This is a genomic window from Vagococcus sp. WN80Y (genome assembly GCF_059621045.1).
This window is the reverse complement of the sequence record NZ_JCAQHY010000007.1, coordinates 57,672-115,342: the sequence shown is the minus strand read 5'-3', so window position 1 is coordinate 115,342 and position 57,671 is coordinate 57,672. Positions and strand designations below refer to the sequence as shown.

At 38.0% G+C, this 57,671-nt stretch carries 54 protein-coding genes and 1 riboswitch (2 of these 55 cut by a window edge); of the genes, 43 read left to right on the top strand and 11 right to left on the bottom strand.

Annotated features, from left to right (window positions below; genetic code table 11):
* The 15 genes from rsmH to ileS all read left to right on the top strand — a co-directional run.
* Positions 1-456: the 3' end of a 16S rRNA (cytosine(1402)-N(4))-methyltransferase RsmH gene (rsmH, locus tag AC5KOD_RS02075; protein WP_496912890.1), read on the top strand. The gene continues 498 nt to the left of window position 1, outside the view; 456 of the gene's 954 nt are visible here — the last part of the coding sequence; its start codon lies beyond the left edge, outside the window; it ends in the stop codon at positions 454-456.
* A gap of 18 nt (positions 457-474) precedes the next feature.
* Positions 475-861, top strand: a complete 387-nt coding sequence (gene ftsL / locus AC5KOD_RS02070; protein WP_496912889.1) for a cell division protein FtsL — start codon at positions 475-477, stop codon at positions 859-861.
* Positions 861-2,741, top strand: coding sequence for a penicillin-binding transpeptidase domain-containing protein (locus tag AC5KOD_RS02065; protein ID WP_496912888.1), 1,881 nt, complete (start codon positions 861-863; stop codon positions 2,739-2,741). The genes ftsL and AC5KOD_RS02065 overlap by 1 nt, the downstream gene beginning before the upstream one ends.
* 58 nt (positions 2,742-2,799) lie before the next feature.
* The gene (gene mraY, locus AC5KOD_RS02060; RefSeq protein ID WP_496912887.1) at positions 2,800-3,765 is read left to right on the top strand and encodes a phospho-N-acetylmuramoyl-pentapeptide-transferase; all 966 of its coding nucleotides are present in this window, start codon (positions 2,800-2,802) and stop codon (positions 3,763-3,765) included.
* 32 nt (positions 3,766-3,797) lie between these two features.
* Positions 3,798-5,168: a UDP-N-acetylmuramoyl-L-alanine--D-glutamate ligase gene (gene murD / locus AC5KOD_RS02055; protein WP_496912886.1), complete on the top strand. Its 1,371-nt coding sequence runs from the start codon at positions 3,798-3,800 to the stop codon at positions 5,166-5,168.
* Between the two features lie 8 nt (positions 5,169-5,176).
* Positions 5,177-6,268, top strand: a complete 1,092-nt coding sequence (murG, locus tag AC5KOD_RS02050; protein WP_496912885.1) for an undecaprenyldiphospho-muramoylpentapeptide beta-N-acetylglucosaminyltransferase — start codon at positions 5,177-5,179, stop codon at positions 6,266-6,268.
* Positions 6,269-6,285: 17 nt separating this feature from the next.
* Complete coding sequence (locus AC5KOD_RS02045; RefSeq protein WP_496912884.1) at positions 6,286-7,389, top strand: cell division protein FtsQ/DivIB; 1,104 nt, start codon at positions 6,286-6,288, stop codon at positions 7,387-7,389.
* 146 nt (positions 7,390-7,535) lie between these two features.
* Positions 7,536-8,879 (top strand): cell division protein FtsA, encoded by a 1,344-nt coding sequence (gene ftsA / locus AC5KOD_RS02040; protein ID WP_496912883.1) that lies wholly within the window; start codon positions 7,536-7,538, stop codon positions 8,877-8,879.
* 26 nt (positions 8,880-8,905) lie between these two features.
* Positions 8,906-10,183 carry a cell division protein FtsZ gene (gene ftsZ / locus AC5KOD_RS02035; RefSeq protein ID WP_496912882.1) on the top strand — a complete coding sequence of 426 codons (1,278 nt, stop codon included), beginning with the start codon at positions 8,906-8,908 and terminating at the stop codon, positions 10,181-10,183.
* 11 nt (positions 10,184-10,194) lie between these two features.
* Positions 10,195-10,866, top strand: coding sequence for a YggS family pyridoxal phosphate-dependent enzyme (locus AC5KOD_RS02030; RefSeq protein WP_496912881.1), 672 nt, complete (start codon positions 10,195-10,197; stop codon positions 10,864-10,866).
* 21 nt (positions 10,867-10,887) lie between these two features.
* On the top strand, positions 10,888-11,505 hold the full coding sequence (locus AC5KOD_RS02025; protein ID WP_496912880.1) for a cell division protein SepF: 618 nt from the start codon (positions 10,888-10,890) through the stop codon (positions 11,503-11,505).
* A gap of 14 nt (positions 11,506-11,519) precedes the next feature.
* Entirely contained in the window at positions 11,520-11,792 is a 273-nt protein-coding gene (locus AC5KOD_RS02020; protein ID WP_496912879.1) for a YggT family protein, read from the top strand.
* A 36-nt stretch (positions 11,793-11,828) separates the two neighbouring features.
* On the top strand, positions 11,829-12,611 hold the full coding sequence (locus tag AC5KOD_RS02015) for a YlmH family RNA-binding protein (RefSeq protein ID WP_496912878.1): 783 nt from the start codon (positions 11,829-11,831) through the stop codon (positions 12,609-12,611).
* A gap of 17 nt (positions 12,612-12,628) precedes the next feature.
* Positions 12,629-13,393: a DivIVA domain-containing protein gene (locus tag AC5KOD_RS02010; protein ID WP_496912877.1), complete on the top strand. Its 765-nt coding sequence runs from the start codon at positions 12,629-12,631 to the stop codon at positions 13,391-13,393.
* A gap of 310 nt (positions 13,394-13,703) precedes the next feature.
* Entirely contained in the window at positions 13,704-16,490 is a 2,787-nt protein-coding gene (ileS, locus tag AC5KOD_RS02005; RefSeq protein ID WP_496912876.1) for an isoleucine--tRNA ligase, read from the top strand.
* 61 nt (positions 16,491-16,551) lie between these two features.
* Here ileS and zwf read toward each other — a convergent pair whose 3' ends face one another.
* The 3 genes from zwf to AC5KOD_RS01990 form a co-directional block, all read right to left on the bottom strand.
* On the bottom strand, positions 16,552-18,075 hold the full coding sequence (gene zwf, locus AC5KOD_RS02000) for a glucose-6-phosphate dehydrogenase (protein ID WP_496912875.1): 1,524 nt from the start codon (positions 18,073-18,075) through the stop codon (positions 16,552-16,554).
* A gap of 243 nt (positions 18,076-18,318) precedes the next feature.
* Entirely contained in the window at positions 18,319-18,969 is a 651-nt protein-coding gene (locus AC5KOD_RS01995) for a metal-dependent transcriptional regulator (RefSeq protein ID WP_496912874.1), read from the bottom strand.
* A gap of 147 nt (positions 18,970-19,116) precedes the next feature.
* Positions 19,117-20,418, bottom strand: coding sequence for a phosphotransferase (locus AC5KOD_RS01990; RefSeq protein WP_496912873.1), 1,302 nt, complete (start codon positions 20,416-20,418; stop codon positions 19,117-19,119).
* Positions 20,419-20,646: 228 nt separating this feature from the next.
* Here AC5KOD_RS01990 and AC5KOD_RS01985 point away from each other — a divergent pair, with 228 nt between their 5' ends.
* From AC5KOD_RS01985 to nagA, 8 genes are all read left to right on the top strand, one after another.
* The gene (locus AC5KOD_RS01985) at positions 20,647-21,378 is read left to right on the top strand and encodes an acyl-[acyl-carrier-protein] thioesterase (protein WP_496912872.1); all 732 of its coding nucleotides are present in this window, start codon (positions 20,647-20,649) and stop codon (positions 21,376-21,378) included.
* 399 nt (positions 21,379-21,777) lie between these two features.
* Complete coding sequence (locus AC5KOD_RS01980) at positions 21,778-22,950, top strand: betaine/proline/choline family ABC transporter ATP-binding protein (protein WP_496912871.1); 1,173 nt, start codon at positions 21,778-21,780, stop codon at positions 22,948-22,950.
* A 2-nt stretch (positions 22,951-22,952) separates the two neighbouring features.
* Positions 22,953-23,585 carry an ABC transporter permease gene (locus AC5KOD_RS01975; protein ID WP_496912870.1) on the top strand — a complete coding sequence of 211 codons (633 nt, stop codon included), beginning with the start codon at positions 22,953-22,955 and terminating at the stop codon, positions 23,583-23,585.
* Position 23,586: 1 nt separating this feature from the next.
* Positions 23,587-24,525, top strand: a complete 939-nt coding sequence (locus AC5KOD_RS01970) for an osmoprotectant ABC transporter substrate-binding protein (protein WP_496912869.1) — start codon at positions 23,587-23,589, stop codon at positions 24,523-24,525.
* Complete coding sequence (locus AC5KOD_RS01965; RefSeq protein ID WP_496912868.1) at positions 24,525-25,193, top strand: ABC transporter permease; 669 nt, start codon at positions 24,525-24,527, stop codon at positions 25,191-25,193. The genes AC5KOD_RS01970 and AC5KOD_RS01965 overlap by 1 nt, the downstream gene beginning before the upstream one ends.
* Before the next feature lie 140 nt (positions 25,194-25,333).
* A complete protein-coding gene (locus tag AC5KOD_RS01960; protein WP_496912867.1) occupies positions 25,334-26,551 on the top strand; it encodes a pyridoxal phosphate-dependent aminotransferase in 1,218 nt (405 codons plus the stop codon).
* Between the two features lie 182 nt (positions 26,552-26,733).
* Positions 26,734-27,573 (top strand): helix-turn-helix domain-containing protein, encoded by an 840-nt coding sequence (locus tag AC5KOD_RS01955; RefSeq protein WP_496912866.1) that lies wholly within the window; start codon positions 26,734-26,736, stop codon positions 27,571-27,573.
* A 109-nt stretch (positions 27,574-27,682) separates the two neighbouring features.
* Positions 27,683-28,828 (top strand): N-acetylglucosamine-6-phosphate deacetylase, encoded by a 1,146-nt coding sequence (gene nagA, locus AC5KOD_RS01950; RefSeq protein WP_496912865.1) that lies wholly within the window; start codon positions 27,683-27,685, stop codon positions 28,826-28,828.
* A 116-nt stretch (positions 28,829-28,944) separates the two neighbouring features.
* On the opposite strand, the gene AC5KOD_RS01945 is transcribed toward nagA, so the two are convergent.
* Together AC5KOD_RS01945 and AC5KOD_RS01940 are read right to left on the bottom strand one after the other, a co-directional pair.
* A complete protein-coding gene (locus tag AC5KOD_RS01945; protein ID WP_496912864.1) occupies positions 28,945-29,301 on the bottom strand; it encodes a rhodanese-like domain-containing protein in 357 nt (118 codons plus the stop codon).
* Positions 29,298-29,720: a MarR family winged helix-turn-helix transcriptional regulator gene (locus AC5KOD_RS01940; RefSeq protein WP_496912863.1), complete on the bottom strand. Its 423-nt coding sequence runs from the start codon at positions 29,718-29,720 to the stop codon at positions 29,298-29,300. The genes AC5KOD_RS01945 and AC5KOD_RS01940 overlap by 4 nt, the downstream gene beginning before the upstream one ends.
* A gap of 169 nt (positions 29,721-29,889) precedes the next feature.
* Here AC5KOD_RS01940 and AC5KOD_RS01935 point away from each other — a divergent pair, with 169 nt between their 5' ends.
* Positions 29,890-31,548, top strand: coding sequence for a peptide ABC transporter substrate-binding protein (locus tag AC5KOD_RS01935; protein WP_496912862.1), 1,659 nt, complete (start codon positions 29,890-29,892; stop codon positions 31,546-31,548).
* 49 nt (positions 31,549-31,597) lie between these two features.
* Here the strand turns inward: AC5KOD_RS01935 and AC5KOD_RS01930 are convergent, their stop codons facing one another.
* Both AC5KOD_RS01930 and AC5KOD_RS01925 read right to left on the bottom strand, forming a co-directional pair.
* A complete protein-coding gene (locus tag AC5KOD_RS01930; RefSeq protein ID WP_496912861.1) occupies positions 31,598-32,083 on the bottom strand; it encodes a hypothetical protein in 486 nt (161 codons plus the stop codon).
* A gap of 12 nt (positions 32,084-32,095) precedes the next feature.
* On the bottom strand, positions 32,096-32,779 hold the full coding sequence (locus AC5KOD_RS01925; RefSeq protein ID WP_496912860.1) for a DNA/RNA non-specific endonuclease: 684 nt from the start codon (positions 32,777-32,779) through the stop codon (positions 32,096-32,098).
* A 374-nt stretch (positions 32,780-33,153) separates the two neighbouring features.
* Between AC5KOD_RS01925 and AC5KOD_RS01920 the strand changes: the two genes are divergently transcribed.
* From AC5KOD_RS01920 to floT, 4 genes are all read left to right on the top strand, one after another.
* Positions 33,154-33,813, top strand: a complete 660-nt coding sequence (locus AC5KOD_RS01920; RefSeq protein ID WP_496912940.1) for an ABC transporter ATP-binding protein — start codon at positions 33,154-33,156, stop codon at positions 33,811-33,813.
* Positions 33,814-33,823: 10 nt separating this feature from the next.
* Complete coding sequence (locus tag AC5KOD_RS01915) at positions 33,824-37,246, top strand: FtsX-like permease family protein (protein WP_496912859.1); 3,423 nt, start codon at positions 33,824-33,826, stop codon at positions 37,244-37,246.
* Between the two features lie 1,114 nt (positions 37,247-38,360).
* Positions 38,361-38,885, top strand: coding sequence for an NfeD family protein (locus AC5KOD_RS01910; protein ID WP_496912858.1), 525 nt, complete (start codon positions 38,361-38,363; stop codon positions 38,883-38,885).
* A 50-nt stretch (positions 38,886-38,935) separates the two neighbouring features.
* Complete coding sequence (gene floT, locus AC5KOD_RS01905; RefSeq protein WP_496912857.1) at positions 38,936-40,393, top strand: flotillin lipid rafts scaffold protein FloT; 1,458 nt, start codon at positions 38,936-38,938, stop codon at positions 40,391-40,393.
* 41 nt (positions 40,394-40,434) lie between these two features.
* On the opposite strand, the gene AC5KOD_RS01900 is transcribed toward floT, so the two are convergent.
* A complete protein-coding gene (locus AC5KOD_RS01900) occupies positions 40,435-41,031 on the bottom strand; it encodes an FUSC family protein (protein WP_496912856.1) in 597 nt (198 codons plus the stop codon).
* Positions 41,028-41,672 (bottom strand): hypothetical protein, encoded by a 645-nt coding sequence (locus tag AC5KOD_RS01895; RefSeq protein ID WP_496912855.1) that lies wholly within the window; start codon positions 41,670-41,672, stop codon positions 41,028-41,030. Before AC5KOD_RS01895 ends, AC5KOD_RS01900 begins: the two co-directional genes overlap by 4 nt.
* Before the next feature lie 159 nt (positions 41,673-41,831).
* Between AC5KOD_RS01895 and AC5KOD_RS01890 the strand changes: the two genes are divergently transcribed.
* Positions 41,832-42,812, top strand: a complete 981-nt coding sequence (locus AC5KOD_RS01890; RefSeq protein ID WP_496912854.1) for an aromatic acid exporter family protein — start codon at positions 41,832-41,834, stop codon at positions 42,810-42,812.
* A 25-nt stretch (positions 42,813-42,837) separates the two neighbouring features.
* Here the strand turns inward: AC5KOD_RS01890 and AC5KOD_RS01885 are convergent, their stop codons facing one another.
* Positions 42,838-43,791 (bottom strand): Gfo/Idh/MocA family protein, encoded by a 954-nt coding sequence (locus tag AC5KOD_RS01885; RefSeq protein WP_496912853.1) that lies wholly within the window; start codon positions 43,789-43,791, stop codon positions 42,838-42,840.
* A gap of 175 nt (positions 43,792-43,966) precedes the next feature.
* On the opposite strand from AC5KOD_RS01885, the gene AC5KOD_RS01880 reads away from it, so the two are divergent.
* From AC5KOD_RS01880 to AC5KOD_RS01825, 12 genes are all read left to right on the top strand, one after another.
* Positions 43,967-44,512: a hypothetical protein gene (locus AC5KOD_RS01880; RefSeq protein WP_496912852.1), complete on the top strand. Its 546-nt coding sequence runs from the start codon at positions 43,967-43,969 to the stop codon at positions 44,510-44,512.
* An 8-nt stretch (positions 44,513-44,520) separates the two neighbouring features.
* Positions 44,521-45,285 (top strand): M15 family metallopeptidase, encoded by a 765-nt coding sequence (locus tag AC5KOD_RS01875; RefSeq protein WP_496912851.1) that lies wholly within the window; start codon positions 44,521-44,523, stop codon positions 45,283-45,285.
* Positions 45,285-45,938, top strand: a complete 654-nt coding sequence (locus AC5KOD_RS01870; RefSeq protein ID WP_496912850.1) for a glycoside hydrolase family 73 protein — start codon at positions 45,285-45,287, stop codon at positions 45,936-45,938. The genes AC5KOD_RS01875 and AC5KOD_RS01870 overlap by 1 nt, the downstream gene beginning before the upstream one ends.
* 236 nt (positions 45,939-46,174) lie before the next feature.
* On the top strand, positions 46,175-46,387 hold the full coding sequence (locus AC5KOD_RS01865; RefSeq protein ID WP_496912849.1) for an LPXTG cell wall anchor domain-containing protein: 213 nt from the start codon (positions 46,175-46,177) through the stop codon (positions 46,385-46,387).
* 197 nt (positions 46,388-46,584) lie between these two features.
* Positions 46,585-46,681: riboswitch (purine riboswitch) on the top strand.
* Between the two features lie 92 nt (positions 46,682-46,773).
* Positions 46,774-47,352, top strand: a complete 579-nt coding sequence (locus AC5KOD_RS01860) for a xanthine phosphoribosyltransferase (RefSeq protein WP_496912848.1) — start codon at positions 46,774-46,776, stop codon at positions 47,350-47,352.
* Between the two features lies 1 nt (position 47,353).
* A complete protein-coding gene (locus AC5KOD_RS01855; protein WP_496912847.1) occupies positions 47,354-48,661 on the top strand; it encodes a nucleobase:cation symporter-2 family protein in 1,308 nt (435 codons plus the stop codon).
* 147 nt (positions 48,662-48,808) lie between these two features.
* Positions 48,809-49,948, top strand: coding sequence for a 5-(carboxyamino)imidazole ribonucleotide synthase (locus AC5KOD_RS01850; protein ID WP_496912846.1), 1,140 nt, complete (start codon positions 48,809-48,811; stop codon positions 49,946-49,948).
* A gap of 46 nt (positions 49,949-49,994) precedes the next feature.
* Positions 49,995-51,290, top strand: coding sequence for an adenylosuccinate lyase (gene purB / locus AC5KOD_RS01845; RefSeq protein ID WP_496912845.1), 1,296 nt, complete (start codon positions 49,995-49,997; stop codon positions 51,288-51,290).
* A 90-nt stretch (positions 51,291-51,380) separates the two neighbouring features.
* Entirely contained in the window at positions 51,381-52,079 is a 699-nt protein-coding gene (locus AC5KOD_RS01840) for a GntR family transcriptional regulator (protein WP_496912844.1), read from the top strand.
* A 78-nt stretch (positions 52,080-52,157) separates the two neighbouring features.
* Positions 52,158-53,078: an aldo/keto reductase gene (locus AC5KOD_RS01835; RefSeq protein WP_496912843.1), complete on the top strand. Its 921-nt coding sequence runs from the start codon at positions 52,158-52,160 to the stop codon at positions 53,076-53,078.
* 170 nt (positions 53,079-53,248) lie between these two features.
* Positions 53,249-53,521, top strand: a complete 273-nt coding sequence (locus AC5KOD_RS01830; protein WP_496912842.1) for a hypothetical protein — start codon at positions 53,249-53,251, stop codon at positions 53,519-53,521.
* Positions 53,522-53,538: 17 nt separating this feature from the next.
* Positions 53,539-54,471, top strand: coding sequence for a LacI family DNA-binding transcriptional regulator (locus AC5KOD_RS01825; protein WP_496912841.1), 933 nt, complete (start codon positions 53,539-53,541; stop codon positions 54,469-54,471).
* A 40-nt stretch (positions 54,472-54,511) separates the two neighbouring features.
* Here AC5KOD_RS01825 and AC5KOD_RS01820 read toward each other — a convergent pair whose 3' ends face one another.
* A complete protein-coding gene (locus AC5KOD_RS01820) occupies positions 54,512-55,156 on the bottom strand; it encodes an NAD-dependent epimerase/dehydratase family protein (RefSeq protein WP_496912840.1) in 645 nt (214 codons plus the stop codon).
* 435 nt (positions 55,157-55,591) lie between these two features.
* Between AC5KOD_RS01820 and AC5KOD_RS01815 the strand changes: the two genes are divergently transcribed.
* Both AC5KOD_RS01815 and AC5KOD_RS01810 read left to right on the top strand, forming a co-directional pair.
* On the top strand, positions 55,592-57,133 hold the full coding sequence (locus AC5KOD_RS01815) for an ABC-F family ATP-binding cassette domain-containing protein (protein WP_496912839.1): 1,542 nt from the start codon (positions 55,592-55,594) through the stop codon (positions 57,131-57,133).
* A gap of 119 nt (positions 57,134-57,252) precedes the next feature.
* Positions 57,253-57,671 carry the 5' portion of a TrkH family potassium uptake protein gene (locus tag AC5KOD_RS01810; protein ID WP_496912939.1) on the top strand. It continues 889 nt past the right edge of the window, so only the first 419 of its 1,308 coding nucleotides appear in the window; its start codon is at positions 57,253-57,255; its stop codon lies beyond the right edge, outside the window.

Genomic DNA, 57,671 nt, shown 5'->3' with positions numbered 1-57,671 from the left:
CAAATTGCTCGTGAAATTGAGAAGCGACGACAAGTCCAACCGATAGAAACAACGGGTGAGCTAGTTGAGTTAATCAAAGATGTTATTCCAGCGCCTGCGAGACGTAAAGGCGGACATCCTGCTAAACGGATTTTTCAAGCGGTGAGAATAGCTGTTAATGATGAGTTAGCAGTTGTAGAGGAGTCTTTAGAACAGGCGATTAAATTACTAGCACCGAGTGGAAGAATAAGTGTTATTACATTCCATTCATTAGAAGATAGAATAGTTAAAACTATTTTTAAAGAATATAGTCAGCCTAAGGAAACTCCGCCAGGTTTACCAATTATTCCAGATGAGTTTCAACCAGTTCTATCATTAGTAAATCGTAAACCGATTCTTCCGTCTGAAGAAGAATTAACGGATAATAATCGAGCGAGAAGTGCCAAATTAAGGGTGGCTGAAAAAAAAGCACCTTGAAAGGAAGGGGAAGAACAGGTGGCAGAATTAAAGCGAGTTGAAGAATATGATGTAAGCATTCCACAAGAAGTAGATCCAATAATAAAAACAGAGCCGACTGAAGAACCTGTCTTAACCTATCCTAAAAAGAAATTACAAAATATTTCAAAAGCCGAGAAGTTCATCGTTGCTTTAGTTGTTTTAGTTTTTATGACGATAGCAGTGCTCACAGTCAAATTAACGACTACTATTTCCCGTGCAGAGGAAGAAATCGCAGTAATTCAAGGGGATATTGAGAACAAGACTGATCAGGTTAGCAAATTGGAACAAGAAAAAAATGAACTTTCACGACGCGAACGTATTGAAAAAGCAGCCAAAGAAGCTGGTCTTGAAATTAAAGATGAGAACATAAGGAAAGTGAACTAATGAGTTGGAAGAAATGGCAGAAGTATATTCGAAGTAAAGGATTAGAGCCAAGGGACAACCGGAAAAAATTTGGCTCCATCCTCTTTGGGGCAACGGTTGTTGTCTTTTTTCTGTTCATCGGTCGATTTACTTATATTGTTGGATTTGGAAAAGTAGGGCAGACATCACTAGATATAAAAACTCAACAACTTTACCAAGGTAGTAGCGTTGTGAAAGCAAAGAGAGGTTCCATTTATGATCGTAATGGAGTTGCTATTGCTGAGGACGCTACTTCTTATTCGTTATATGCAGTATTGGATAAAACTTATTTAGGTCTGATGAATCCGAAAACTCAAAAACAAGAAATTTTGTATGCCGAACCTAAGAACTTTGATAAAATTGCAGAGATATTAAATAAGTCTTTAAAGATAAAAACGGCAGAAACATTAAAACAACTTAATCAAAAAAAAAATGCAGAAGGGTTTGATATTAAACGGGTTGAATTTGGTAAAAAAGGTAAAGCAATTTCTTTAGAGACTAAAAATAATATTGAAGCTGAACTGAAAAAAGCTGGGATTAAAGGTATATATTTTGACGCTCATCCAGCTCGGATTTACCCTAATGGTGTTTACTCGCCATACTTGGTCGGCTATGCGGCGCTTGCAGATGACGATGATGAAAGTAAAGGGTTGCTCGGCCGAATGGGTATAGAGAAAATGTATAATAAAGAACTGAACGGCCATGATGGAGAGATTAGCTTTCAAAAAGATAGTCGAGGTAATCCGTTACCTGGAAGTGTCAATGAGTTGAAGGAAGCTCAGGACGGTATCTCGATATACACGACATTAGATGATGGGTTACAGTCTCACTTAGAGAATTTATTAACCGAATCAATGGAAAAGTATGGTGCACAAGATATTACAGCAATGTTGGTTGAAGCAAAAACAGGAAATATCTTGGCCGCTTCTCAACGACCGGCTTTTGATCCCGAAACTTTAAAAGGTTTGGATGAAGAAGGGGCACAGTGGCAAAATCTACTAGTTGAACAAGCCTACGAGCCAGGATCAACAATGAAGGTTTTTACTGTTGCTGCGGCAATTGAAACAGGCAACTTTAACCCAAATGCTACTTTTCAAACAGGGAAAATTCAAGTTGATGATAAAGAGATTAATGACCATATTCGTGGTGGGATAGGAACTATTACATATAGACAAGCTCTGGCTTGGTCTAGTAACGTTGGAATGGTTCATTTACAACAAGCGATGGACATGAAATGGATTGATTATTTAAATCGCTTTGGGTTCGGCAAGAGTACCAATTCTGGGTTGCCTCCAGCTGAGAGCGATGGAACAATAAGGACAGATACAACGGTCGATAGAGCGATGACAGCTTATGGTCAGGCTGTTTCTGTTACGCCCTTTCAAATGGTACAGGGGTTCACAGCTATTGCGAATGGTGGCCAAATGATGAAGCCTAATTTTATTAAAAAAATTGTCAAAGCTGACGGAACAGAGGAAGTGACTCAACCGGAAGTTGTGGGGAAACCAATATCAGAAGGAACTGCTAAACAAGTTTTAGACATGATGACCGATGTAGTAGAGGATGAACAATATGGAACGGGTACAGCTTATAAGCTTGATGATTATCGAGTCTCTGCTAAAACCGGAACAGCTGAAATTGCTGAGGAAACTGGCTATTTGAAAGATGAGTATTTGTATTCTGTTGTGCAAATTGCTCCAACAGAAAATCCAGATTATATTATGTATGTTACGATGAGAAAACCGAACATGAATACTGGAACTCAACCAGCTGCAATGATCGCTGAAATTTCAAACGCGTTATTGGAACGAGCATTAAACATCGATGCGACTAACCAAAGTGTTGAGGCAAGTAATAAATAGTTGAAAAAGCAAGCGACTGCGTTTGCTTTTATCGCTAATTTTTAGGAGATAATAACTAATGGAATGGACTAAAGTATTTTTACCAATCGCGTTAAGCTTTGCGATTACTGTAACGATTATGCCTTTTTTTATAGGCTATTTTCAAATGAAAAAGCAAGGACAATCAATCAGAGATGATGGGCCTACTTGGCATAATAATAAAGCAGGAACCCCTACGATGGGCGGTTTAGTGTTTTTAATTGCAATAGTTTTAGCATCTTTGATTTTTGCAATTTGGCAAAAATCATTAACAGCATCTTTTTCTATTGTAATTTTCATTCTTGTCCTATATGGAGTACTTGGCTTTTTGGATGATTTTATTAAAATATTTAAGAAACGTAACATGGGATTAAATTCCAAACAAAAGTTAGTCGGTCAAATAATTGGTGCAGTTGTTTTTTATCTAGTGTTTCGTCATGAAGGATTTGCTAATAGCTTAGAGTTGCCAGTGATTGGTGAAGTAAACTTAGGGATTGTGTATGGTATTTTTGTGATGATTTGGTTAGTTGGGTTTTCTAATGCCGTCAATCTGACGGATGGTTTAGACGGACTTGTTTCAGGGTTAGGTATGATCTCATTTGGAACCTATGCCATTATAGCTTGGAACCAACAACAATATGATATTCTAATTATTTGTTTAACAACAATGGGCGGCTTGTTAGGTTTCTTTTTGTTTAATAAAAAACCAGCTAAAATTTTTATGGGAGACGTTGGCTCTTTGGCATTGGGTGGCATGTTAGCGGCAATTTCGATTCTTCTTCATCAAGAGTGGACGCTACTTTTAATTGGCTTAGTTTATGTTATTGAAACAGCAAGCGTAATGCTTCAAGTAACTTCATTTAAGTTAAGAGGAAAACGAATTTTTAAAATGGCTCCTATTCACCATCACTTTGAGATGTCAGGGTGGAGTGAATGGAAAGTTGATATTGTTTTTTGGATAATAGGATTGGTAATGTCAGTCATTACTTTAATGATTTTATACTAAGGGGAAGCCCTCTATAAGGAGAAAATACCGAGATGAAAACAGTGACAGCATATGAAAATAAGAAAATTTTAGTCTTAGGTTTGGCAAGAAGTGGCGTTAGTGCAGCTCGTTTACTTCATCAGTTAGGAGCACTTGTAACAGTTAATGATGCCAAAAGCTTTGATGAAAATCCTGAGGCACAGGAATTGCTTTCATTAGGAATTCGTGTTGTGACAGGAGGTCATCCTGCAGATTTGATGGATGAAGAATTTATTTTAGTTGTTAAAAATCCCGGTATTCCTTATACTAATCCCATTCTCGAAAAAGCAATAGAGAAAAAGATCCCAATTATAACAGAGGTTGAACTAGCTTATCAAATTGCAGAGGCTAAAATTATTGGTATTACAGGGACCAATGGTAAAACAACAACAACAACAATGATTGGTGAGTTACTTAATCAAGGTCTTGAACATGGAAAAGCTTATTTGGCTGGAAATATTGGATCGCCGGCTAGTACTGTAGCTCAAAAAGCAACAGCAAAAGATGTGTTGGTGACCGAATTATCAAGTTTTCAGTTAATGGGAACACTTGAGTTTCATCCACAGATTGCTATCATTACTAATTTATATGAAGCACATTTAGATTACCATGGTAGTCGCGACGAGTATGTCAAAGCCAAGTGGAATATTCAGAAGAATATGACACAAGATGATGTCTTGATTTTGAATGGGAATCAATCTGAACTAGTTGCTTTAGGTGAAACTAGTAGGGCTCAGATTATATTGTTTTCAACAAAAGAAAAAGTAGTTAGAGGTGCCTATATAGAAGAGGGGCAATTGTGTTATAATGGCGAAGGCGTGATGGCTGTGGAAGAAGTTGGTGTTCCAGGGGATCACAATTTAGAAAATGCTTTGGCATCCATTATCGTTGCGAAACTTTTAGGAATTTCTACTGAGTCGATTCGTGAAACGCTTCGACATTTTGGTGGAGTTGAGCATAGGACAGAGTATGTTGGAGAAATTTTGGGAAGAAAATTCTACAATGATTCCAAAGCAACTAATATATTAGCGACTGAGAAAGCTTTGAGTGGTTTCGATAATTCTAAGACAATTCTTTTGGCTGGAGGGCTTGATAGAGGAAATGAATTTGATGAGTTAATCCCTTCAATTGAAAAGTTGAAAGCCATCATTTTATTTGGCGAAAGTCAACATAAATTGGAAAAAGCGGCACTGGCCGCCAATATTCAAGAAATAATTCTAGTAGATACTCTTCAAGAAGCAGTTGCCAAAAGTTGGCAACTTAGCCAAATTGGCGATGCGATTTTATTATCACCTGCGTGTGCTAGTTGGGATCAATTTAAGAATTTTGAAAGTCGTGGTAAAGTATTTAAAGAAGCTGTTAAGCAAATAAATAATGAGAAGTGAGTAATGATATGAGAGTATTAGTATCTGGTGGAGGAACGGGGGGCCATATTTACCCAGCAATCTCCTTAGTAAAACACATCAAAGAAAAGCATCCAGATGCTGAGTTTCTTTATATAGGAACTGAGCGTGGGCTAGAAAGTAAGATTGTACCTAGGGAAGGGATTCCATTTAAGACAATTAACATCCAAGGTTTCCGCCGTTCTTTATCGTTTGAGAATGCTAAAACAGTTTATCTTTTTATGAAAAGTATCAGTGATTCGAAAAAAATTATTAGAGAATTTCAACCTGACGTTGTAATGGGGACTGGAGGCTATGTCTGTGCTTCAGTTGTTTATGCAGCGCATAAAGAAGGTATTCCCACATTGATTCATGAGCAAAATAGTGTGCCAGGAGTAACAAATAAGTTTTTAGCTAAATATGTGAATAAGGTGGCTATTTGTTTTCAAGATGCCGCTCAGTATTTTCCAAGTAATAAAATTGAGTTGACTGGTAATCCACGTGCACAGGAAGTTGCTGAAATCGAGAGCTCTTCGATTTTGACTACGTATGGCTTAAAGCCAGATATCCCAACTGTGCTGATTTTTGGGGGAAGTCAAGGAGCTCTTTCGATGACCAATGCGCTCATTGATAGTTTTGAAGAGTTGAGTAAACGAGAGTATCAAGTACTATGTGTTACAGGTGATCGGTATTTTGAACGTGTTCAAACAGCCATAAACGATGCTAAGATTGGCTCACCTAATTTAGTAGTGAGACCTTATATTGATGGCATGGAGTTGGTTTTGAAAAATATTGACTTGGTTGTAAGTAGAGCGGGTGCAACGACTATTGCTGAAATTACCGCTCTGGGTCTACCCTCTTTGTTGATTCCAAGTCCTAATGTGACTAATGATCATCAGACGAAAAATGCTATGAGTTTAGTCTCTGTTGGTGCTGCTGAACTGTTGAAAGACAGTGACTTGTCTGGCCTTTCTTTAGTTCGTGAGCTGGATGCGATTATGCTAAATGATGAACGTCGACTTTCTATGGCGAAGGCTTCTTTGGCAGAAGGCATACCTGATGCGACAGATCGATTGTTGGCAGTTGTTGAAGAGATTATATGAAGTAGGAGGTAAGCATCATGGGAAAAGACGATCAAGATACAGATAAGCCATCTGAGCCGGAAAATATGGAGATGCTTACGCCTTGGCAAAAAGAAAATTTAAAGTATTTAGAGCAAGTTGGTGATGAGCCTCAATGGAAACGACCAGAGGAAGCTGATACCAAACAAGAGCTTGAGTCTGAAAAAGAGGATGATCCTGAATTAGTCGTAAATGCTGAGATTTCTGAAAAAATTCTGGAAACTGACGAAGAACCAGATAAGCCGGTTACTTTAGAAACGGTTAAGGATCTACCAAAATCTAAGTCTTTTGCCGATAAGTTGCCTAAAATGAAAGAAGCAAGGCAAAAGCGCTTAAAAAGACGATTAACTTTAATTGTTAGCATTTTTGGCGTCAGTGCTCTAGGAACTATGTACTATGTATCTCCTCTTAGTAAACTTAATAAGATTGAAGTTGTTGGCAATACTGCTGTTTCATCAGAAGATATTGCGGCATCTACCAAACTTACGAGACAGAATTTTATTTGGTCTGCTTACTTTAATCAAGACTTAGTTTCTAGAATAAAAAAGGCTAACCCGAGAATTAGTAAGGTTAGTATTAGTTTAAGTCGATTGAATAATTTGAAAGTATCTGTAAAGGAGTATGCTGAAGTAGCATATGCAAAAGAAAATGACCAAATTTATGCAGTCCTTGATAATGGTCATATCTTGACAGAACCTACGGAGATTAAGAATGAAACATTTCCAATTTTGATCAATTTTAAAGCAGGTGACAATCTAAATTATCTGATGGCTAATTTTTCAAAAATCAACAGTGAAGTATTGGCAAACATTAAAGAAATTAAAAGTACACCAAGTGAATCTAATCCAAATTTGATGACAATCGACATGAAAGATGGCAATCAGATTATTGCTTCCACTCGAGATTATCAGGATAAAATCAATTACTATCCACAAGTTATTGCTGATAATGAAGAAAAGGGTGTAGTTGATATGGAGGCCGGTATTTTCTTTACAACATTTGCATCCATTGAGGCTCAAAAAAAGGCTGAACAAGCTGAAAAAGAGCGTCAAGAATGGTTAAAACAAGTGGAAGAAGAAAATAAACAAAAAATTAACGAATAATTATGTATTCTCCTTTTGTAAAGTCTACTATTTATGGTAGAATTGTATGAAGATGGATTATTTTGTAATTTTAATTAAACAATATGAAATTAACATGAAATTTAACAGTATGAAATAGCAATTTAAAATAGGAGGGATTACCTTTCATGGCAAAAACAGGAATTTACGTTGGCCTTGATATAGGAACAACATCAGTAAAAGTTGTTGTGGCTGAATATATTGAAGGTCAAATTAATATTATTGGTGTCGGAAATGCTAAAGCGGAAGGATTAAGTCGTGGTATTGTCATTGATATCGATAAAGCCGTTAACTCAATTAAGCGCGCAATTAGCCAAGCAGAGGAAAAATCTGGCATTCAAATTAGAAAAGTAAATGTTGGCTTACCTGCTAACTTATTAGAAGTTGAAAAGTGTGAAGGCATGATTGCTGTTAATACTGAATCAAAAGAAATTACGGATGAAGATGTTCGTAACGTTGCATCAGCTGCAATTGTTCGTTCAACGCCCCCAGAACGTCAAATTATTACCTTGATTCCTCAAGAGTATAAAGTTGATGGGTTTGATGGGATTAAAGATCCACGTGGCATGATTGGGGTTCGTCTCGATATGAACGGGGTCGTCTTTACAGGACCTAAAACAATTGTACATAATATTCGTAAATGTGTCGAAAAGGCTGGTCTGCAGTTAGCTGAATTAGTAATTACGCCTTTAGCATTGACAGAGTCAATTTTATCAGATGGTGAAAAAGATTTTGGTACAATTGTAATTGACATGGGCGGTGGCCAAACGACAACAGCAGTTATGTACGAAAACGAGTTGAAATTCACCTATGTTGAACAAGAAGGTGGAGAGTTTGTCACTAAGGATATTTCTGTTGTTTTGAACACTTCGTTGAACAATGCAGAAGCACTTAAGATTAATTATGGTGACGCTTATCCGGAAAGAACATCTTCTCATGAAGAATTTCCAGTAGATGTTATTGGTCAAAAAGAGCCGATTAAGGTAGATGAACGTTACCTATCTGAAATCATTGAGGCTCGTATGGAACAAATTCTAACAAAATCGAAAGCAGCCCTTGAAGAAATTGATGCGCTGACATTACCTGGTGGTATTATTTTAACAGGTGGTAATGCAAGTATCCCAGGGATAGTTGAATTAGCGGCAGATATTTTTGGCACACATGTGAAGTTACATGTACCAAATCATATGGGATTAAGAAATCCAATTTTTGCCAATGCTATTAGTATCGTGGAATATGGTTCTCAATTAGATGAGATTTATCATATTTCAAAAGCTGCCCTTACCGGCGGAAAACTCTCTGTTAGTCAAACTAGTGAAGACGTTCATTTCGAAGCATCACGTCCTGTTGAGCAAGAGTATACACCTCAACAACCAGTGGTCTACGATAATTATGAAGGCGAAGAAGAAGAACCAAAAGGCAAAAATGTGAAAAGTAAATTAACGGATTTTATTTCTAATATTTTTGACTAATACCAAAATAGGAGGACTATAACGAGATGGAATTTTCAATTGATAATAATATTGATAGTGGTGCAATAATAAAAGTAATCGGAGTCGGTGGTGGTGGCGGAAATGCTGTAAACCGTATGATCGATGAAAATGTTAAAGGTGTCGAGTTTATCGTTGCCAATACGGATGTGCAAGCATTGAAAGATAGTAAAGCTGAAACTGTCATCCAATTAGGACCAAAGTACACTCGTGGTCTTGGAGCGGGCTCGCAACCAGAAGTTGGTCAAAAAGCTGCTGAGGAAAGTGAATCATTTTTGGCTGATGCTTTAAGTGGAGCCGATATGGTCTTTATTACAGCTGGTATGGGAGGCGGCACTGGAACAGGTGCTGCGCCTGAGGTTGCTCGTATTGCTAAGCAGTTAGGAGCTTTGACTGTTGGTGTTGTTACACGTCCGTTTAGTTTTGAAGGACCAAAACGCGGTCGATATGCTGCAGAAGGTATTTCTCAATTAAAAGAAAATGTTGACACGTTATTGATTATTTCAAATAATCGCTTATTGGAAATTGTTGATAAAAAGACACCAATTTTAGAAGCGTTTAGAGAAGCTGATAATGTCTTGCGTCAAGGGGTACAAGGTATTTCGGATTTGATTACAGCACCTGGTTATGTTAACTTGGATTTCGCTGATGTTAAAACAGTTATGGAAAATCAAGGAACTGCTTTGATGGGAATTGGATCAGCTAGTGGAGAAGATCGTGTCATCCAAGCAACGAAACAAGCTATTTCATCACCATTACTTGAAACATCAATTGATGGGGCAGAACAAGTTCTATTGAACATCACTGGTGGCCTAGATATGACGTTGTTTGAAGCTCAAGACGCATCTGATATTGTAACTAGTGCTGCAAATAGTGATGTTAATATCATTTTAGGTACATCAATTAACGAAGATCTGAAAGATGAAATTATCGTAACTGTTATCGCAACAGGGATTGATCCAACTAAAAATGAAAAAAAAAAGGGCGGCCGCAACGTCGTTAGACAAGCCCCTCAACAAACAACACAGCAACACACTCAATCGCAAGTGGTAGCACCAGCACCACGCCCAACGATTGATTTGGAGCCAATTAAGGCTGAACCAGAAGTCGATAGTGCATTCGGTGATTGGGACATTCGTCGTGAACCGAGCCAACGTGGCAATGTCGAACCTGCTTCATTTGATAAACTTGAGAAAAAAGAATTTGAAAGTTTTTCAAAAGAACCAATTGACAAAGATGATGATGATGAACTAAACACACCGGCATTTTTCCGTAGAAAAAGATAGGAGCAACTTGTATGCTTGAAGATAATGTGAATCGAATAAAGATGACTGTTTCTCAAGCATGTCAAGACGCTCAGAGAGAGCTGAACTCAGTTAAGGTGATTGCAGTTACTAAGTCAGTTTCTAGTAAGGAAGCAGAAAACCTGATTTCATTTGGCTTTACTGATTTTGGTGAAAACCGTGCTGAAAGTTTACTTCAAAAGCAAGCTGATTTACATGAGTACCCAATTACGTGGCATTTAATTGGTCGCTTGCAGAGGCGTAAGGTAAAAGATGTGATTAATCATATCGACTATTTTCATGCCTTAGAAAGTGATCGATTAGCCGCTGAAATTGATAAGCGGGCGGACCATCTTATTAATTGCTACGTGCAAATCAACGTGTCAGAAGAAGCGGCTAAACAAGGGGTGTCTTTGGAAGAAGCTAGTGACTTTATTGGAGAACTGGTTAGGTATCCTAAGATTCGAGTGGTTGGTTTAATGACTATGGCACCTTTTGATGCGACAGAAACAGAAATAGAGGAGTATTTTACTCAGCTAGCCATTAAGAGAAATGAGATTATGGCAATGAACTGGCAGCATGCCCCGTGTACGGAGTTAAGTATGGGGATGACGCAGGATTACCCTATTGCCATTAAAGCAGGCGCAACAAATGTTAGAATAGGTACTGCTTTTTTCAAAGACTAGAAAATAAGAAGGATGAGTAGAATGAATATGTCGACCGCAGCTGAAAAAATACAAAAGTTTTTCGGATTGAATGATAGTGACGATTATGAAGAATCGTATACTGCTGAACCCGCATATGCTGAACAACCAGAACCACGATATTCTAGCCCAAACCGTTCATATTTTCAAGATGAAGGAACAGCAGAGAATACCAGATTCAGACAAGCACCTGTGCAACCTAAGACTCAGCAGCAGCCAGTGAGAGAAACGACCCGGGAACAGCCTGTGGAGCCGGTACTGGAAAATGTCAGGATTCCCAAAAAAGTTGTCCAAATGAGTAAAAAAGAAAGCTCATTTCAACAAAGTTCAGTAGGAGAAGAAAAAGTGAAGAAAATTTCAATATTAGAACCGAGAACTTATACTGAATCTAAAAATATTGCAAAATGCGTTTTTAGAAATGAAATTGTTATTGTTAATTTTCATTTGGTAGAAGAAGCTCAAGCTCGCAGAATTGTCGATTTCTTAACGGGTGCTGTTTATGCACTTGATGGAGATATTCAACGATTAGGTGATGAAATTTTCATCTTAACACCTCCTAATACCGAGATTGATAGTGCAACTGCCAAGAGCTTATTGAGTACCCAATTTAGGGACTATTAGAAGGATGTGTTTTTTTGAATAGCTATAATTTATTAAACTTTATTGTCACAGTATCTGAGGTATACTCTGGTGCTTTGGTGATTTATGCACTACTTTCGTGGTTTCCGGGAGGCTATGATTCAGCCATTGGACGATTTTTAGCTAAAATTTGTGAACCATATCTGAGTTTATTTGATCGTTTTAATTTGAACTTTGGTGGTATTGGTTTTTCTATTATGATTGCAATTATTGTGCTTAACCTTGGAACCAGACTTATAGTTAACCTCTTGATGGGGATCTTATTATAAAGTTTTCAACTAATATCATTGAAAGGATGTGTGTCTATGAATGTAAATGTTTATCAACATTTTCGTAAAGATGAACATCCTTTTGTTGATATGATCGGAGGATGGATTGAGCAAGTTGAAAGTCAGTATGCTCCTCATTTAACCGATTTTTTAGACCCAAGACAAGCGTTTATTTTAGAATCAATTGTTAGAAGTGACAGTGAGCTCCTTTTTTCTTTATATGGTGGTTACGAAAGTGCTGAAAGACGCCGAGCTTTAATTTATCCAGATTATTATCAGCCAACAGTTGATGAATATGATACGGTTTTGTTTGAAATACATTACCCAGCTAAGTTTGGTAAATTATCGCATGGTAAAATTCTTGGTACTCTTCTTAATTTAGGGGTGAGACGGGAATTTTTCGGTGATATAATTTCGGATGGTGAGCGATGGCAGTTTTTTGTTAATAAGGAAATAGCTCATTTTGTTAGTGCCCAGCTAATTAAGATTGGAAGTTTTACGATTAGACTTGAAGAAGTTAGCTATACGGATGTTTTGAGGCCAAAAGATAGTTGGGAAATAGAGCAAATAACGGTGAGTTCGATGCGTTTAGATACTGTTATATCTTCAGTCTTTAATATTTCACGACAGCGTGCTAAAAGCTTAGTTGAAAGTGGGAAAGTCAAGATCAATTGGGTAGAAACGGTACGACCTGATTTTATGTTAGCTCTATTAGATATTATTTCAATTCGAGGTTTTGGTCGAATTCAAGTAAGAGAGATCAATGGTCAAACGAAAAAAGAAAAGCACCGACTAGAAATTGGTGTTTTAAGAAAATAATGCAGAGGTGAGAGAATATGGCTTTAAGTCCATTAGATATTAAAAATAAGAGCTTCCCTACAAAAATGAGGGGCTATAATCAAGAAGAAGTTGATGAGTTTTTAGATCAAATCATCAATGATTATGAAGATGTTTTACGAGAAAAAAGAGAATTAGAAAAAAGTTTGAAACATGCTGAAGAAAAATTAACTTATTTCAATGAATTGAAAGACGCGTTGAATCAGTCTATCATTGTGGCTCAAGATACAGCCGATAAGTTGAAAGACAGTGCAACTCGTGAGTCTGATGTGATGGTCACAACAGCTAATGCTGATGCTAAAACTATTATTAGTCGTGCTAATGCTGAGGCAGAAGCAACAATTAGTGCTGCAAATTTGAAAGCCAAAGAAGTAATGGAATCCGCTACTACAAGAGCAAGTCAATTAGCTCATGAGACAGATGATTTAAAGAAAAAAACTCGCGAATTTCACCGCAGCTTAGCTTTGTTGCTCGAGTCGCAATTGGAAATCGTTAAAAGTAAGGACTGGGATGAGTTATTAAAACCTTTCTCAACGTATGTTGATAAGGCCCAACATTCTGCTGTAAAAGATTTGCTTGATAATGAGCATCTTGACAAGCCAAAGGCGAGTAATGTAGAATTAGAAGGAAGTACACAAGCCATTGATTTGGATGTGATAAGTAAAGCGGCGGATGAGTTATTAGCTACTGATCTTGGTGGAACTTCACCATTATCAGAAAATGGTTCTATAAAGTCAGAACGTCGAGAACGTCGTAGAGATTAATAGTGAGACAAAAAACAATTGATGATTCTCAAAGCGAGCCAATGATAGTGAAAGTTTGGCAGACACTTGTTGATTGGCCTATCCCTCACTTAACTTTAATTGAGAAATAAAGTAACAATTAACGAATCATTCTCGTTACGAATGATAGAGGGAATTTAACATGTTTAATGTCAAATTCTAAATCTGGGTGGTAACACGAGTACTTCGTCCCTTTTATGGGAGAAGTACTTTTTTTTATATCTTATTTTACTAATCGTGTTTAATAGAGAAACTGAATGGTTTACTAATTTACTAAGGAGAGAAAATAATCATGAAAATGAAAGAGACTTTGCAATTAGGAAAAACTGATTTTCCAATGCGTGGTAACTTGCCTGTTAGAGAAGAAGAATGGCAAAAAGAGTGGGAAGACCAGCAAATTTATGAGAAACGTCAAGCATTAAACGAAGGAAAGCCGAGCTTCATTTTGCATGATGGACCGCCATATGCAAATGGTAATATTCATCTTGGACATGCTTTAAACAAGATTAGCAAGGATATTATTGTTCGTTCCAAATCGATGTCTGGATTCCGTGCTCCTTATGTACCAGGGTGGGATACTCATGGGTTACCCATCGAGCAAGTTTTAACGAATAAAGGTGTTAATCGTAAAGAGATGTCTCGCGCTGAGTATTTAAAAAAGTGTGAAGAATATGCTTTAACACAAGTTGATACACAACGATCCGACTTTAAACGCTTAGGTGTTGCTGGAGAGTGGGATAATCCGTACGTTACTCTTACACCTGATTATGAAGCGGCACAAATCCGTGTATTTGGAAAAATGGCTGAAAAAGGCTATATCTATAAAGGCCTGAAACCTATTTATTGGTCTCCATCAAGTGAATCTTCTTTGGCGGAAGCTGAAATTGAATACAAAGATGTAAAATCGGCTTCAATTTATGTGTCTTTTAAGGTCAAAGATGGCAAAGGAAAATTGGATAATGAGACGGCCTTTGTTATTTGGACGACGACACCGTGGACTTTACCTGCTAACCTAGGTATTTCTGTTAATCCTGAGTATCAATATTTAGTCGTTAAAGCAGATGGTAAGAAGTTTGTTGTGGCTAAAGATTTATTAGAAACAGTTAAGGAAGCTATTGGCTGGGATAATGTTGAGACTTTAGAAGCAATTGCTGGAGCTGACCTTGAAAATATGACTGCACAACATCCGTTTTATGATCGTGAATCTCTTGTGATGTTAGGTGATCACGTAACGTTAGATGCGGGAACAGGTTTAGTTCATACAGCTCCTGGTCATGGTGAGGATGATTATATTGTTTCTAAACGCTATGGGCTTGACATTTTGTCACCAGTTGATAATCGTGGAGTATTCACTGATGAAGCTCCTGGTTTTGAGGGAGTTTTTTATGATAAGGCCAATCCATTAATTACGGAATTGCTAGAAGAAAAGGGCGCATTATTGAAGCTTGATTTCTTTACTCATAGTTATCCTCATGATTGGCGCACGAAAAAGCCTGTTATTTTTAGAGCGACACCGCAGTGGTTTGCGTCAATTGATAAATTTAGAGATAATATTCTATCTGAAGTTGAAAAAGTGGATTGGATTCTACCATGGGGTAAAACTCGTCTTTACAATATGGTTCGTGATCGGGGGGATTGGGTTATTTCTCGTCAGAGAGCTTGGGGAGTTCCTTTACCAATTTTCTATGCGGAAAGTGGTGAACCAATTCTGACTCCAGAAACTATTGAGCATGTTGCGAATATTTTTGCTAAGGAAGGTTCTCGTGTTTGGTTTGAGCGGGAAGCAAAAGAATTGTTACCAGTAGGGTTTACTCATGAAGGAAGTCCTAATGGTGAGTTTACAAAAGAAACAGATATTATGGATGTTTGGTTTGACTCCGGTTCTTCTCATGAAGCTGTTCTTCGTGGTCGCTCTAATCTGAGCTTCCCAGCTGATATGTATTTGGAGGGCTCTGATCAATACCGTGGTTGGTTTAACTCAAGTATTACGACGAGTGTGGCAATTAATGGTGTTGCACCTTACAAAGCTGTTTTGTCTCAAGGATTTACGTTAGATCCCCAAGGGCGCAAGCAAAGTAAATCATTAGGAAATACGATTGAACCCGGAAAAGTCATCAAACAAATGGGTGCTGATATTTTGAGACTTTGGGTGGCTAGTGTTGATTATGAATCTGATGTTCGTGTAGACATGAATACGTTGAATCAAATTTCAGAGGTTTACCGGAAAATTAGAAATACGATGCGTTTCTTGTTAGCCAATACGACTGATTTTGTGCCAACTGATCATGGGGTTAGTTATGATGAATTGCGTTCTGTTGATAAATATATGATGGTGAGATTAAATCAAGTGACGAAGCAAATTCGTGAGAAGGGCTATGAGACTTATTCATTCTCAACTATTTATAAAACAATTGTCAACTTTTGTACAAACGATCTATCATCGTTTTATCTGGATTTTGCAAAAGATGTGGTATATATTGAAGCTGAGGATAATTATGAGCGTCGTTGTATGCAAACTGTTTTCTACGAGACATTGGTGACGTTGACGAAATTGTTGACCCCAATTTTACCTCATACTGCTGAAGAAATTTGGAGTCATTTGAAAGAGGAAGAAGAATACGTTCAACTGGCAGAGCTACCGGGCAATCAGGAGTATCCTAATCAAGCTGAGTTGATGGAATTGTGGGATGCTTTTATGGAGTTAAGAGATAATGCGCTTAAAACCTTAGAAGAAGCTCGTAATGAGAAATTGATTGGTAAATCGTTTGAAGCGAAGCTGACAATCTTCCCAAGTGAACCAGTTAAAATCTTAATTGAGGCTTTGGATGCGAAGTTAGATCAATTGCTGATTGTTTCTCAATTAGATGTGGCTTCAGTCGATGCTGCTGTTCCAGAGAAGGCACTTAAATTTGCTGATATGGCTATTTTAGTTGAAAAAGCAGCAGGTGAAACGTGTGATCGATGTCGTGCAGTTAAAGAAGATGTAGGGAGTCATGAAAAATTACCAACACTTTGTGAGCGTTGTGCCACAATCGTTGAGGAGAACTTCCCGGAAGCTACTACCGAAGGATTTGAATAAAAGAATGTAAAAAACCAGCTTGAGCTATTGCTCAGGCTGGTTTTTTTAATAGTTGTAGTGATTAGTTAAATTTTCCGTGTTCGCGGTACCACTCATCAGGATGCCAAATCCACTCGAAGTCATCTCGGGCTAGAAGATCAAAGGCACATTGAGGGCCCATTGTCCCACTTGGGTAGTTAGGAAATTCAGGAGTTTCTTTGTCCCATGTCTGACGAATAACGTCAACAATTCGCCATGATTGAGCAACTTCATCCCAATGGGTAAAGTTAGTACCATCCCCTTGGAGACAGTCTAAAATCAATTTTTCATAAGCCTCAGGACTATTATCCAATGAATCAGCCGAGTGACGATAGTCAAGCTTGATTGGGTCAATCGTGAATCCAGAGCCAATTTCTTTGCCATTAAGTGTTAATTGGAAGCCTTCAGTTGGTTGGATGTAAATAGTTAAGATATTTCGTGGAATATCTTGGGCATTGCAGGCAGATTCAGAAGGATCACGAAACACATTGATTGGCGTTGGTTTGAAAACGATATTGATTCGCGTCCCTTTTTCTGTTAATTGCTTCCCTGTTCTGATATAGAAGGGAACACCACGCCATCTAAAGTTATCAATGACCAGTTTCCCTGCAACAAATGTTTCCGTATGTGAGTCAGATTCAACGTTGGTTTCCTCACGGTAGCTAATAAATGACTTACCATCAAGCTCACCTGCTCCATATTGGCCGCGAACGAAATTTGTTTTTGCTTCCTCTTCAGAATACACCCGAATCGAGTTTAAGGCTTTAACTTTCTCATCACGAATGGTTCGTTCTGAAAAAATTGCAGGAGGTTCCATTGCAAGAAGTGATACGACCTGGAGAATATGATTTTGTACCATGTCTTTCAGTGCGCCACTTTTATCGTAATAACCGCCTCGTTCTTCAACTCCAAGAGATTCTGCTAAAGTGACTTGAATATTGTCGATGTATTTATTGTTCCAAAGAGACTCAAAAATATTGTTGCCGAAGCGCACAGCTGAAATATTTTGAATCATCTCTTTACCTAAGTAATGATCGATTCGAAATATTTGATCTTCAGCAAAAACTGCTCGAATTTCATTGTTTAATTTTTCGGCAGAATGGTAATCTGTTCCAAAAGGTTTTTCAATAATTAGGCGATTAAAGCCATTCTCTGTCATGATTTTTTCAGATTTTAAATGCTCAGTGATAACACCAAAAAAGTTAGGCGCCATCGCTAAGTAAAAAATACGATTGTTATCTAGATGATATGTTTCATCTAGTTCAGTCGCTAGTACTTTCAGATTATGATAATGCTCTGTATCGGTGACGTTGTGAGCTTGATAATAAAAGTGACGTGTAAAATCCGCTAATTCTTTTTCAGTAGGCTCCAATTCTGCAATGGTATCACGAACAATTTCACGATAGTACTCATGACTCCATTCTCGGCGCGCTGTCCCAATGACTGCAAATCGTTCTTTTAAGAAACCTTTTCTGTAAAGTCGGAATAAGGAAGGATAAAGTTTTCGTTTAGCTAAGTCACCCGTCCCTCCGAAAATCGTGAATAGGGCAATTTGTTCATTTGACATATATATCGACTCCTCACTTTCTGAAATAAGTTAAGTTGAAATTTTTCATAAATTGACTGAAAATTTATATAATTATTACATAAGGTATATTTTACTGGTTTAACTAAGCCAAAGCAAGGATAAACGATCTGTGGGTCAATTTATTTCGGCAAGGTATAGGTTAAAAGAAAATGAGTCGAGTAAAAGGAAGCAATCTAACATAAAAAAACTGTCAATCAGTAAGTTGATTAACAGTTTTGTCAGTTAAATATGGCTAACAAAAATATTATGAGCGGCTTTAAAGCTGACATGGAATTTTTTCCCAGCATCATCAATCAGTGTTAACGGCCCTTCATAAGCGCCGATTGTTTTAACTGTTACAACGGTGTGTATGCCTAAATCAATACTAGCTAAGTAATCGAGAAGCTCTGTTTCATCAATTACCCGTTCAATTCGGATCCGCTCATTGACGCTGACTTCACTTAATGATTGGAACTTTTGCTCTTGAATGGGTTGATTATTGCCAGGAATAATCCCTCCATGAGGGCAGACTTGTGGAAATTCTAAATATTCTTCAAGTCGATTAGCTAATTCTTCAGAAGTCACATGTTCTAATACTTCAGCTTCTACGTGAACTTCATTCCAGGCGTAATTCAAGTGATTTACCAGAAAAACTTCCCAAAGTCGATGCTTTCTGACTAACGTACTCGCATGTTGTAGCCCAGCATCAGTTAATTGAACGCCTTGATAAGGCGAGTGCTTAACAAAGCCATCTTTTTCTAGTTTTGAAATCATTTCACTCACAGAGGCAGCAGACACATTTAGTCCTGCTACGATTGATTTATTAGTTATTTTTTTATCATAGCCACCTAACTCAAATATTAGCTTTAGGTAGTCTTCTTTATTAGGAGTCATAGAACTTGGCCTCACTTTCATTTTCTATTCTATCAGATTTATCCCCTTCATCGCAATCTTAATGAGAGGGACTACTAGATGAAAACGAATCCAGTGTGAGACGGCTATATTTTGTGTGACATTGCTTTCAATAAGCAGATGTACTAATTAATTAAAGTTGAGCTGATTTTTAATGAAGTAAAGAAATTCGAGATTGTCTCTGTTGACTTTAGCGAGTGATTGCCAGTCACTTTTCTGGCTAAAATAGGCAACCGCAATAATTTGAACAGTACAAAGCATGGGAAATAAAGCGTCCTTTTCTTCTTGAATAAGTGGTGAAATTTGCTGGTAACCGTCGATCAGGCTAGCAAAAAGTGCAGGCCATTCTTGATACTGATTTTCTTGTGTTGCTTGGGAGAGAATTGCAGTCCCCATGTAACATAGATCAAATAGACGGGGACTCTTAATACTAAGATCAAAGTCGATAAAGCCTGAAACATGTCCATCAAGGAAAAGAATATTTCCCGGATTTGGGTCTCTGTGAATAAGTTGTTGAGGCAATTTTGGAAATAAGCTAGTGGCACTGGCTAAAAGTTCTTCAGCAAAATGATTAGGCAATGTCATTTGCCATTGAGTGTTAATTTTTTTCATTAGCGGTAAAGCCCAGTCGGATAAGACAGAGATGAGTTCGTAGTCATCAGTTGCTAAATCCGATTCAAGCTGGCGTAAGGCTATATGTAACTTAGCAAGTGCACGCCCTTGTTCTTCAGCAATGTAGCGAGAGTTATTTGAAAAAAGCTCTTGAAGTGTTAATGGCGTACCAGGAATTTTTTTAACCAAGATAAAGTCTCCTTCAGTCAATTGAGCAAGCTCTTTTTTTGTTCGTGTTAAATAGACTTTTTGACTCGCTAAGCCGACAGTGGCAAGGCCATGAGAGATTTTTATGTGTGTGTCGAGTTCTTGATTGTTACCTCTTTTCAAGATGAACTTGTGATTAATCTCCCAAATTTGATGCTGTTTATTTGCTGATTCTATAGGGCTGATAAGTTTAACTGGTTCGAAGTCCCAGTTAGTTGCGATAATAGCGCGTATGTCTTTTTTCGTATACATGACTTGTCCTCCTTCAAAAAAGTTTGGGCAAACCGGTTTGTCAATTGTGTGTATCTTAAGGTAATTTTTTGGACTACAACCATAGAGTTGGGTAAAGGCACGATAGAACCCTGAATAGTTTTTAAAGCCGTAAGCAAGAGCTGTCTGTTCTTTTGCCCCTCCCTGAGATATATCATAGAGAGTATGACATAATTTACGTTGGCGAATATAACTGGCTAGCGTAAATCCGGTCATTTCTTTGAATAAGCGGTAAAAATGAAAGGGAGAGTAATGGTATTTTGTCGCTAAGTCAGTTAACTTCCAATCACTTTTTAGTTGAGTTTCAATATAGTTGATGCAATCCATTATCATTCGTTCCATACTAATTACCTCCACGTGTACTACAATTATAACGAAATTAAACATAAAAAGATGTCGAAATTTGCGGTTTTTTTGTCAATTGGACGAGGCTATCAGAATAATACTACCTTAAAAGCGGAGTCCAAATAGAATGGAAATACTTCAAGGTTTCTAACGTAGTTTGCTAGCGAGTGCGAGTAAATTTATGATATAGTAAGTAAGAAGTGAAACAAAGATAGGGTGATGAAAATGGCAACTAAATTTACAGAAAAGCATGAAATTCAGTTTTATGAATGTGATGTTACAGGCAAATTAACTTTACCAATGTTATTAAATATTGTCATAAAAACATCAGAATCTCAAAGTGAAGCTTTGGGAAGAGGGTCAGATTTTGTTAATAAATTGGGCTTAGGATGGGTGATTACTCAGCACGAAATGACGATTACTCGCTTACCTAAGACGGAGGAAAAGGTCTCTGTCACTACTCAAGCTACGTCTTATAATAAGTACTTCTGTTATCGGAATTTTTGGATTCATGATGAAGAAGGGCAAGAATGTGTGGCGATTAGCTCGACATTTGTTTTGATGGATTTGAAAACTAGAAAGATGACCAGCGTACCAGCTGAGATAATTGATGTTTATGATTGTGAAAAAATCACTAAAATTTTACGAGGAACTAAAATTGACTCCTTAGAGGAAAAGCAATCGAGAGAGTATCGTGTGCGATTTTCTGATATTGATGGCAATCGGCATGTTAATAATTCCCGTTATTTGGATTGGATGGTTGATAGCTTAGATTATGAATTTTTAATAAGTCATGAGCCAACATTCGTTAATATTCGCTTTGATAAAGAGTTGGCCTATGGAAATATCGTTACAAGTTATTGGCAAGATGCCGAGCAATCGTTAGTAAGTAAACACAAAATTAAGCTAGATGAAGCATCCTGTGCGGAAGCAACTATTCAGTGGAAAAAGTGTTGATTTTAATAATAAAAGGCGTTCGCTTAAGCTATTTGTCTTAGGCGAACGCTTTTTATGACTTACAAATGACTATGATGAGTAAGCAAATATCAAAAAGAATCGTTTTTTATTAATATCTAGATAAAGCGGTTTCTTTACCTAAGTAGCAGTAGCGGAAAGCAGATTGAAAAATGCGTTAATACGCGATTTACAGGGTGTTAAATTTGAATTATGAAGAAGGATAGCCCATACTAGTATAGTAAGCAACATTTTATTTCAATACAGAAAAGTGCCGTGATGCTTGATTTAGCTTGGCCTTATTTCAAATTCTAACTTTAACAGTAAGGTCACTGTATCAAACTAATCAGTCGATTAAGTTGAACTAAGTATTCCGGTCTAGAGAGTAAGGAGTGGAAAAGTGTGATTGAATTTAAAAATGTTACAAAGGTCTTTAAGGGTGGTAAGAAGGCTGTCGATGATGTGACAATATCCTTTGAAAAAGGGGAATTTGTCTGTTTTATCGGAACCAGTGGGAGTGGTAAAACCACTACAATGAGAATGCTTAATCGGATGATTGAGCCAACTAGTGGTCAAATTTTAATTGATGGTAAAGATATTCAAAAGGAAGACCCTGTGCAGTTACGTCGGGGAATTGGTTACGTTATTCAAAATATTGGGCTGATGCCTCACATGACGATTCGTGAAAATATCGTGATGGTTCCTAAATTGCTAAAATGGCCAGAAGAGGAACGTAATCGAATAGCAGAAAAGTTTATTGATCTAGTAGAGCTCCCTCGAGAGATGCTGGATCGCTATCCGAGTCAGTTGTCTGGTGGACAGCAGCAACGAATCGGTGTAGTAAGAGCACTAGCCGCTGATCAGGATTTAATTTTAATGGATGAGCCGTTTGGTGCTCTGGACCCCATTACTCGAGAATCGCTGCAAGATTTAGTCAAGGAATTACAAGAAAAGATGGGAAAAACGATTGTATTTGTGACCCATGACATGGATGAAGCGTTAAAATTGGCCAATCGCATTTTGATTATGGATGACGGAAAAGCTATTCAGTTTGATACGCCTAATAATATTTTAAAAAATCCTGCTAATGAGTTTGTTGAGAATCTGATTGGTGAAGAGCGTTTGATGCAAGCAAGACAGGCAGAAACAACGGTAGAACAAGTGATGTTGCGCACGGCCATTTCAATTACTCCAGAAAAATCAATTTCAGAAGCGATTAAATTGATGCGTGAAAAACGGGTTGACACGTTGTTAGTTGTTGATGGAACTGGTGTCTTAAAAGGCTTTATTGATGTTGAAGATATTAATCGGACACGCCGATCTGCGACAAGTGTTGGAGATATTATTCGCAACGATGTCTTCTTTGTTCGTAAAGATTCTTATTTACGGGACACACTTCAACGGATTTTAAAACGTGGTTTGAAGTATGTGCCTGTTGTTGATGATCAAAAACGTCTAGTTGGGATTGTCACCCGTTCGTCGTTGGTAGACATTGTGTATGATGTCGTTTGGGGGGATGAGGATTTACTCGAAACAGCGATAGAGGAAACAGCTAACGGTCAGGAGGGGGCATAGACATGGATGCTTTCTTAAGAGAATACGGCCAGGAATTAGTGGTCAAAACAGGCGAACATATCACTGTTTCCGCGATTTCCTTGTTACTAGGAGTCATCGTAGCGGTGCCTTTAGGGATTTTATTGACTCGGACACCGAAGCTTTCAGGATTTGTGATAGGTCTTGCTAGTTTGCTTCAAACGATTCCATCATTAGCGTTATTGGCTCTGATGGTTCCCTTCTTCGGTGTTGGTAAGTTACCAGCGGTTGTGGCCTTGTTTATATATTCCTTGCTGCCAATCTTGCGTAACACGTTTATTGGCATGGACGGCGTTAATCCGGATTTAAAAGATGCAGCCAAAGGCATGGGGATGACTAATCTACAATCCATTGTTCAAGTTGAAATTCCGGCAGCATTACCGACAATTATGGCGGGGGTCAAGTTGTCTGCGGTGTATGTTATAGCCTGGGCGACCTTAGCAGCTTATATTGGTGGCGGTGGCTTAGGAGATCTTATTTTCAGTGGATTAAACAACTACTTGCCGGAATTGATTATTGGCGGGACAATTCCTGTCACTATTTTGGCTCTGTTAACGGATTTTATCTTTACTAAATTAGAAGATAAGCTGACTCCAATTAATGAAAGGAGTGAGTAACATGACAGTAAGAAAAAAAATAATGGCAATGTTATTGACCGTTGTTATGGCAATTTTTTTAGGGTCTTGTTCGTTACCAGGACTACCGAGTGGCAATAGTAAAGACACGATTTCCGTTGGTAGTATGTCGACTTCAGAATCACAAATTTTAGCCGGGATAGTTAAAGAGATGGTTGAACATTATACAGATGTGAAGGTAAATACGGTCAACAATCTAGGCTCATCTACAGTCATGCACCAAGCGATGCTAAATGGTGATGTCAGTATTTCAGCCTCTCGTTATACAGGAACTGATTTAAGTGGAGCACTCAAATTAGAGCCTATTAAGGACCCTAAAAAAGCGTTGAAAAAGGTACAAGAAGAGTTTAAAAGTCGCTACAATCAGAAATGGTATCCTTCTTATGGCTTTGCTAATACCTATGCTTTTATGGTGAAGAAAGAAACGGCCGAGAAATATGATCTGAAAACAATTAGCGACTTAAAAGAGGTTGCCTCTGAGTTAACTGCTGGAGTTGATACTTCTTGGCTTGACCGCAAAGGGGATGGGTATAAAGGCTTTGTCGCAGACTATGGCTTCGATTTTGGTAAAGTCTACCCGATGCAAATTGGCTTGGTTTATGACGCTGTCAATGCCGGTAAGATGGATGTGGTATTAGGGTATTCAACGGATGGCCGTATTGCAAGTTATGATTTAGTTGTTTTAGAAGATGATCGCCAATTTTTCCCACCTTACGATTGTTCAATTGTAGTCGGGGAAGAGTTACTTAAAAAAATTCCTGAGTTGGATGGGATTTTGTCCAAGTTATCTGGCAAAATTGATACAGCAACGATGCAAAAATTAAATTTTGAAGTGGATGATAATTTGCTGGAGCCAGAAATTGTTGCAAAACGATTTTTACAAGAGCATCGCTATTTTAGTGAGAAGGGAGACGCAAATTAATGAAAGACTTAAATGTATTTGAGCAATTTTTCTACTATTTTAATGAAAATGGTAGCTATGTGTTGAGTCAATTCAGCCGTCACTTTTTAATTTCGGCATATGGAGTTTTATTTGCGGCGATTGTCGGTATTCCGTTAGGGATTTTAATTTCTCGTAAGCGAAAGCTTTCCCGTTGGGTCATTAATGCAGCGAATGTGATTCAAACGGTTCCGTCATTAGCGATGCTATCGATCCTGATGTTGGGTCTTGGTTTAGGGGTAAATACAGTTATCGTAACAGTTTTTCTATATTCTTTACTCCCAATCATTTCTAATACTTACACGGGAATGATTCAGGTTGATTCCACTGTCCTAGATGTTGGGAAAGGGATGGGGATGACCCGCTTGGAGCTACTTTTTCAAGTTGAGTTGCCTTTGTCGATTTCAGTGATTATGGCGGGGATTAGAAATGCCTTGGTTGTCGCAATTGGAATTACAGCGATTGGTTCCTTTGTAGGTGCAGGTGGACTGGGGGATATTATTATCCGTGGAACGAATGCGACTGATGGAACTGCTTTGATTTTAGTTGGGGCACTGCCAACTGCTTTGATGGCTATTGCAGTTGATTGGTTACTAGGAGTGTTAGAGCGTCGCTTAGACCCTGCCTCAAAAGTAACCAAAAGAGCATAAAATAATTAGGAAAGAGAAAAACTTGAAGAAAAGTTTTTCTCTTTTTTTTCTAAAGATAACTAAAAGTAATTGCAATTTGTTAGTAGTTAGTGTAATTTTAGCTATAACCAAAAAAGGATTTTTACGGGAGGAATAGGAAGATGAGAGAATTTCAGAAATCAATGAAATTAGAAGGTGTCAGTTATGATGTACGTGGTCCTGTCCTCGAGGAAGCGGATCGCATGATTGAAGAGGGGATTAGTATTCTGAAGTTAAACACTGGTAACCCCGCTCCTTTTGGCTTCGATGCGCCTAACGAGATTGTCAGAGACTTAATAATGAATGTACGTGATTCCGAAGGTTATTCGGATTCAAAAGGAATCTTCTCAGCCCGTAAAGCGATTGAACAGTATTGCCAATTACGTGGTTTTCCAAATGTGACGATAAATGATATTTACACTGGAAATGGTGTCAGTGAGTTAATAACAATGAGTATGCAAGGGCTATTAAATAACGGAGATGAAGTTTTAATTCCAATGCCAGATTATCCTTTATGGACGGCCTCAGTCTCTTTGGCAGGTGGAACTCCTGTCCATTATATCTGTGATGAGCAGGCTGAATGGAACCCTGATTTAGAAGATATTCGCCGTAAAGTTACGCCTAGAACTAAAGCGATTGTAGTTATTAATCCGAACAATCCGACAGGTGCCCTGTATCCGCGAGAAATTTTAGAGGGGATTGCTCAAATTGCTCGTGAGAATAATCTAATTATTTATGCAGATGAAATTTATGATCGATTGGTGATGGATGGTCTAACTCATATTCCGATGGCAACTGTGGCGCCAGATTTGTTTGTAGTGAGTTTCAATGGGCTATCGAAATCTCATCGCGTTGCTGGTTTCCGCTGTGGGTGGATGGTTTTGAGTGGTGACAAACGACATGTTAAAGGTTATATAGAAGGCTTAAACATGCTGGCGTCGATGAGACTCTGTTCAAACGTGTTGTCTCAACAAATTATTCAGACTGCTCTGGGTGGCTATCAAAGTGCAGATGAATTGTTACTGCCAGGAGGTAGGATTTATGAACAACGAGAATTTGTTTGGAAGGCTTTAAATGATATTCCGGGAATTACAGCAGTTAAGCCAAAAGCTGCCTTTTATATATTCCCTAAAATAGATATTAAAAAGTTTAATATCAAAAATGATGAACAATTTGTTCTTGATTTTCTACACAAACATCACATATTAATGGTTCATGGTGGTGGCTTTAATTGGACAGAACCAGATCATTTTCGAGTGGTTTATCTACCGAAAGTGGAAGATTTAAAAGAGATGACAACAAGTATGGGGGAGTTTTTAAGCACCTATAAACAAGTCTAAATAGAGGAATCGCCTTTACTTAAGGCTATATAAAAGACTAAAAACTATTAACTGACTAGTTAGTAGTTTTTTTTGAATGTAAATTCACAGATTAAGTGCCTTTTATTTTTCGAAAATTGTTGATAAATCGAAAAAAAAGGATTAAAATGTTAATTAGCATATTGAAAAAAAGAGGTGTCCTAGTGTACGAATTTGGGTCGGTAATTAAAAAGTTGCGAAAAGAGCGACATTTTACACAGAAGATGCTTGCAGACAACATCTGTTCGCAAAGTGTGCTAAGCCGAATTGAAAATAACGAAGAAGTACCGAACGTGGTAGTCATGCAACAACTATGTAAACGCCTAGAAGTCACCATCGATCAAGTTTTAAACCAAGATACGAAAACAATTAAAAAGAATAATGATTGGTTGGATTTAATGACTTACTACTACCAAATTAAGGAGTTTAATGAGCTAAATAAACTTGTAAGCCAAGAATACATTAGTAATCAGCTATATTCAAATGAAGAACGCCAAAAGCACGGCTATTATTGTGCGATTTGCTTGTATCATTTGAATGGTAATTTAGAGGCAGTTTTGGAAATGCTGCAAAAAAGTTTAAATTATACCTATTCAAACAAAAAAAAGATCGTGACGGATATGGAAATTCTTATATTGAGTGAAGTGGGACGTGTCTATTTTGAATTAGGCCAAGGGGATCTTGGTGATTATTTCTTCAAAAAGAGCGTGGCACTGTTTTATACTCTTCCAGATGAGCGTTGTCAAGTGGGGTTGACAAAGATTTTTTATAATGCAGCTGCGGCGTGTATTGAGCTTTCTAGCTATGATATGGCAATGGAATTGATCGACCAAGGGATTTCTTGGTCACGCAAAAAAAATAGCTATTATTTTTTGGAAGAGCTATTGATGTTGAAAGGAATTATTTTAGAAGACCACAATCAGTTAGACGAGGCTATTAGGTTTGTTGAGATGGCAGAAATGCTGAAAGAAATCGCAACGAGCAAAGAGCTTTTATTTAAATAGTGGTATACACCAATCTTGACTTTTCTCTAAAAAAAGCGTAGTTTAGATAGTATAAAAGAAGTTTATAACTCTCTTTAAATAAGAGATTTATAGAGAAAGAAGGATCAAGATGACAGCGTATATCAAAGCAGACAAATTCTTTTTAAAAAGTGGGGTAGTAGGTCCCGGTTATTTGGAGATTGAAGATGGCTTATTTGGCAATGTCATAAAAGAAGTACCAGCAGATTCGACTGTGACTGATTATACAGGCAAGTGGATTGCTCCGGGCTTAGTTGACACTCATATTCATGGCTATATGAATCATGATGTTATGGATGCCGATGCTGAGGGCTTAAAGGTAATGTCAGAAGGCTTACTATCTTGTGGGGTCACTTCTTATTTACCAACGACGTTAACGTCTTCTCGCGACCTGTTAACGAAGGTTGCGAAAACGATTGGGGAGACTCAAAAAGAAGTTAAAGGAGCAAAAATTCAAGGTATCTACTTTGAAGGTCCTTTCTTTACTGAAAAATATAAAGGGGCGCAAAATCCTGGCTATTTTTCTGACCCAAGTCTAGAGGTATTTAACGAATGGCAAGAAGCATCCGGTGGGATCATTAAAAAGATTGCGTTAGCTCCTGAGCGTGAAGGTGTTACAGAGTTTGTTGAAGCAGTGACTAAACAGGGAGTTGTTGTGGCACTTGGTCACAGTGATGCAACGTTAGAGGAAGCTCAAAAAGCTGTCGAAGCTGGTGCGAGTGTTTTCGTTCATGCTTTTAATGGCATGCGGGGACTTCATCACCGTGAACCAGGGATGGTTGGTGCGACGATGACTTTACATGATGTATACGCTGAGTTAATCTGTGACGGTCATCATGTTCACAAAAATGCGATGGATGTTTTGGTTAAAACAAAAGGACATGATCATATTGCTTTAATCACAGATTGTATGATGGCAGGTGGCATGCCTGATGGCAACTACATGCTAGGCGAGTTTCCAGTTGTGGTAGCGGAAGGAACGGCTCGTTTAGAATCTGGTAATTTGGCAGGTAGTATTTTAAAATTAAAAGAAGCGTTGAAAAATGTTGTAGATTGGGGAATGGCAACACCAGAACAGGCTGTTATGATGGCGAGTTTAATCCCGGCTGTTAGCTGTAATATCGATGATACTTGTGGAATGATTGCTAAAGGCCGTGCAGCCGATTTTATTGTTTTATCTGATAAAATGGAATTAGAAGCGACATATTTAGATGGCAATTGCCGTTATGAGGCTTAGAAGTTAAAAAATTAAATTGATTAAACTAAACGAGAGAGTGAGACAAATTTGTCTTACTCTCTCATTTTATTTATGTTATTACTGACTTCTCATTTTGGAGGAAAAACCAAAGAGGGCTACAAAGGAGTTGTGTCTAAACCAAGGCTTTTCCAAGCCGCGACTCCTCCACTCAGCTCCTTCACTTGATAGCCTTCTTCAAGTAAACAGACACTGGCTTTCTTCGCCATGTTGCACCATACATCCCAACAATAGACGATAATTAATTGATCCTTTGGTAAATGAGTTAATTGATTTGGCAGCTCATTTAAAGGAATCTCATGTGCGCCTATAATTTTTTCTTTTTTCATATGAGGTGGAGCATTCCTAACATCAATCAAAAGATAGCCTTCAGGGTGTTCCTTTGCATAAGTCATGTAATCCATAGGGCTGATTGTCAAGTCAAGCTGTGCGTTTAAATAGTCTAAAGGTGTCATTTATCATTCTCCTTAATTAATTGAACCATTTTAAAAATGGCTTTTTTTTGTTCTTCGTTTAAATGGCTGATAACATGGTGTTCACTTTTTTCCAATTCTTGCCACATAGTTATGACAATTTTTTTACCGGATTCTGTAAGAATGATTAGATTTTGCCTACGATCTTCGGGATTGATTTCTCTAATGACTAATTCTTTTGATTCTAACCGATCAATTAACTGAACCATTGTCGTCCGGTCGATTGTCATTAAGTGACCAATCTCCTTTTGAGTTAAAGGGAGATTAGAATGAATCGTTGTTAGGACTCCGAAGTCTCTAGCGTCAATAGAATCAGCCATAAGCTTATTACTGAAGCGGTCATTCATTTGTTGAGAAATCTTACTGAGAGTGTATCCCCATGAGTGATTTAGATTAATCAAATCGTTCCTCCTTTCTGATAGTCAGCGTTGCTGATTAATTATAACTGTTAATTTTAAGAAAGTCAAAAGAAGATGATGAGAGCTAGATGATAAAATAATGTTAAAAAGATTGAAAGTTCCTCATTTTTAACGTATGATATTGGTTATAGTTGTTTAAAGGGGGATTTATATGTCTAAGAAAAAATTTGTTAGTTCGGTAGTTATCCTAGCGTCAGTCCTTGTTTTAGGGGCCTGTGGTGGCGGAAAAGAAAAAAGTAGTGAAAAAAAAGAAAGTAAAACGACAGAACAAGTCGTTAAGTTTGGGATACCGCAAGAGGTTGCTTCTCTTGACCCAGCTATAGCAACAGATAAAGTTAGCTTTGGTTTACTGAATCAGATTTATGAAGGCTTCTATCGTATGGATAAGGATAACCAGCCGATACCAGCAGGAGCAAAGGAATTAGCAAAAATAAGTGAGGACGGGTTGACTTATACCCTGACTCTTAGAGATGATGCGAAGTGGTCAAATGGAGAACCTGTTGTGGCAGCTGATTATGTTTATGCTTGGCAACGAGTGGCTAATCCAGAAACAGGATCGGAATACGCTTATTTATTAGAACCAGTTAAAAATGCTGGGGCGATTATTAAAGGCGATAAAAAAGTAGAGGAATTAGGAATTGAGGCGGTTAGTGATACAGAAGTAAAAATCACTTTAGAAGTACCGACTCCTTATTTTGAGTCGTTACTTGCTTTTCCAACTTTCTACCCATTAAATCAAAAATCTGTTGAGGAATTTGGCAAAGAATTTGCTAGTACTAGTGATCATGCAATCTATAATGGCGCGTTTCTATTAGACAAGTTTGATGGAGTTGGCTCTGATATTGAGTGGTCATATGTTAAAAATCCAGATTACTGGGATGCTGATAATGTAAAACTAAGCCAGGTTGATGCCCAAGTAGTAAAAGAAGCTTCAACAGCCTTGAATCTTTTTGAAGACGGTCAATTGGACGATGTTATCATTACAGGAGAGCTTGCTCAGCAGTACCGAGAAGATGATAATTATGTGACTGAGTCAGATGGTCGGACAATTTACATTGATGTTAATAAAGAAAGTAAGACACAGCCATTTGATAATGTTAATTTAAGAAAGGCCTTATCTTACGCGATTGACGGCGAAGCTATTGTTAATAATGTGCTGGGAGATGGCTCAAGGGTCTCAACAGGAATCGTCCCACGCGAACTAGCTTCTAACCCTGAAACTAAAAAAGATTTTGTAGATGATTCAGGTGTTTATAAAAAATTCGATGAAGCGAAAGCTAAAGAGCATTTTGAAAAAGCTAAAAAAGAATTAGGTGTCGATACAATTAGTTTTGATATTATGACGGATGATAATGACTCCACGAAGAAGATTGCTGAATATATGCAGGGAGCCTATAAAGACGTTTTAGGAATTAAAACAACGGTCTCTCCTGTTACGAAGCCAATTCGTTTAGAGCGGACAACAGCAGGCGATTTTGATATGGTTCTGACAGGTTGGGGTGCGGATTACAACGATCCAGGGTCATTCCTTGATTTATTTGTAACAGGAAATCCATACAACCGTGGGCGTTATGCTAACCCAGAGTATGACAAATTAATTGAAGAAGCGTCTATTAAAAATGGGAATAATCTAGAAGCTAGATGGCAAAATTATTTAGATGCTGAAAAATTATTGTTAGAAACAGATACAGGGATTATTCCGGTGTATCAAGTGGTTGAAGGTCATTTACGGAATCCTAAGATGAAGGGATATATCTCCCACACGGCAGGGGCGTCGTATGATTATAAGGATATTTATTTAGAAGATTAATTAATTAAAAAGGATCTCAGATACGTTATCGTATCCGAGATCCTTTTTATTATGAACCAAAGAAGCGAGAGAAAAATCCTTTTTTAGGTTCGTCAGGTTCATTTTTTTGTGGGAGTTCCGCCATGATTTCCTCCTCGCCGTCTTCTGGTAAGGTGGCTGTAGGCAAGATGGTCGAATTCAATTGTTGCTCCTCATACGCCACGAAGAAATCGATTAAGGGAAGTTCGTAAATTTCTATATCAGCTTTGATGAGGCTTTTAGGAATCACATAAGTGCGCTGATTATTAGCTAAAATAAAATCACCATCAATTGTCATTGCAACGACCTTTGTTTCAGTGTCAAAATAATCAGGCGTGAGAGTAATATCAGATAGAAGTGCTTCAACATTTGCATTGAAAAGTCGCACGATTCGCTCCTGATCTAATAAAAAGTAATCATCGTATTGAAAGATACGGCGGTCATCAAAGTGTTTGATGAAGGTTGAAACAGTTTTGTCTTTTAGTAAATGCTGTAAGGTAACAAAAACTTGTTGCATACGGTTTGCCTCCTATTTCAAATTTAAAATGCTAACGTTAAAGTTAATTGTACCATCTTTAGTGATGCTTTGTGCTTCCATATGAATTTCTTTTGGCATAAGGTTACTCTCATCGTAAATAGGAGTAACTCGGTAGCGTACAGTCTCCCCCTTATCAACGGCTTGGCGAATTTGATTTTCATATTTTGTCATCATCGGGCTGTTGACAGGTGTTTGGTAAATTGTCACCAAGTTTTTTGGATCATCACCACTGCCACCAAATTGGCGACCGATGAGATGGCCGCGAGAATGCCCATGTGGTTCTAAGCCAGAGATAAATCCTGGAGGACGAACATTGGCATTAGCTTTGGTGCCGGTATTAATCATGTTCTTTTTGATGAGTGCGTTAGCCTCAGTCGGGCGCTCAAGTCCATCGAGCTTGCCATAAGTGATCCAGCCTTTTGTTGAATCACTTAGCTCTTTTTGAGTAAAGGTAGCAAAACCGTGTTCAACTGGACCGGGATTGTCACCAGTCTCTGAACTGGGAGGCTGCTGTTGAGAAGATTTTTCAACTGTTTTAGGCGTTTCTATGCCAAAATAATCTTGTAAAATTTCTGGTACTTGGATACCTAAAGCCCCCATAAACAATAAGCCTAAAATAATAATAGTAGTTAATGTTGGGTTTAGCTTAGGACTATTCTTTCTTTTTTTGGCCATGTATTCTCACTTTCTGTTTCTTAGGTTATCGAAAGGAACGAACTTCGTATCTATCACTTGGTATTATACGAAACTTTACGATATAACTCAAAGAAAAATTATGAATCCGTTATAAATGTTTTTTCGCTATCCATTAACGTAAATATGTTAAAATAGTAGATGTACGTTTTAGTTAGATATTTCAAGATAAGATGGTTTTACCAGTTAGTTTTTCTTGACTATTAGGTGAAAGCAGAAGGTTAGTTGTTTTTATTGTCTGACAATAGACATGATAGTGATAGTATCATGCTGATTTTAAGAGACCAATGACGGAATAAGGAGAGTGATAGTGAGTGAGTTACGTTAATTTATCAGGTGTATTTAAACGATACAAAATGGGAGAAACAACGATTACTGCCAATAATGACATCAATTTCTCGATTGAAAAAGGGGAATTTGTGGTTATTTTAGGACCCAGTGGCGCTGGTAAGTCAACCGTATTAAATATTTTAGGTGGAATGGATACTTGCGATGAAGGGATTATTACAGTTGACGGCACTGATATTGCCCAATTCAATGACCGAAAGTTAACGACCTATCGTCGTTTAGATGTGGGCTTTGTGTTTCAGTTTTACAATTTGGTGCCCAATTTGACGGCTAAAGAAAATGTTGAGCTGGCCTCACAAATATCACCGAATGCTTTAGACGTGGATTATGTTTTAGAGCAGGTTGGTTTAGATGAACGTAAAGCTAATTTTCCAGCACAGTTGTCAGGGGGCGAGCAACAGCGGGTCGCAATCGCAAGAGCTTTAGCTAAGAATCCGAAATTATTATTATGTGATGAGCCGACGGGGGCATTGGATTATGAGACAGGGAAGCAGATTTTGAAATTGTTACAGGATAGTTGTCGTAATACTGGGACAACGGTGATTGTTATTACTCATAATTCAGCAATTGCGCCGATGGCTGATCGGGTTATTCGGATTAATGATGCACGTGTGAGAAGTATCGAGACGAATCCTAATCCTATTACTGTGGAAAAAATAGAGTGGTAGGTGTGAGAGAATGAAGAAGAAAGCACTGCGCAAATCCATTATGCGCGAAATAGTTGAGTCTAAGGCGCGGTTTCTTTCCATTTTAGGTATTATTTTGCTGGGCGTTTGTTTTTACGCTGGCATTAAAGCGACAGGACCTGTGATGAACGAGTCGGCGAATCGTTATTTTACTGATAAGCAGTTGATGGATGGGAAAATTGTCTCAACAATGGGGATTACAGAGGATGATCTTGCACTTTTAAGAAATGACCCTGATGTTGATGTCGTTCAACCAGGCTATAGTCAGGATATCAATATGGTAACGGATAATCGCGTGGTTCGCTTTTACTCCTTACCAGAGGGGAAAGAGAAATTAAATCACTATAAGGTAATCAAAGGGCGTTTGCCTGAGAAAAAGAATGAGATTGCTCTAGATGATTTGGCTGAGTTATACGGGGAGTATAAACTTGGTGATACCTTCAAGATTCAGGGGGATAAAGAAACTTTAGAACAGTTTAATCAGACTGAGTATAAAGTGGTTGGATTTGTTAATTCACCAATGTTCATTGAAAATATGACACGTGGTAATACTAAAGTCGGTAAAGGATCAATCGATTACTTTGCTGTGATACCAGAAGAAAGTTTTGAGATGGAGACATATACAGAGGTGTACTATACCTTCAAAACGACTGCTGGGTTAGCGGCTTATTCTGGTGCTTACGATAAAGCGTTAGCTGCCAGTAAAAAGACGGTTAAGAAAAATTTTAAAGCTCGACCAGCAGAACGGTTGGCAGAAATAAAAGAAGAAGCGAAAGAACCAATTAATAAAGCCAAAAAAGAGCTGGCTGATGGTCAAAAGAAGCTTGATGATGCTCAGGCCAAGCTAGATCAGGGACGGGCCGATTTGACTCAAGGTCAGACAGAGCTGGCGGATGCCGAAGCTACTTATAATCAAGAAATTGCCAATGGTGAAGCAACCTTGGCAGCCAGCGCTCAAGAATTGACAAATGGACAGGCTGAGCTAGCAACTCAAGAACAAACTTTAGCACAAGCAGAGCAAACTTTAGGGGCTTCTAAAGCCCAGTTAGATCAAGCTGAACAACAATTACGTGCTCAAGGGATTGATCCCTGGACAGATGTTTCGACGCTTCAAGGGCAAATATCTAACTTGCAGCAGTTTTCAGCTTACCTTTCGGGAATTGCTAATGAGATGGTTGCTACAGCTAATGGTACGCCTGATGGTGAGGTTATTCCAGATGAGAAACTAGCAGGCTGGCGTAACGGCTTATTCAATTCATTTGTTGATTTAAGCCAGGCACAGTTGGCTATCATGGCAGTCTCAGGAGTCCCAATGAGTCCTGAAACACGTCCCATGATTTTAGGAATTGCTCCACAATTAACAGAAGCAGCTCAAGGCATTGCAAATCAAACAGGCCCAATGGAACAGTTAATTAATGGGCTGTTGCCTTTTCAGCAGGGGGCCGCAGATTATCAAGAGGGGCAGGCTCAATACAATTCTGGAGTGGCGCAAATTGAAGCGGCTCGAGCTCAACTTGCAGAGGGACAAACGAGTTTAAATCAAGGCTACGCTCAACTTGAACAGGCTAAAACTGATGGACAAGCTAAGTTGGCAGAAGGGCGACAAAAATTAGTTGATGCCGAAGCGACGATCAAAGAAGGAGAAGCAACCTTAAAAACGGAGTCGGCTAAAGTGGCAGATGGTAAAAAAGAGTTAGCAGAAAAGGAACAAGAAGTAGCTGATTTAAAAGAACCTGATTATTTTTATTTTGAACGGGAAGATAATCCTGGCTATTCAGAGTATCATGAGAATTCTAAGAGAATCTCGTCAATTGCGACAGTTTTTCCAGTCTTTTTCTTTATGATTGCGGCTCTAGTAAGTCTAACAACCATGACACGGATGGTCGATGAAAAACGTGGTGAGATTGGCGCGTTGAAAGCACTAGGATATACCAACTGGGAAATCTCTCAAAAGTATATCGTCTATGCAACGGCGGCAAGTTTAGTCGGAAGCATTCTAGGCTTAATTATTGGCTTTAATGTTTTTCCGCGGGTGATTATAGATGCCTATGGCTCGCTTTATAATTTACCTTCAGCAGGCACTATTTATTATGCAAGTTATTCGATTCAATCAATTGTTGTGGCACTATTGTGTACCTTAATTTCTTCAATGGTTGTTCTACGCTATGATCTATTTAGCACACCGGCAATCTTGATGCGCCCGAAAGCACCAAAAGCAGGGCAACGAATTTTCTTAGAACGATTGACTTTCATTTGGAAACGACTAAGCTTTAATCATAAAGTAACGGCTAGAAATCTTTTCCGTTATAAACAGCGGATGTTCATGACAGTTTTTGGGATCGCAGGTTGTATGGCTTTAATCATTACTGGTTTTGGAGTCAGAGATTCGATTTCTGATGTGGTTTCAATTCAGTTTAGTAAGCTGTGGCACTATCAAGCGATTGTGACGTATAATGATGATGCCACTAAAGAAGAAACAGCTGCTTATGATGAGGACGTAAAAAAAGTCTCAGATCTGGATAAACGATTGGTTTTATCTCAGCAGTCAATGCGTGTTATGGAAAAAGGTAAAACGACTCAAACTGTCACATTAGATGTACCAAAAGAAACCAAAGACTTAGCTGATTTTGTTTTATTTAATAATAGAAAATCAGGTGAAGTTTCTACGCTGACCGATGAAGGGGCAATTATCAATGAGAAGCTAGCGAAAATGTTTAAGCTAAATGTTGGCGATACGTTTGAACTGACAGATAGTGATAATCAAGCCTATCCAGTGAAAATTGCCAATATTGTTGAGAATTATGCGATGCACTTCGTCTATATGACACCAAACTATTATGAGGAAGTCTTCAACAATGCTCCCGATTATAATTCAGAGTTATTACTATTCAATCAAAAACCGACTGAAAAAGAAGAGGATAAAATTTCTGCTGGTTTGTTGGAGAACGAAAAGGTAGTCAATGTCAGTTTCCTAAGTCAAACAAGCAAAGCGATGGATGATACGATTGATAGCTTAACGATTGTGGTCTGGGTGTTGATTATTTCAGCAGGAACGCTTGCGTTCATTGTTTTATACAATTTAACCAATATTAATGTTTCTGAACGAATTCGTGAGCTATCAACAATTAAGGTATTGGGTTTTTATAATAATGAGGTGACAATGTACGTTTACCGAGAAAATAATATCTTGACAGCATTAGGGATTTTTATCGGGTGTTTTGCAGGGAAACTACTTCATGGTTTCGTCTTAGAAACAGCAGAAGTTGATATGCTGATGTTTTCACCGACAATTCATGGCATGAGTTACCTTTACTCAGCACTGTTAACGCTACTATTCTCACTAATTGTCATGTGGGTCATGCACCGCAAATTACGTAGTGTTGACATGATTGAGGCGTTAAAATCAACTGAATAATCTAATAAGAATTAAAGGGGGAAATCATTGACGATGATTTTCCTCTTTATTTGTCTTATAGGGTTATAGTCTCTCATGATTTTGTTCACTTTTATTAAGAGGTAGAAGTTCGGTTTTTAGAATTAAGCAGAGTAGTAAAGTAGTTAAGAACAAGAAAATAACGAATAGTCATAGTGACAAAAGGTTTTGAGAAGGGAGTTAATAATGGACGCGACAAAAAGAAGCTGAGACATTTGCCCCACCCTTATTGGTTGATTTTATTTAGTTAGTTGAGTTAGCTAGTATGTCAATTGGACGAAGAGTCCCGAGTAAAGTAACATTTATGATAGGCCAGTAAGTTGTGTCATTAAAAGTGAGAGCCCCAAAAGTAAAAGTGAGTAACCCCAGAGTCTCAGCGTGTTAAAACTGAACGAAGAGTTCCAAGTAAAGTAACATTTATCATGGACCAGTAAATTGCGTCATTAGAAGTGAGAGCCCAAAAAGTAAAAGTGAGTAACCTCAGAGTCTCAGCGTGTTAAAACTGAACGAAGAGTCCCGAGTAAAGTAACATTTGTGATAGGCCAGTAAGTTGTGTCATTAAAAGAGAGAGCCAAAAAAGTAAAAGTGAGTAACCCCAGAGTCTCCGCGTGTTAAAACTGAACGAAGGGTCCCGAGTAAAGTAACATTTTGATTGGTAATTTTAGTAATGTTAGAAAACGTTTTAACTACTGTTGTTTATCGATTGTTAACGATACCATGTTTATGCCTAAATTGCAATGAAATTATTAATAATTTTTTTCATTAACTAATTATCATAATAATGGAGTGGCTAAAAGACATGATTAGTAATAAGTTAAATGTACATTTGGTATAAAATGCATGTTAATTGATTCTTAAAGCCATTATTAATAGCTTTAAATAAAGCGTGTCCATAAGATGGTAGCGTGCAAGAGAGGGACATCAGTTTATTTAACGGTTGTACACGAAAAACATTGCGTTGAGCCTATATAAAGCTTAAAATATAACTAGGTCTAAAGACTGATTTTTTACAGAACTATTACGATTTGACTGTATTTTTATTACAAAGGTTGGTAAAATAGGATAACAGGGTACGAAGAGAAAGGAAGTGAGAATAATGCTAGGAGGGTATCCCTTAGAAACGATTTATTTTTACGCGTTAGTTGTTTGTGCCGGTTTAGCTGTTCTCTTATTTATTTTTGGCGATATCTTTGAATTTGATGGGCCAATTGATCCAATGTTAATCGTCCCATGGGTTGCATTTACGTCACTTTTTGCCTATATTGGTGAGAAATTTTTTGCTGGAAATAGCTTAATTATTTTCTTATTAAGTGCCGGTATCTCGACTTTACTTGTGTTCTTGCTAAATTTTTACATCGTGGTGCCATTACGCAACTCAGAAGCCACTATCTCGACATCTGAAAAGGAGTTAGAAGGTAGAACGGCGACGGTGGTTACACCGATCCCTTTAAAAGGAATGGGTGAGATCCAAATTAAAAGTGTGACAGGTTCTATTACGCGACCAGCAAGTTTTTATGAACCACAAGAAGCAGGAATTGCTAATGGAGATTTGGTACTGATTATTGAAATTAGAGACCGTGTCTGTTATGTAATGCCTTATGAAGAGAGCTTTATCAATTGATTGAAATAGCTGTAAAACAAATGTGTGATTAAAAAGAGGAGGAAAAAAATATGTTGTTTGTACCAATTGCATTAGTTGTGTTTATTCTTTTAATGTTGTTAGTTGTATTTATTACCAAGTATCAAACTGCCAAACCCGATGAGGCGTTAATCATCAGTGGGAGTTATTTAGGAAGTAAGAATGTTCACCAAGATGAGTCAGGAAATAAGGTTAAAATCGTTCGTGGAGGTGGTGCGTTTGTATTGCCAGTCTTCCAACGGTCTAATCGTTTAAGCTTACTTTCTAGTAAGTTAGATGTCTCAACTCCAGAGGTTTATACGGAGCAAGGGGTTCCGGTTATGGCTGACGGAACGTCAATTATCAAAATTGGTTCTTCTGTTGAAGAGATTGCCACAGCCGCTGAACAATTCTTAAGTAAGACACGTGACGAGCTTGAAAATGAGGCACGAGAAGTGTTAGAAGGTCATTTGCGTTCAATTTTAGGGTCTATGACGGTTGAAGAAATTTACCAAAATAGAGATAAATTTAGTCAAAGCGTGCAGGAAGTTGCCAGTGTTGATTTAGCTAAAATGGGACTAATCATTGTATCGTTTACGATTAAAGAAGTTCGCGACAATAATGGCTATTTGGATTCATTAGGTAAACCAAGAATCGCGCAAGTTAAACGTGATGCGAATATCGCGGAAGCAGAAGCGGATAAAGAGACTCGGATTAAACGCGCAGAAGCAGAAAAAGAATCACAAAAATCAGAATTAGAGCGTCAAACAGAAATTGCAGAAGCGTCGAAAGAAAAAGAATTGAAATTAGCGCTATATAAAGAAGAGCAAGACGTAGCGAAGGCGAAAGCCGACCAAGCCTATAACTTACAAAGTGCGCGAGCGCAACAAGAAGTTATTGCGCAGGAGATGGAAGTAAAAGTTATTGAGCGTCAAAAACAAATTGAATTAGAAGAAAAAGAAATCATTCGTCGTGAGAAACAATACGACTCTGAAGTGAAGAAAAAAGCAGATGCAGATCGTTATGCACGTGAACAAGAAGCTCAGGCTTCTAAAGCTCGTGAGGTAGCCGAAGCGGAAGCTGAGAAATTCCGGATTGAAGCAATGGCGGAAGCGAATGCTTCTCAGGTACGTCTGGAAGGTAATGCCGAAGCCGAAGCAATTCTTGCTCGTGGATCTGCCGAAGCCGAAGCGAAACAAAAAATTGCCGAAGCCTTCAAACAATATGGAGAAGCAGCCGTTATGAGTATGGTTGTTGACATGTTACCAAACCTAGTTAAAGAAGCGTCTCAACCACTTAGCAACATTGAAAAAATTACAGTTGTGGATACAGGTCAAGGTGGCGAAGGCAGTGGCGCTAACCGTATTACCAATTACGCGACAAACTTATTAGCCTCATCACAAGAAACATTAAAAGAAACAACAGGGCTAGATTTAAAAGACATGTTAGAAAACATGGCGAAAAGAAATGGTCAAAATGTGGTTAATGTAACTGAATCAAAAGAAGACTAATGAAAAAGCGACTAGGAAAAATTTTCCAGTCGCTTTTTTTGTTAGTTATCTTGTTCTTTTTTTGGGTACTGAGCTAATTGTTCTTTAAGTGTAGCCATTTCTTTTTCTTGAGCTAGAAACGCCTCTCGGTAATCTATATTAAGAGCTGTTTCTGATTTCGTTTCAGGCGGTTTAACAAAGCGATTAACAAGTAGAGCTATCAATGTTCCAATTACAGTGTCCATGATACGAGAGATAGCATATAGAAATGTCTCGTGTTCAGGAACCGTTAAGACAATGATAAAGAGGGTAGCACAAGCTCCCACAATGCCAGGATTAAAATTAAGAGCGTCAGAAAAGATAATAATAAAGATGACAAACAAGGGAATTAGTATTAATTCTGCGTAGAAATTATAGTTGAGCGATCGGTAGATATAGATATAAACCAAGGCAAGACTACCACCCAGTAAATTACCAATGACGCGATAGGCACCAAAATGAATGGTCGTTGAAACATCTTCACGCATGGCAAAGACAGCCGCCAAACAAGCAATTAATGGCGCATCGCGATTGAAAAGCTGGAAGACAAGAATACAAATCATGACCGCTAAAGCTGTTTTAAAGGTACGTAAGCCAAATCTTATGGGACCGGCGATCATTTGTTTTTTTCCTTACTTTGAGCGGCATTTTTTTCAAATGTTTTAATCAAGCTAATGGTGTAGTCAATGTTGGCTTGGGCTTCTTCACTGACAATATCCATTGCGCCATAGGTTCGTTGGATAATTGACAGCTCTTCGTTCATATTGTCTTCTTCCATCGGAAAATCATCGTAAAATTGCTTTTCTTGTGACACACTTGTTTCGAAGTAAACGTTTAGAGAATCAAAATTACTAGTCACAATTTCTAAACTGCGGCAAATTAATGTAAGTTGACTATTATTGACATCAACACCGTTTTTCTTTACGATTCGTTCAAGATCTTTTTTTATGGTTTTGATTTGTTTTTGAGTCTCAGTCATGGTTTGGTGAAGAGTTTGCCTTGTTTCAAGATTGTCGAATACCTCCCCTTCATCATTGGCAAAGAGAGTCATGTCTGGGTCCTCTTCTCTATCAGCTTGAAACGCCTCAGGGATTTCTTCAAGATAACCAGAGAGTTGTTGATAATAATCATTTTGTTCGGTCAAGGCTGCTTTTAAATCAGCAACATTGTTTTTAGCTTGTTCTAGTTCTTCTGTAATACCACAGGCAGTGACGAAGAGTAGTGGGAGTATAAAAAAACTGAACATCCGTTTTTTACTCATGTAAGAATCTCCTTTTTAAGTTTGTTTAGCCTAGCTAAATAGACGTTTCTACAGTCTATCATACCATAAATGTCAAAAAAAATTACCTCTAAGGGTTAGAAAAACTCTCGGTTTATTTGCTTAAGCGTGTTATCCTAGAGAAAGTAGGAGTTGAATAATGTGAAAATTAACATTGGTTTAAGAACCATTAAAACAGCTATTTGTGCGACTTTGGGAATTCTTATTGCTCAACAATTAGGATTACTTTATCCGACGGCTGCTGGGGTGATTGCTATTTTAAGTGTGACTAATACGAAGCGATCCTCTTTTGAGACAGGTTTTTTTAGAATTTGTTCTCTAGCCTTAGCAACCACGGTGGCCTATCTGAGCTTTAATCTATTAGGCTTTAATGCAGTTGCTTTCGGTGTCTACCTATTAGTCTTTATTCCTATAGCGGTCAAAGGCAAGATGTCAGAAGGAATTCCTGTCAGCTCTGTTTTGGTGACTCACTATTTAATGGAAAAAAGCTTAGCTTTAAATTTAGTTGGCAATGCTTTTTCGTTGCTGTTTATTGGGGTAGGGTTAGCGTTGTTGGCTAATAGCTACATGCCGGACATCAGTCAAGAATTGCGAAAAAGCCAACACAAAATTGATGAAAAAATGCGTCAATTATTATTAGGTATGAGCCAATTTTTAGATGAAACAGCAGAGGCCGAGTCCTGCGAGCCACTTTTAGGGCAAGTGGTGGCAGCACTAGTTGAAGCAGAAGAAACAGCCCAAAGGCACGGGGAAAATCAACTATTAACGAATGATGATTATTACTTGAATTATTTTACTATGCGTCGCTTGCAACTGAATGTCTTAAGTAAAATGAATGATTTAGTTAAAACCATCAACTATCATCACGGAGAGACGACTCAGGTAAGGGAATTACTCAAATTTTCCTCGCTTACGTTTGCCGAGGAAAATGACGGTCTGGAAATTCGGAAACGAATCGAAGAAAGCTTGGCTTATTACCGACAGGCTAGTTTGCCTAAAACACGAGATGAATTTGAGAACCGGGCACGTTTATATCAGTTACTCAATGAGTTTGAACGATTTATTGACATTAAAATTGATTATGCTATTAATAATAAAAAAAAGAAACTCTCTTGGGATTAACTCAGAGAGTTTCTTTTTTGCTTAGTTAGTCTTGCCACTGTGCGCGCATCTCATCCATTAAATGCATGACATCAGTTGTCAAAGCGAGTGACTCGTTTGGAAGTCTGCCAGCAATCATTTGAGACATATTGGCGACTTCATAGTTTAAGGCAAGTCCTTCCTCGCCGGCTCGGAACGTTTCTACTTCACCATCCAAATAAGTAATAGTGGCAGTATCAGCCCGTGGATAGTCCGTAATCGTAATAAAGGCTTTTTCAAATGCGACAATCCCTTGCTTTGGCATCTTTGCTTGGAAAGTTAAAGCAACAGTAGCCATCTCGTTTTTCTGATTGCGCAGAATGGTCACAGATTGTTCATCGACACCTGTTGAGAAAGGGCTCATTGTTGAGTGGACGAGTGTTGGCTGTTCTGATAAAAAGAAGCGAACAAAGGATAGAGCGTAAGTGCCAATATCTAAAATAGCACCACCAGCTAAATCTGGATTGAAGAAACGATTACTAGGATCTGCCTCTTTATAGCTACCAAAGGAAGCTTGAATCATTTTTAGTTTTCCGAATTCATTGGCTTCAATTCGGCGTTTAAGTTCAAGATAAAGTGGCATGTTAAAAATAGTCATGGCTTCAGCCAAAATCAAGCCTTTTTCTTCGGCAAGCTTCTTGGCTTCAGTTAGCTCGACTAAATCCATCGTAATAGCTTTTTCACAAAGGACATGTTTGCCGTTCTTTAGAGCTGGAATAATACTTTCCAGATGATGATTATGAGGTGTGGCTATGTAAACTACATCAACTTTAGGATCTGCTAGTAGTTCTTCATAAGAGCCAAAAGCTTTGGTCACCTGATGAGTTTCAGCAAATTTTTGAGCTTTTTCAAAATTTCTCGATGCGGCGCCATAAAGTTCCCCTAAGTTAGGGTCAAAGGTTTCCGCAAATTGGGTGGCAATGGTTCCTAGGCCGATAATTGCCCAACGATAATGTGTCATAAAAGTTTCCTCCTTGAGTGGGTTTTCAACTGTATTGTTTGATTGAACTAGCGATACTGTTAGTATAGCAGAATTGCCTATGACTTGAAAAAAATTCAACTTTTTCTTAATATTAAAGATGAAAGGTGCTTTTTTTGAGTGCCCGATGTAGAATAGAGATATGAGGTGATGGAAAATGCATCAAGCAATGGTAAACATTATTATCGATCGAGTTTTAGGTCAATTTGATTCAGAAAGTCGTTTTTGTAGCGACTACTTAGAGACATCTGCTCAACAATGGGAAGAATGGAAACGCGGCGGCTCGACATTACAGCCAGAGGAAATGCAAAAAATTAAAAGTTTATTTTCTGATTATGAATGGATGTTGATGCAAAAAATTATCAAGCAAACGATTCTGTTTCCAGAGAAACGTAATTATGTGGTAATGGAATACAAACGAATTAAGTCATTGATTGCTAAAAAATGGCTGCAATCAGGTGAAGCAACGGTGGAATTAATTAGTCAAAAGGATACATATTCCAATTCACCAAGGGCTCAAAGGAAAGAGATGATCAATCTGAAAGTTTCGATGGAGTACGGTGTTTGGGGGTATGATGATATCCTTGAGTTTTCTTTACCAGCCGTTATTCAAAAGCAGATTGAGGATTCACCTGTCGATTTACTAGAATGGGTCAATGAAAATCTAACTGATACTTACGTTAAGAATGACAGTCAAGAGTGAGGGCCCAGATGACTAAAAAAGTATTTGGTGTGTTGTCTGTTTTAATAGTGATTTTTGCGGTGATTATTGTTTTGTTTCCGGCTAAGGAGTCTAACAAGAAAAAGACCACGCCGACAAAAGTAACTACTACTAGATCAACAAGTGCTAAGAAAGTCAAGGTGGACAAAGAGTTGCCAAATGTTTCAAGAACTGACTGGCAATTGATATTGGTCAATCAGAACCATCCAGTTAAGCAAGAGCCAACGAACTTGACGGCACTAAAAAATGGGTATCAAATAGATCAACGGATTTATGATGCGTATTACGATATGGAAGAGAGCGCGGCTAAAGCTGGCTTTTCTTTAGTTGTTATATCAAGTTATCGTTCAATTGCTGACCAACAAGTTGTTTACGACCAGGATGTTAATAAGTATTTAGCAACTGGATTGACTCAATCTGAGGCAGAGGCTAAAACACTAGAATATGTTACTTTTCCTGGTAATAGTGAGCATCATACAGGTTTGGCCTTAGATGTTGTTGATCAAGTCTGGTACGATCAAGGAAATGCCTTGGAAGAAGGCTTTTTCGAAACTGACGCTGGAAAATGGGTGGATCAACATGCTGCTAATTACGGTTTTGTGATTCGCTATCCTAAAAATAAGGAAGCTATTACTGGTATTAACTATGAGCCGTGGCATTTACGCTATGTTGGGACAGATAGTGCGAAGTATATGACCAAGAATCAGTTGGTTTTAGAAGAGTATTTGGATGTATTAAAAAAAGCAGGTAGATAATGAAAAATAAACAAAGTAAGCGCCCAGTCAAACGACCTGCTTACAAACGACGAAAGGCAAAAAAGAAATGGCAACAATCTCTCGCTTTTTGGATTGCTCTGACGTTAATTTTAATAGTTGGTTTTATCTTAACTATGTCGTTTTTAAGTGAGCGTTATGAACAACCAGTTGAACTGGCCCAAGAACAAGGTCCACAACCAGAAGAATTTATTGCCGAGATTGCTCCTCATGCTAAGGTAATTCAAGAGCGACATCACATATTACCAAGTATTATTTTGGGACAAGCAATTCTTGAATCAAACTGGGGGCAAAGCCAATTGGCAGCAAACTACTATAATTTATTTGGAATTAAGGCTTATGGCGATAGTGAAAAGGTTAAGTTAGCTACTAGCGAATTTGTGGATGGTAAGTGGATTGAAATCAATGCAGATTTCCGAGTCTATCCTAATTGGCAAGCGTCGATGGACGATCATGCTCTTTTGTTTGTGGAGGGAGTAGACTGGAATCCAGCTCTTTACCAAGGCGTTATTCAAGCGAAAACATATCAAGAAGCAGCACAAGCGCTTCAAGATGCGGGCTATGCGACTGATCCTGATTATCGTCAAAAAATAGTGGGTGTCATCGAATCTTATGGGTTAAGTCAATATGATTAAAAAAGGAGTCGAGGCGTCGCTTAAAGGCTGACGCCTTGACTATTTGTGTTTCTTAGGTAATAGAAGTAGCTCAGGTGAGATTATTATTTTATTGATTTTTTTAGGTCGTTTATTGAACAAAGCGTATTTCATGGTATAATAAATTGTCTGCAAATCTTTTTGTATAAAATAGTTATGAGCAGAGAGGCTAATCGCATGAGGTTAGCAGGGCAGAACAGTCAGAAGGAGTGAATTAAATGAGAAAAAAACTAATATTTTTTAAACGTGTTATCAGTAGTATAGTGCTATCGGTGATGTTAGTTATGAGTAGTTTGGTAGCTGAGGCCAGTAGTGTTGGACAAGCTTTGCCGCAAACTGGGGAAGAAATGGCTAAAACTGGTTTAGTTATTGTCGGCATTATTATCGTGATTGTTATTATCATCATATTGATTCGTCGAAAAAAGAAATAAACAGCTAGAGGGCGGGACAAAGTTCCTGCCCTCTATTCATTTCACGACTAATATGTGACAAATAACTTTTGAGGCACCTCTTTAGCCACAAGTGTTAGCTCTTTCATTCTGTTAAAAACTTAATATTATCATGAGAAAAGTGAAGATTATTAAGAATTCGCTTGAAATAAAGATGAATATGTTAGATAATTAAGAAAACTTATTGAAAATTACAAGCTTATATATGACCATAATTGGCTGGTCGTCTCTACCTAATGCCGTAAACATTAGACTATAAGCAGAAAATAGGGATTGTTGACCTTTTTTTGCTATGGAGAAGAATAGTGGAAAAAGGTTTTTTTGTATTTTTATAAAGTTAAAGGTAGCGTAAATTTAAGGAGGACAAGATGGAGAAATTACAGAACAGAATCAAACAAGATGGCACAGTTTTAGGAAATGGCGTACTAAAAGTCGATAATTTTTTGACTCACCAAGTGGATCCAGCGTTAATGCAAGAAATTGGACAAGAATTTGCGGAGCTATTTAAAGGTGAAACCATTACAAAAGTTGTGACAATTGAAGCCTCTGGTATAGCGCCAGCGATGTTCACAGGCTTATATTTAGGTGTTCCGGTAATTTACGCTCGAAAAGCAAAGAGTTTAACAATGAAAGAAGAGTTGCTAACAGCTGAAGTGTACTCATTTACTAAGCAAATCACGAGTAATGTGTCGATTTCGCAGAAGTTTTTAAGTGAAGAAGACAATGTCTTAATTATTGATGATTTTTTAGCGAATGGTCAAGCGGCTCTTGGGTTAGTTGAATTATGTCGTCAGGCGGGTGCCAAGGTTAACGGAATTGGTATTGTGATTGAAAAGTCTTTTCAAGATGGTCGTGAACTACTGATTAGTAAAGGATTACGAGTAGAATCATTAGCGCGTATCGCATCATTAGAAAATAACCAAGTGACTTTTGTGGAGGAAGATTAAAATGGAAAAATCAGGTAATGGTAAAGCAGCAGTATTGGGGCTACAACACTTATTAGCGATGTACGCCGGAGCTGTGGCAGTTCCGCTTCTAATTGGTCAAGGCTTAGGCTTTAATTCAGAGCAAATGACTTACTTGATTTCAATTGATATTTTTATGTGTGGCGTTGCGACGTTACTACAGTTGACGGTCAATAAATTTTTTGGTATTGGCTTGCCAGTTGTTCTTGGTTGTGCAATCCAAGCTGTGTCACCCCTAATCTTAATAGGGTCGACTAAAAGCATTGGTGCGATGTATGGGGCAATTATTGTGGCAGGAATATTTATTGTCCTTATTTCTGGCGTTTTTTCTAAAATTGAAAAATTTTTTCCACCAGTTGTTACTGGAACGGTTATTACAGTTATCGGTTTGACCTTGATTCCAGTTGCAATTGAAAAAATTGGTGGTGGAAGTCAGGCGGCAAAAGGCTTCGGTGATCTAGGAAATATTGGGCTGGCTTTCTTGACAATTGGATTGATTTTAGGTGTGCAGGCTTTTGGAAAAGGTTTCTTCCGTTCTATCTCAGTTCTAGTTGGATTAGTTGGTGGGACTCTTGTTGCTTTGGTAACTGGTATGGTGAATTTTTCTGCTGTAAAAGAAGCTACTTGGGTGCATTTACCGCAACCTTTTTACTTTGGAATGCCAGAATTTGATTTGATATCTATCCTTTTAATTATCATTGTGTCCATTGTTAGCATGGTTGAATCGACAGGTGTTTATTTTGCTTTAGGAGATATTACTGGTCAAAAAGTAGGAAAAGAGGAGCTAAAAAAAGGGTATCGAGCAGAAGGGCTAGCAGTTATTTTAGGAGGAATTTTCAACACATTTCCATACACAGGCTTCTCTCAAAATGTTGGCTTGGTACAATTATCAGGTATTCGCTCAAGACGTCCGATTTATTTTTCAGCCTTTTTCTTAATTGCTTTAGGCTTACTGCCAAAGGTTGGAGCAGTGGCACAAATTATTCCCGAACCTGTTTTAGGGGGAGGAATGTTAGTAATGTTTGGTATGGTGGCGGTTCAAGGGATGAAGATGTTACTTAAGGCAGACTTGTCTAACGAAAAGAATCTATTGATCATTGCAGTTTCAGTTGGCTTTGGATTAGGCTTTAATATTGTTCCAACTGTCTTTTCTCAGTTCCCTGACGCATTACAAATGTTTACTGGTAATGGGATTGTGATGAGTAGTTTTACAGCAATTATTTTGAATATTATTTTTAATCATGGAAAATTAACTGAAAGCGACGCTGCTGTAGCTAACAAAACAGCTTAAGTTTTGGGTGAGAGGTTTAAAGAACTTGTCCAAAGAATCTTTAAAAGTTGACTGAAAGTTTTGACACCGCGCCTTGCCATTGTTAAACTAAAGAGGTAAGGTGGGTGTTTTTGCCTTTAAAAGCTTTAAAGAAAGCAGGGGATGATGTTGTCAGAATTATTTATACCTGGCCAAACAATCGGAATTATCGGTGGCGGACACTTAGCTCGTTTACTGACACTATCAGCAAAATCAATCGGGTTTCATGTGGGAATTTTAGATCCCGAACAAGGTTGTACAGCTGCTGAGGTAGCTGATTGGCAAATTGTCGCAGAGTTTAATGACCAACTGGCAATGGTTCGGATGGCTGAAAAATGTGATGTCTTAACATTTGAACATTTGGACAATGATGTTTCATTGATTCGCCAATTAGATGGACTTGTCTCGATTCCGCAAAGCTTAGAGTTGTTGGAATTTCCTCAAGACCGCTTACTAGAACGTACATTTTTAGATGCTAGCAATATTAATATAGCGCCATATGCTCAAATTAATCAAATTTCTGATATTGAAAAAAATATCGAAGCGATTGGGTTTCCATGTATTTTAAAAGGAGACAGGGGGAAAGGGACACAAGAAAGTCAACATATCATGAACCGTCTGACGGATATTCGTGGGTGTTTGCCGTTGATTAAAGAAGGGACCTGTATCCTTGAGGCAATGATTCCCTTTGAAAAAGAAATTACCGTAATGATTGTTGGGAATGGGAATCACGACTATTCTAAATTTCCGATTGTTGAAACTAGGTATCATCAAGGCGGTGGATTTGCTCGTGGTATCGTACCAGCTGAATTACCTGGTGAGATTATCGAAGAAGCCTACCGAATTGCAGATGATATTGCCGTGACACTTAATGTACAGGGGATCTTAACAATTGAGATGTTCATAACTGAGACTGGTATGATCTATGTTAATTCCTTATCGCCAGGTCCTCATAGTGCAGGGCACTATTCGTTAGAGGCAAGTAATATGTCACAGTTTGACGCCCATATTCGTGGAATTTGTGGCTGGCAATTACCAGATATTAAGTTGTACAGCTCAGCTATTATGTTAAATGTAGTAGGCGATCAATTAGTTGAAACAATTAGCTACATTCCGTTTGAAAAAAATTGGTATCATCATTATTATGGCACAACCTCGTTGAGTCAGTCTGATACGGTCGGCCATATTACGATTTTAACAGATGATATTGACTCAGAGTTAACACATATTGATCAGCTTCAGATTTGGGATCGTGAGGACTTGGATTGATTCCTTGGAGTCAATTTGAAGAATAAAATTAGAGGAGACTGAGTGAATGATTGAACGTTATACCCGCCCAGAAATGGGAGCTATTTGGACAGATGACAACCGTTACGATGCTTGGCTAGAAGTAGAAATTTTGGCTTCTGAGGCTTGGGCAGAGTTAGGAGAAATTCCCCATGAAGATGTGGTAAAAATCAGAGAAAACGCATCGTTCGATGTTCCTCGTATTTTAGAGATTGAGCAAGAAACTCGTCATGATGTAGTGGCTTTTACGCGTACAGTTTCTGAATCATTAGGGAATGAAAGTAAGTGGATCCATTATGGTTTGACAAGTACAGACGTGGTTGACACGGCTTATGGTTATTTATTGAAGCAGGCAAATGATATTTTACGTCGTGATCTGAAAGCATTCACTGAGATTATTGGTGAAAAGGCTAAGGCTCATAAATACACTGTTATGATGGGAAGAACTCATGGGGTTCACGCTGAGCCAACTACTTTTGGGCTGAAATTAGCTTTATGGTATGCAGAAATGACTCGAAATATTGAGCGTTTTGAGCATGCTGCAAAAGGGGTAGAAGCGGGAAAAATCAGTGGTGCTGTTGGAACTTTTGCTAATACACCACCAGCGGTAGAAGCCTATGTTTGTGACAAATTAGGGATTCGTGCTCAGGACATTTCTACACAGGTTTTGCCTCGTGACTTACACGCAGAATATATTTCTGCGATGGCGATTATTGCGACGAGCATTGAAAAGTTTGCAACGGAGATTCGTGGCTTACAAAAGTCTGAAACCCGCGAAGTAGAAGAATTTTTTGCTAAGGGCCAAAAAGGATCGTCAGCAATGCCGCATAAGCGTAATCCGATAGGCTCTGAAAATATGACAGGGTTGGCTCGTGTTATTCGCGGTCATGTTTTGACAGCGATGGATAATATGGTGTTGTGGCATGAACGAGATATTTCCCATTCTTCTGCAGAACGGATTATTATTCCTGATACGACGATTTTACTTGACTACATGTTGACTCGTTTTAGCACGATTGTTGAAAATTTAACCGTCTTTCCAGAAAATATGAAGCGCAACATGGCTGCTACGTTTGGCTTGATTTATAGTCAGCGGGTGTTGCTACAACTGATTGATAAAGGAATGACGCGTGAAGAAGCGTATGATTTAGTACAACCAAAAACGGCTTATGCGTGGGACAATCAAACGCAATTCCGTCCGTTACTAGAGGCGGATGAGACGATTATGGCTGCTTTAACTAAGAAAGATTTAGATGAGGCTTTTGATTATAACTGGCACATGAAGCATGTTGATACTCTTTTTGAGCGTGTTGGATTGGTTTAATTCTTCTCAACTAAAGAGCAGACTGGGACTTAAGTTCCAGTCTTTTCTTTTTATAAAGAGTAAAATTTGCTATACTTGGGAAGAGAAGGAATGAAAGAAAAGGGTCGGCTAATGCGAATAAAAAAAACAGAAAAAAAAGTGTATGACTATTTATTGAAGCTGATAGAAGAGGGAACTCTTGGACCTAATAGTAAAATAGTGGAACAGGATATTGGACGAACTCTGGAGGTTAGTCGTTCGCCAGTTCGCAGTGCTTTGCGGCTATTGTCTGAGGCTGGGTATATTAGACTTGAACCATACAAGGGAGCAATTGTAATAGCAAAACAGCTTACGGCGAAAGAATACGTTGAACAATTAAAGGTGTTTGAGTTGTTATTTATTCAATATTTATTTCAGCTTGAAACTAAACTGGCAAGTGTACCGATTAAAGATTTGCAAATAAAGCTCCAAGAACTTGCGACTATCAGCGATCAATTGACGAAAAGTGAACGTGTTGCAGCGGATATTGATTTGATTGAGTTAATTTTGAGTGAACAATCTAATCAGTATTACAAAATGTTAGTGTTGGATATTATGCGCCGAGTCTTGGAGACGGACTTCGCTGAGGAACGATTACCTGAAGAGAGGGGATCATCTTTATTTTTTGTACACTTTAAGCAATTAGTGACTTACTTGGAAGAGAAGAAATATCCAGAAGGGCGCCGCGAAATTCGGATTTTTGTTAATAATTTAACCTTAGCTGTTATAGATAATCAAGATTTAAGAGAATTAAATAAGTATGAATCGTAAGTGGTTACATGTATAATAAAAGTGTTTGATGAGTTAGTTTAATTAATCGCTTTAACCCATTTTAAGGAGGATTTAGTTATGGAATACATTAATCTTGGTGGTAATGAAGATCTAAAAGTATCGCAGGTAGCGCTAGGCTGTATGAGAATGAACAGTTTATCCGTCAACGAGATTACATCGCTACTTGAAACGACTGTTAATGAAGGCATTAACTTCTTTGACCATGCTGATATATATGGTGGTGGAGAGTGCGAAGAGTTATTTGGTAAAGGTCTAGAGAACAGTTCAATTAAGCGAGAAGATATTTTTATTCAAAGTAAATGTGGCATTCGTCAAGGCATGTTTGATTTTTCTAAAGAGCATATTATAGCTTCTGTTGATGGGATTCTTCAACGGTTAAACAGTGATTATTTAGATGTGTTGGCCTTACATCGACCTGATACTTTAGTAGAACCAGAAGAAGTTGCAGCAGCTTTTGATGAGTTAGAAAAAACGGGGAAGGTCCGACATTTTGGTGTAAGTAATCAAAAACCTATGCAGATTGAGTTATTGAAAAAAAGCTTGAATCAGCCTTTACTAGTCAATCAGCTACAATTTGGTATTATGGCAACAGGGATGGTGGATCAAGGCATTCATGTAAATATGAAAGATGAGGCTAGTGTAGATCATGATGGTAGTATTCTTGATTACAGTCGATTACATGATATGACAATCCAAGCGTGGTCGCCTTATCAATATGGATTCTTTGAAGGAGTTTTTCTAGGCAATGAGAAATTTCCAGAGTTGAATACGGCTATTGATACTTTAGCAGAAAAATATAATGTAACTAATACAGGGATTGCAACGGCTTGGATATCTAGACATCCAGCTCAAATGCAAACCATTTTAGGAACGATGAAGGAAAGTCGGATTAAGGAAGTAGCAAAAGCGTCTGACATTATTTTGAGTCGTCAAGAATGGTATGAGATTTATCGGGCAGCAGGCAATATTTTACCATAAAAGTGAGAATAGGGAAGCTGGGACATAAATTCGTTTGTCACATAATATGCGTAAAATAGAGGGAGGGTGAGACTTTGTCACGCTCTCTTTTTTGTTTCAGTTGACATGAGACTGGTTTCATACTTTATAGTTTGGTTATAGAAAGAAACCAGACGAGGGAGGAACCGAAGATGATCGGCAGAATTACCATTCAAACTAATGATATTAGTGAAAATTATCTTGTTCAGGCAGTAAAATGTGAGAATTGGGTTATTTTTCATCAGGAATTTCTAGAAGCGGGGCAGCTTTTCCGTTCAATTTATTTACCAGATATCAAAGAAAGTCTAATGACCGATGATGGGGTTTGCTTTGAGTATGATCAAGAGTATTACTCACTTCAAAATAATCAGAGCTCGTTCTTTCATTTTTTTGAAGAGATGGTTATAATGAACGCAATAGCTTAGTGATAGGGAGGGAAAAAATGGCGACAATTCGAGATATTGCCAAGTTATCTGGTTATTCAGTTTCAACGGTGTCTCGTGTTTTAAACAATCATCCTTATGTAGCAGATGAAAAACGCAAAAAAATCCAAGCAATTATCGAAGACTTGCAGTACATTCCTAACACAAAAGCAAGGCATTTGAGTTATGGTAAATCTTTGAATATCGGAGTAATGATTCCATTGACGGATAATTCATGGTTTGAGCAAACTACAAGTGGGATTATTGATGAGGCTGCAAAAGCAGGTTATACTGTGACCTTTTTACCGACAAACTATGATCTAGAGAGGGAAAAGCATGTATTGACTGAACTTTTGGCTAAGGCCTATGATGGTTTAATTATTTTATCCCGAGCGACTTCTCTAGAGGTGATTGAGACATATGCTCAACAGGCGCCAATTGTTTGTTGTGAAGATACGGGAGAAAATGCTATTTCATGTGTTTATATCGAACGTCAGCAGATGTATCAGCAAGTTTTCGAAAGGATTAAGGTGGAAGGGAAGACACCTGTTGGTTTAACTCTTAGTCGTAGTGAGCGTAAAAGTGCGAGTATGCGGACTACTGTAGAAAGTTTCATAACTGTTTTTGGGAGTTTGGATGAGGCGATTATTGTTCGTGAGTGTCGCACCTTTGAAGAAGGTCTTGCAGCAGGAGAGTTCTTTTCTAAGCAACCTCATCCGCCAAAGCTTATTTTTGCTAATGGAGATGAGGTCGCAGCAGGAATCTATGAGTATTATCAAAAGGGGCAAGGGATTGAGATTATTAGCCAAGGGGATGAGCTATTAAGTCGTGTTTTAAATATTCCAACTATTCTCCATCCTTTAAAGGAGATGGGACGTGTGGCATTCAAGCGCCTATTTGAGACTGAGGTAACAAAAATTCCCTTACAAAGTGAGTGGATTAAACAGAATTGAACGACTTATAAAGACATTCCTAAAAAAAAGAGGGATGTCTTTATAAGTTGTCAGGGGTTAAGCAAGCAGAGTGTGTGGCATGACTCTCAGAAATAAGATGCTTAGCCAATTGAGAGACTTTAATCGGGTAGATAGGACGAAAGAGCGGACTAAGAAGAGGAAGATGAGCTAAAATATAAATAATACTGCCTTCAATCAAAGAAGAAGGACGACTCCTTCCTACAACTAATCCTGGTCTAAAAATGATGATGGGATTAGTTAGTACCGATAGGTAAGCCTCCGCCTGACGTTTAGTTTCAAGATACTCTTTTGCAATCAGTGGTCCACCAGCATTTGCCGATAGAAATAAATAAGGGATTTTGGGATAGTGGCTTACTTGATCGGCGATTAATTGATTTGCCTTAAAGATTATGTCAGCGTAAAAGAGCTTCTTTTTGGGTTGTTCATGTAAAATGCCAATAAGGTTAATAACAGCGTAGGCGTTAGGAAGATAATGATGCCACTGGCTATCAGTGAAAATATCCTCTTTAATCCAGGTGATAAGCGGATGAATACTAAGTTTATGGTTTTGAGGTTGGCCACCTGGCGAGATACTGACAACAGCAATCCCCTGTTTGACTGCTTCTTGACACACAGCTTGGCCAATAAAGCCACTGCCACCGAAAATAAGTAGATGTTTAGTCATAGTAACTCCTTTCTAGGTCATTTATGCTCTCATGATAGCATGATTTATGGGGACTGTGATAGAAAAGGGAACTCTTCTCTTTTTTATCGCATATAATTATTTTACAAATAAGTTTAGGTATGATAAAGTAAAGAACGAATGCGAGGTAAGGACGATGAATAAAGCACTCCCTTATATTAGACGAAGCGGCTCCCTACAAATGAATTGAGATGAAGCATTGTATGGAGCATAAAAAAAGCTAGACCCTTCATCACTTTTTAGCTAAAAAATTTGGACTTGTCAAAGTCTTATTTGAATTTGCTGAAAATGTGAGGGATTATCCGATTTTATCAGGCTGCTAGGATGTTTTTGGCAGCCTTTGTATAGAAAAGCAGAGGTGAGTAGGTAACTACTGAACTCTGCTTTATTTTTATTTAAAGAAAAGGAATGAATAAAATGAGTATTTTAACTATTGAAGGATTAACCTATGAATTACCAGATAAAGTCTTATATCAGGATGGCAATGTCACATTGAATCGTGGCGAACATATGGGACTTGTAGGGAAAAACGGTGCTGGCAAAAGTACCTTGATTAAGATTTTAATTGGAGAAGTTTTACCCGATGCAGGGAAAATAACGTGGCAAAACAATATTAAACTAGGTTACTTGGAACAATATCTGCTGATTGAAGATGGACAGTCGATTCGTGAATTTTTACATACCTCGTTTAAGTCGCTTTATGATTTAGAAAAGGAAATCGAAGGCCTTTATGCCGAATATGGTGAAAGTTTAGAGGATGACCTGCTGATTAAGGCTGGGAAAAAACAGGAGATGCTTGAGCAAAGTGGGTTTTATACAATTGAGCAAACGATTGAAAAAATGGCCTTTGGTTTGGGGATTGCCGCGATCGGGATGGACAAGAAGCTAAATGAATTGAGCGGGGGACAGAAATCGAAGGTCTTTCTAGCTAAGTTATTATTAGAGGAGCCAGACGTGTTGTTGTTAGACGAGCCGACCAACTATTTGGATGATACTCATGTGCAGTGGTTAGCGGGCTTTTTAAATGAGTTTGCAGGTAGTTATTTAGTTATTTCCCATGATTATCAGTTTTTGGATGAGATTACTAACTGCATTTGTGATATTGAATTTGGGCATTTGCAAAAGTATCCTGGCAATTTGAATAAGGCGCTTAAGCTTAAAGAAATTGCCAATGAAAACTATCTCAAGGAGTATCATGCGCAGCAAGAAAAGATTGATAAATTGGAAAATTATATTCGCAAATACAAAGCAGGGTCTCGATCAACCATCGCTAAAAGTCGTGAAAAGCAGCTGAATAAAATTGATCGCCTATCTGCTCCAGAGCGTGTCTACCAAAGTTCCTTTGAGTTTCCTGATGCACCAATTTTAGCCAATTACATCATTGAAACGAATGGTTTGAAAATTGGCTACAAGCATCCGTTATTACCTGCTATTGATTTAATTGTTCAGCGAGGGGAAAAAATTGCGATTAATGGGTTCAACGGAATTGGTAAATCAACGTTGTTAAAAACGTTGATTGGCGAAATCCCTGCTCTTAGTGGAAAAGTAATGTTACCTGAGGGATTGGAAATTAATTATTTTTCTCAAGAATTAGACTGGCCAAATCAGCGGTTAACACCTTTTGATTACGTTCGTGAGGCTTATCCTAAATTACTTGATAAGGAGATTAGGACACATCTTGCTCGTAGTGGCATTCATGATGATAATGTTAAAAAGGCAATGAAATTTCTTAGTGGTGGAGAGCAGACAAAGGTTAAATTATGTATTATGACGATGATAAAAAGTAATTTACTTATTCTTGATGAGCCGACCAATCATTTAGATACTGATACAAAACGAGCGCTACGCCAAGCTATTGATGCCTACGAGGGAACAGTTTTAATTGTTTCTCATGAGGCAGATTTTTATGACCAACTAGTTGAGCGAATTGTTAATATAGAAGACTTACAGGCTGAATAAGCAAATTTGTGATACACTATTTTTATCAAAGAAACACATTAAAATGGAAGTCAGTTGAGGGTAGAAAGTTGAAAGATAAGAAAAAGCGACGCTTGATCAAAAAGATATCACCCGTTCAGATGATTACTTTAAGCTTTTTAGGGGTGATACTCCTTGGAACCATTCTGTTGTCGTTACCGATTGCTTCGACAACAGGTGACACTAATTTTATAGACGCGTTGTTTGTCGCGACATCATCAGTTTGTGTGACTGGACTGACAACGGTCAATACGGCTGCTCATTGGAGTTTGTTTGGTCGTGTGGTAATGTTGTGCTTAATCGAAATTGGTGGAATGAGTTTTATGATTATGACTCTGTTCTTTACCGTGGTAGTGGGGAAAAAAATTAATTTTGGAACTCGCTTGGTTTTAAAAGAGGCACTTAATTTAGATGAACATAGTGGTGTTTTGAAATTAGGCCTTTACGTTTTAAAGTTTTCTTTTTCAGTCCAAGTCATTGGAACTTTGCTTTTACTTATATCATTTGGACCGAAGTACGG

Coding starts and splice junctions, on each gene's coding strand:
- AC5KOD_RS02065 (WP_496912888.1), top strand. CDS start 861: ATGAGTTGGAAGAAATGGCAGAAGTATATTCGAAGTAAAGGATTAGAG.
- mraY (WP_496912887.1), top strand. CDS start 2,800: ATGGAATGGACTAAAGTATTTTTACCAATCGCGTTAAGCTTTGCGATT.
- murD (WP_496912886.1), top strand. CDS start 3,798: ATGAAAACAGTGACAGCATATGAAAATAAGAAAATTTTAGTCTTAGGT.
- murG (WP_496912885.1), top strand. CDS start 5,177: ATGAGAGTATTAGTATCTGGTGGAGGAACGGGGGGCCATATTTACCCA.
- AC5KOD_RS02045 (WP_496912884.1), top strand. CDS start 6,286: ATGGGAAAAGACGATCAAGATACAGATAAGCCATCTGAGCCGGAAAAT.
- ftsA (WP_496912883.1), top strand. CDS start 7,536: ATGGCAAAAACAGGAATTTACGTTGGCCTTGATATAGGAACAACATCA.
- ftsZ (WP_496912882.1), top strand. CDS start 8,906: ATGGAATTTTCAATTGATAATAATATTGATAGTGGTGCAATAATAAAA.
- AC5KOD_RS02030 (WP_496912881.1), top strand. CDS start 10,195: ATGCTTGAAGATAATGTGAATCGAATAAAGATGACTGTTTCTCAAGCA.
- AC5KOD_RS02025 (WP_496912880.1), top strand. CDS start 10,888: ATGAATATGTCGACCGCAGCTGAAAAAATACAAAAGTTTTTCGGATTG.
- AC5KOD_RS02015 (WP_496912878.1), top strand. CDS start 11,829: ATGAATGTAAATGTTTATCAACATTTTCGTAAAGATGAACATCCTTTT.
- AC5KOD_RS02010 (WP_496912877.1), top strand. CDS start 12,629: ATGGCTTTAAGTCCATTAGATATTAAAAATAAGAGCTTCCCTACAAAA.
- ileS (WP_496912876.1), top strand. CDS start 13,704: ATGAAAATGAAAGAGACTTTGCAATTAGGAAAAACTGATTTTCCAATG.
- zwf (WP_496912875.1), bottom strand. CDS start 18,075: ATGTCAAATGAACAAATTGCCCTATTCACGATTTTCGGAGGGACGGGT.
- AC5KOD_RS01995 (WP_496912874.1), bottom strand. CDS start 18,969: ATGACTCCTAATAAAGAAGACTACCTAAAGCTAATATTTGAGTTAGGT.
- AC5KOD_RS01990 (WP_496912873.1), bottom strand. CDS start 20,418: ATGGAACGAATGATAATGGATTGCATCAACTATATTGAAACTCAACTA.
- AC5KOD_RS01985 (WP_496912872.1), top strand. CDS start 20,647: ATGGCAACTAAATTTACAGAAAAGCATGAAATTCAGTTTTATGAATGT.
- AC5KOD_RS01975 (WP_496912870.1), top strand. CDS start 22,953: ATGGATGCTTTCTTAAGAGAATACGGCCAGGAATTAGTGGTCAAAACA.
- AC5KOD_RS01970 (WP_496912869.1), top strand. CDS start 23,587: ATGACAGTAAGAAAAAAAATAATGGCAATGTTATTGACCGTTGTTATG.
- AC5KOD_RS01965 (WP_496912868.1), top strand. CDS start 24,525: ATGAAAGACTTAAATGTATTTGAGCAATTTTTCTACTATTTTAATGAA.
- AC5KOD_RS01960 (WP_496912867.1), top strand. CDS start 25,334: ATGAGAGAATTTCAGAAATCAATGAAATTAGAAGGTGTCAGTTATGAT.
- nagA (WP_496912865.1), top strand. CDS start 27,683: ATGACAGCGTATATCAAAGCAGACAAATTCTTTTTAAAAAGTGGGGTA.
- AC5KOD_RS01945 (WP_496912864.1), bottom strand. CDS start 29,301: ATGACACCTTTAGACTATTTAAACGCACAGCTTGACTTGACAATCAGC.
- AC5KOD_RS01935 (WP_496912862.1), top strand. CDS start 29,890: ATGTCTAAGAAAAAATTTGTTAGTTCGGTAGTTATCCTAGCGTCAGTC.
- AC5KOD_RS01930 (WP_496912861.1), bottom strand. CDS start 32,083: ATGCAACAAGTTTTTGTTACCTTACAGCATTTACTAAAAGACAAAACT.
- AC5KOD_RS01925 (WP_496912860.1), bottom strand. CDS start 32,779: ATGGCCAAAAAAAGAAAGAATAGTCCTAAGCTAAACCCAACATTAACT.
- AC5KOD_RS01920 (WP_496912940.1), top strand. CDS start 33,154: ATGGGAGAAACAACGATTACTGCCAATAATGACATCAATTTCTCGATT.
- AC5KOD_RS01915 (WP_496912859.1), top strand. CDS start 33,824: ATGAAGAAGAAAGCACTGCGCAAATCCATTATGCGCGAAATAGTTGAG.
- AC5KOD_RS01910 (WP_496912858.1), top strand. CDS start 38,361: ATGCTAGGAGGGTATCCCTTAGAAACGATTTATTTTTACGCGTTAGTT.
- floT (WP_496912857.1), top strand. CDS start 38,936: ATGTTGTTTGTACCAATTGCATTAGTTGTGTTTATTCTTTTAATGTTG.
- AC5KOD_RS01900 (WP_496912856.1), bottom strand. CDS start 41,031: ATGATCGCCGGTCCCATAAGATTTGGCTTACGTACCTTTAAAACAGCT.
- AC5KOD_RS01895 (WP_496912855.1), bottom strand. CDS start 41,672: ATGAGTAAAAAACGGATGTTCAGTTTTTTTATACTCCCACTACTCTTC.
- AC5KOD_RS01885 (WP_496912853.1), bottom strand. CDS start 43,791: ATGACACATTATCGTTGGGCAATTATCGGCCTAGGAACCATTGCCACC.
- AC5KOD_RS01880 (WP_496912852.1), top strand. CDS start 43,967: ATGCATCAAGCAATGGTAAACATTATTATCGATCGAGTTTTAGGTCAA.
- AC5KOD_RS01875 (WP_496912851.1), top strand. CDS start 44,521: ATGACTAAAAAAGTATTTGGTGTGTTGTCTGTTTTAATAGTGATTTTT.
- AC5KOD_RS01870 (WP_496912850.1), top strand. CDS start 45,285: ATGAAAAATAAACAAAGTAAGCGCCCAGTCAAACGACCTGCTTACAAA.
- AC5KOD_RS01865 (WP_496912849.1), top strand. CDS start 46,175: ATGAGAAAAAAACTAATATTTTTTAAACGTGTTATCAGTAGTATAGTG.
- AC5KOD_RS01860 (WP_496912848.1), top strand. CDS start 46,774: ATGGAGAAATTACAGAACAGAATCAAACAAGATGGCACAGTTTTAGGA.
- AC5KOD_RS01855 (WP_496912847.1), top strand. CDS start 47,354: ATGGAAAAATCAGGTAATGGTAAAGCAGCAGTATTGGGGCTACAACAC.
- purB (WP_496912845.1), top strand. CDS start 49,995: ATGATTGAACGTTATACCCGCCCAGAAATGGGAGCTATTTGGACAGAT.
- AC5KOD_RS01840 (WP_496912844.1), top strand. CDS start 51,381: ATGAAAGAAAAGGGTCGGCTAATGCGAATAAAAAAAACAGAAAAAAAA.
- AC5KOD_RS01835 (WP_496912843.1), top strand. CDS start 52,158: ATGGAATACATTAATCTTGGTGGTAATGAAGATCTAAAAGTATCGCAG.
- AC5KOD_RS01830 (WP_496912842.1), top strand. CDS start 53,249: ATGATCGGCAGAATTACCATTCAAACTAATGATATTAGTGAAAATTAT.
- AC5KOD_RS01825 (WP_496912841.1), top strand. CDS start 53,539: ATGGCGACAATTCGAGATATTGCCAAGTTATCTGGTTATTCAGTTTCA.
- AC5KOD_RS01820 (WP_496912840.1), bottom strand. CDS start 55,156: ATGACTAAACATCTACTTATTTTCGGTGGCAGTGGCTTTATTGGCCAA.
- AC5KOD_RS01815 (WP_496912839.1), top strand. CDS start 55,592: ATGAGTATTTTAACTATTGAAGGATTAACCTATGAATTACCAGATAAA.